This window comes from endosymbiont of Riftia pachyptila (vent Ph05) (genome assembly GCF_000224455.1).
GTDB classification, from domain to species: Bacteria; Pseudomonadota; Gammaproteobacteria; order Chromatiales; family Chromatiaceae; genus Endoriftia; species Endoriftia persephonae.
Genome location: NZ_AFOC01000012.1, coordinates 1 through 51786 on the forward strand (window position 1 = coordinate 1; position 51786 = coordinate 51786).

Sequence of the window (51786 nt, forward strand, 5' to 3'; positions counted from 1 at the left end):
GGAGTATGAAGCGCCTTGGATCTTTCATTCTGATCTCCTCGCTTGGAGAGCACGGCGATAGGCCGTTCTTCCGTTGCTGCCTGGGTCGTTAGGGCAGGTGGCTGTGCACAGTCTGTCGGGTGTGAGGGCTTTCTGCCGCCTTCTACTGTCCCCGCAACTGGCAAGCTAGCAGGCGAAGATTAAGATTCGTTAAGAAACCAGAATTTTTTAAGAATCACTGTCGAGAAAGGTGATCTGGATGCGCAGCCCTTGCTGGCCTGGGCTGGCCTTGATTTTGGCGCCATGAAGCTCCGCGATGCGCTGCGAGATGGAGAGGCCCAGCCCGAACCCCTCGCGTTGGTTGTCGGGATGGCGGTAGAAGCGGTCGAAGATCCGCTCCAGCTCCGCTGCTGCGACCCCGGGGCCGGTGTCTTCCACGCTTAAGTCGACCCGGTTTTGCCGCTGCTCCAGGCGGACCTGGATCCGCCCCCCGGAGGGGGTGTGAGCGATGGCATTGCCGATCAGGTTGCCCAGCAGCAACTTCATGAGTTCGAGATCGCCAGGCACACTGACTGATTGTGGCGCCTCCAGCTGCAGTTCGAGCCCCTGCTCAGTGGCTTTTGACCTCATCTCATCCACCACTTCGGAGGCGGCCTGGCGTAGGTCGATCGGCTTGAACGAGGTGGCAATCGCATTCGGATCGACGCGGGCCAGCAGCAGCATCTGTTCTACCAGATGAGCTGCCCGGTCGCTGCCCTTCAATACCTGCCGCAGTGCATGCTCCCGCCCCGCCTTGTCGGGGCTGCGCAGGGCGACGGTGGCCTGGGCGCGGATGCCGGCTAGCGGCGTGCGCAGTTCGTGGGCAGCATCGGAGGTGAAGCGGCTGAAACGCATGTAGGCGTTGTCGAGGCGTGAGAAGAGGGCGTTGAGCTCGCGCACCAGGGGGGCGACCTCCTGCGGCACATCGCGCATGCTGACCGGGCTGAGGCAGTTGTAGTCTCGATTCGGGATATCGGTGGCGAGACGTCTCAGCGGCGCCAGTCCACGCCCGACGCCAAACCAGATCAGCACGGCAAGCAGGGGGGATACCCAGAGGAAGGGGGCAGCATGTTGAAGATGATTTTCGATGCCAGGATGTCTCTATCGCCGTAGCGGTCAGCCACCAGCAGGCGGTGGCCGGCGTCGGGGTCTTCGATGCTGAACTGGCGCCACATCTCTCCCTGCAGTTCGAAATCGGAGTAACCGGATGGACTTGTAGGCAACAGCTCAGCGGGGGCATTAGGTGTCTGAAACAGCAGGGTTCCGTTTCTCGACCAGACTTTGAAAATGATCGAATATTCGTATTTGTGCAGGCGATGGAGGTCTTTCTGAAAGCCCAGGCCGTCCTTCTCCTCCGCTTCATGGAAGACTGTCACCATGATCAGCCGTGCCACCTGTGCAAGATGGGCATCCAGCAGCTCGCGGATCTCATGTCGTTCGCTGAACGAGGTGACAGCGCCAGCAGCAGCCAGCCGCAGAAGGTCAGGCTGAGCAACAGGGCGAGCAGTTGAAAGCGGATGGAGCGCATCAGCCGGGCCGCTCAATCAGGTAGCCGATACCGCGGACGGTGCGTATCAGACCGGGGCCAACCTTTTTACGCAGATGGTGGATGAAGACCTCGACCGCATTGCTGTCGATGCTGTCGTCCCAGCCATAGAGCGACTCGATTAGCCGTTGACGCGACAGCACGCGTCCGGCGTTCTCCAGCAATACTTGCAGCAAAGTGAACTCCCGTGGTGACAGGGTTACCGGGATGCCGTTGATCTCCAGCCTGTGGGAGGAGAGATCGAGCTGGATGTTGCCGTGTTCGATGATCGTGTTCACCACCCGGTAGAAACGCCGCTGCATGGCGCGCAACCGGGCGCAGAGTTCGTCTGTGTCGAAGGGTTTGACCAGATAGTCGTCTGCCCCGTTGTCGAGCGCGCAGACGCGGTCCTGAATCTGATCCCGGGCGGTGATGATGATCACTGGCACCTGATTGCGCTGTCTGCGCAGCTGCTCCAGGATCTGCAGACCGGAGCGGTAGGGCAGATTGAGATCCAGCACTACCGCCTCATAAGCTGTGCCCGCCAGGTTGACATCCGCTGCCCTCCCATCTTTGACCCAGTCGACCGAATGGCCTTCCAGCGAGAGTATCGTTTTGAGGCCATCCCCCAGCAACTCGTCGTCTTCTACCAACAATAAGCGCATTGCCATCATTTCTTTCTGTGCGGAAAGGAAAGCAATATTTTTTTGTTATGTCATTGCCACCCTGCCTGGAGGCTATGCTAGCAAGTCCGGTAAACCAAGTCTGGAGAGACTTGCGTAACATCCTGCGAACGATTGAAGGGGGGCTCAGGTAGGTCTTTTGGGCCTTGTTTGCGATGCCACTAGCCGGGATCAGAAAATCTGAAAAGGCCCAAAAAAAGCTCATATCGGTACCCGTGAGACGCTTCTTGACGAAAAAAAGAGGTGTTACTCCTGTTTTTTGATCAAAAACGAATCTTTTTCCCTGACTTGATCTGTCGTCATTAATCCAGCCGACTCTCCTGTCCGGCCTCTTGTAGCAAGCGGGCGGCAATCTCCTCGATCGACATGGCAGTGGTATCGAGAAATCTGATGTTGTGGCGTTTGAACAGTCGTTCGGCTCGCTGCACCTCACTCAGGCACTGCTCGAAGGAAGAGTAACGGCCGTTGGCGCGGCGCTCTTTGCGGATGCGCTGCAGCTGTCGGGGGTCGATGGTGAGCCCGTAGAGTTTCTCGACGTAGGGTTGCAGCACCCTGGGCAGGTTCTGATCATCCAGATCATCGTCGGTTAGCGGGTAGTTGGCGGCGAGGATGCCGTGTTGCAGCCCCATGAAGAGGCAGGTGGGGGTCTTGCCGCTGCGTGACACACCGATCAGGATCAGATCGGCGCTGTCGTAGTTGCGTGTCACTGCGCCATCGTCGTTGGTCAGGGCGTAGTTCACCGCATGGATGCGCTCGTTGTAGGCGTTCTGTTTGCCGATGCTGTGGAGGCGCCCCAGGGCGGGGGCGGAGGGGATCTGCAGCTCCTCTTCGATGGGCTGGGTAAAGTGCTCGAAGAAGTCGAAGATCAGCCCGGCGCTGTCACGGAAGCAGGCGCGCAAGGTGGGATCGACCAGGGTACTGAAGACCAGCGGTCGAGCGCCGGAGCGCATTGTCTCCTGGTTGATCCGCCCAGCTGCCCGCTTGGCCTTCTCGATGGTGTCGATGAAGGGCCAGTGCACCGTGTCGTACTCCAGCGCCGGGAACTGGCTGAGCAGTGATCGCCCCATCGCCTCGACGGTGATGCCGGTGTGATCGGAGAGAAAAAAGACACTGCGCTTTGTCATTGGGGCTCACCAAATCGGATCAAGGGACAGGCCACAAGATCGCATTCCAGACCTCACCTGGCAAGGGTATCGATTCGTTATAATTAGCCTGCCAGCCGGAGCTTGGGTTCTTTGCTGCTGCTATCCTTGGAAACGTCGTTTGGCCGCGGCAGATCCACCTAAGGATTTCATCGATGGCCGATGAGAGAGATGAACTTGCCCTTTTTCACAAGCGTTTATCGACCCGGTAATGCTGAAATTATCTGCTGAAACAATCAGTTATAGGATGATGAAAGCTGACGCAGTGGAATTAGAATCCCCGATAGGGAATGTCCCAGGGGTTGGAGTCAGTCGCTGATCTCCCGGCCAGTGCTGGCCAGGGAGACGGGCTGGCCGTGAGCATCGCGTACCACCGAGAGGCTGAGTTGGATTCTATGGCGGGTTCCATCCCTGCCGATGCGCCAGGTCTCGAAGGGCTGAACTTCTTCGTTGAGCGCCAAGCGTCCGATGATCTCCCGCAGGGGGGGCTGCTCTTCTGCCGGAATCAGCTTAAATACACTCATGCCGACAGCCTCATCCGCGCTGTATCCGTAGAGTCGCTCGGCGCCCCGATTCCAGCTCAGGATGGTGCCGTTGAGATCCTCGAGAATGACTGCCTCGCCGGAGTTTTGCAGAAATGTCAGTAGCAGCCGCTCGTGCTGTTCCAGTTCGCGATAGGGTCGCAGGTCGATGAATCGCAGCACCAGCCCGTCCAGCGCCCCCTGTTCGTCGAAGAAGGGCAGGATGCTCAGGGACCAGGGGTTGCGCTCGCCGTCCTCGATTTGCAGGGTACGGCTCTGGCGGTTGTGGATGACATCATGGAGCTCCGTCTCCAGACTGGGTGAGTGGAAGCGGGGTTGGAGGTCGCTCAAAGGACGGTTGAGATCGCCGGGTAGCAGGTTGAAAAGCCGCAGGGCCGCCGGGGTGTATCGGCGTAGCCTGAGTTCGCGGGTCAGCATCAGGATCGGCAGTTCCACGCTTTCCAGCAACTGACGCAGCTCCTCATTGAGCCGGTGCAGCTCCTCGTTGGCAGCCAGCAGCTCATGGTTGAGGGTACTCAGCTCCTCATTACTCGATTGCAACTCCTCCTTGGCGGTCTCCAGCTCTTCATTTGTGGACTGGAGCTCCTCATTGGCGGAGAGATTCTCCTCGCTGACCGTGTGCAGCTCCTCATTGGTAGCCCGTAGCTGCAGGATCATCTGCTCGGTGTGCTGCCACACCCGGGTCAGTTCCTGCTCCAACTCAGCGATGCGGCTGTCGCTGGAACCGTCAGCCGCNGGGGATGGTGTCTCGCATTTGCCAAGATCCTGAAACAGCAACAGAAACAGGGGCTCTTGGTGGTCGCTGCGGGGAACCGGCTCGAAGCTGAGAGAGATCGTGTGCTGTTGGCCATCGGGCATGGTGTGGCGGAGGGTGCGTGTCTCGGCCTTGGCCGATTCGATCACCCGATAGACCATTAGATTGAGTTCCGTGCGTAACTCCCCCTGGACCATCCGTAGCAGTTTAAGATCAGGCCTGCCAGGGGGGTGAGCGAGATAGGGCGAGACATCGCCGTGAAAGGCCAGGATATTGTGTGTCCGGTCAAGCGTCACACCAGGAGGGCAGCGGCGTTCGCGCAGGGTGTTGATCGCCATCTCTGCGCTGTTCGGAGTGGGGGGTTCGGAGACCGGTTTTACCGGTTCCAACGGCAGGCGACCCTTGGTTCGCAGGAACTGCTGCGAAAGCTCGCCTGGCAGTGTCTTCTTGTGGTAGAGGCGGGTGCGCTTGTTTGCCACCTGAAACAGGTCGGAGGAGGCGCCGATGGATTCGGAACCGCCGAGCATGAGGAAGCCGGTGGGGTTGAGGGAGCGGTGGAGGGTCTGCAGCAGCTGTTGCTGGGGCTTGCGTTTGAGGTAGATCAGCAGGTTGCGGCAGCAGATCAGGTCGATACGAGAGAAGGGTGGGTCACGTAATAGATCCTGTACCGAGAAGATGCAGAGGTCGCGCACCTCCGGGTTGATCTGGCAACCCTGGGGCGTCCGGTTGAAGTAGTATTCCAGCCGCCGCTGGGAGAGGTGGGGGACCACCTGATCTGGGGCAAAGATGCCGCGCCTGGCCTGTTTGATGGCAGCGGCGTCGATGTCGGTGGCAAACAGTTGCAAGGGGCGGTCGATCTGCGCCTGTTCGAGAAAATCGAGCCAGGTGATGGCGACGGAGTAGGCCTCTTCACCGCTGGAGCAGGCCGGAACCCAGATGCGGATCGGCTCACCCTGTCTCTTCTGTTCCACGAGCGCGGGAAAGACAGACTGCTCCAGGGTGCGAAAACTCTCCGCTTCGCGGAAGAAATGGGTGACGTTGATTAGCAGATCATCGAATAGATGCTCCAGCTCCTCAGGCTGCTGCTGGATCAGCTTCAGGTAATCGGCCAGCCGATTCAGGTGGTGCAGCATCAGCCGCCGCTGCAACCGCCGCTGGATGGTGCTGGGTTTGTAGAGGCTGAAGTCGGTGCCGGTGCTCTGACGCAGTAGCAGAAAGAGCTTCTGCAGGGATTGTCTGGAACTGGCGAAGGGGAGCTGTTGTCGCTTGCCGAGGGTGAAGCGTGGGCTTCGTGCCAACCTCCCAAGTTCACTGGCGATGGCTGTCGGCGGTAGCACATAGTCCGCTAGGCCACGTTCGATGGCGCTGTGGGGCATGCTGTCGAAGGCCGCCGAATGCTCGCTCTGGGCGAAGGCGACGCCGCCGGCGGCGCGGATCGCCTCCAGTCCCCCACCGCCATCCGAACCGGCACCAGAGAGGATGATCCCCACTGCCTTGGGACCGGTATCGACAGCCAGGCTTTTGAAGAACTCATCGATCACCACCGGCGCTCCCGGCTTGTGGTGCAGCGGTAGTAGCTGTAGCCGGCCGTGCAGCAGGCCGGGCTGTGTGGCCGGTGGGACAATATAGACGTGGTCTGCTTGTAACCGCTGGCCGTCTTTGGCCGGTTTCACCGGCATGCTGGTGGTGTCGGCGAGCAGTTCGGCCAACTGGCTGGAATGATCTGGCGATAGGTGCTGCAACAGCACGAAGGCCATGCCAGTGTCGGGGGGCAGGGCGCTCAGCAGCTCGCGGAAGGCCTCGAGACCGCCGGCAGAGGCGCCGATGCCGACCACGGGAAGAACCGTCGAATCGCTTGTTTGGGTCTCGTCTCGTTTTATCATTCGCCCATTATGATGATTTTCCCGGGGTCGGAGTCAAACTGAGCTACCCCGTTCTGTTTATCTGGAGCGTTGCCTGGTTTGACTCCGACCCTCTCTTTCGAACGGGTGTGTCTTCCCATGTGAGCGCGCAGTGCCACTCGCCTCCAGTAGTTCCTGCACCAGTGCCCGCAGGTTGGCGGCATCCACCGGCTTTTCTAGGAAGCGATCAGCCCCGAACGCATTGGCATTGGCGGCGTTGACTACCTCGCTGTAGCCACTGCAAAGAATGATCGGCAGCTTGGCATAGTCAGGACGCAGATGCTGGATCAATTCGACGCCAGTCAACCCGGGCATGGTCTGGTCGGTGATCAGCAGGTCGGGGGCGTATTTGCCTGATTCCAGATCCCGCAGCAGGGCTGGAGCATCGGTATGGACGCTGACCTGGTAGCCGGAGGCGGTGAGCAACTCCCCCAGCAGCCGGGCGATGGCTGGCTCGTCATCCAGAACGATGATCTGTTGGCCACCAGCCGGAGGCGGTGGGGTGGATGAGATTGTCCCTGTCGTTTCCGGAGTGCTGCCGAGCGTTGCTTCCACCGGGGGGAACAGCAGCCTGAAGCGGCTGCCCCGGCCGGGTCGGCTCTCCAGCAGCACATGGCCACCATGCTGTTTCAGGATGCTGTAGACCATCGAGAGCCCCAGGCCGGTCCCCTGTCCTGGGGGCTTGGTGGTGAAAAAGGGGTCGAAGAGCCGGTGCCGATCACTCATCGGGATGCCACTCCCGGTGTCGCTGATGCTTATCTCCACCCACTCTCCCGTGAACGGTTGGTGACAGGCATCGCATTCGCTATCGCTGAGCTGTTGCCGGCAGAGTTCAATCAGCAGACGACCCTGTCCCTCCATGGCGTCCCGGGCGTTGAGACAGAGGTTCATCAGTAACTGGTCGAAGGCCACGGGAGCGATCTGGATGGCAGGGGTATCGGATCGCAGGCGGGTCTGCAGCTCGATGCTGCTGGGGAAGGTGGCCCGCAGCAGCGGCAGCATGTCGGCGATCTTGCGGGCTGGGGCCAGCGTTGTGGGCGGGGCCTCCCGGCGCTGGCTGAAGTTCAGCAGGTCAGCGATCAGGTCACGGGCCCGTCCGCTCGCCTCCAGTACCTGTTCCAGCCGCTCGCCCTGTCGTTCTGGGGGATCGATGCCAAGCCGCTCCTGGATGAGCTGGGTGTGTCCGCGAATGATCGCCAGCAGGTTGTTGAAGTCATGGGCGATGCCGCCGGTGAGCAGGCCGATGCTCTCCATCTTCTGCGCCTGTTGCAGTTCACGCTGTAGGCGTGCCTTCTCCTCACGGGCACGGATCTCTTCAGTGATGTCGAACAGCACCGAACGGCACTCTTGCTGCTCCCCCTCTCCACTGCTAACCAGGCTTTCCATGCGGAGCTGGCGTTGTTCGCCTTCGGGCTGGGTGATAGAGAGCAGCTGGTTCTGTGTGCCGCGGCTGTGGAATACCGCTCGCAGGTGGCCGAAGAAGATCTCCGATTCCATCGGCGCCAGGTAACGGGAGAAGGGAGTCTGCAGCAGCCGGCCCCGTTCCCGGTTGAGCAGCCGTGCGCCTGTCAGATTGATTTGGCGAATAATGCCCTGGGCATCAAGGCTGAGATAACCTACCGGCGCGAAGTCGTAGAGCGCGGCGTAACGGTCGCGGCTCTCCTCCAGCTCTACCTGGGCCGACTGCAAGGTGCGGTTCTGTAGTTCCAGCTCGATCTGATGGACCTGAAGATCGTGCAACAGCTGGGAAAGGTTCTGTTTTTCCCCCGACGGTAAAAGTGTGGATTGCAGGCGTTCGAGACGCTCAAGCAGTTGTTTATTGTTTGTGTTCTTGAAGTCGTCGTTTGACATGGTTCCACCTCTCACCCTCCATCTATAATACCCGCAAGCGCGAGTAACAAAACCGGGGTTTGCCCCATTGGGAAACGTTTCCAACCAAAAGCCATCGACTCTATCTCATCTGACAAGCCATGGAAAAGACAGCAGAATACCCGTCAAATCAGCGCCCACTCAGGCGCCATACTTGGATGGCTGCACTTCTATGGACGGGCGTGGTGGTTACACCTCCCCTCTTCCTTTTCCTTCTCAACCGTGCTGGGGACATAGAACTTAAGTTTCAGAGCGTTTTTGTCGATCCTGGCTGGATTCATACTGCGCTTGATCTCCTGATATGGTTGGTTGGCCTGTTGGGTATCATCGTGGTTATGAAGTGGCGGCAGAGGGAGGACTGGCAGCTGTCCAGGGTGCAACAGGAACTGCAGTTGACCCAGGCAGCGGTTGAGCAGATGCACGACAGCCTGTTTCTTCTCGGGAAGGACGGCTGCATCAGGTCTGTGAATAGGGCAGCAATACGCAATCTCGGCTATACGCGTCAGGAGTTGCTGCAGATGCGCGTGATGGACATCAACCCGGATGCGGATAAAACTCTCTGGATGAAGCACTGGGAAAGGATGCCCCAGATTGGCTCCTGGACCTTTGAAACCCACCATCGACGCAAGGGTGGGGAGATCTTTCCAGTAGAGGTGATCAGTTCCAGATTCTGGCATGGTGGCAGGGAGTACCTGCTCAGCATCGCCCGTGATATTTCTCAGCACAGAAAAACTGAGGCACTGCTTGAGCGGCGCCTCCAATATGTCACCCGTCTCTCCGCTTTCTCACGGGGACTTCTGCAGCCGTCTCCAGATGCCATACCCTGTGCGTTGAAGCATCTGCTGGAGGCCACTGTTGCCAGCCGGGTCTATCTGGCGCAGGTGGGAGATACACCGGACCAGGTAGTCAGCATTGCTTCAAGCCATGAGCAGTGTGCCCCGGCCGTCGAGCCCCGGTTCAAAGAGCCAGAATTCCAGAGCGGTTCCCTTCAGGTCAGCTCACCGCAACGCTGGCTGCGGGTGCTGAGACAGAATCAACCCGTTTTAGGCCTGGTGGATGACCTGCCAGCGGAGGAGCAGGCCTGCCTTTTGGAACGAGGGGTCCTGTCGATTCTGATTATGCCGATCTGGATCGATAAGAAATGGGGGGGGTACATTGGTCTGGACGATGTCTGGAACAAGCGGGACTGGCTGGATGGGGAGGTCGATGTTCTGCGCACGGCAGCTGAAATGCTGGGTGTCTATCTGTCCCATGAAAAGGCGGAGACCACGCTGCGCAACAGTGAACAACGCCTGTCAGAGGCCCAGCGGATCGCCCATATCGGGAGCTGGGAGTGGTGCCTGCATGACAATTCGTTGGTCTGGTCCGATGAGACCTACAGGATCTTTGGTGTGGACCCGGACAGGTTCGTGACCAGTTACGAGGGCTTTCTGGAATGCGTCGCCCCGGATGACCGGGAGCGGGTGAGAGCGGCGGTGGATGCCGCCTTGTGGGAAGGGGCTGTCTATTCGATTGATCATCGAATCCAACATCCGGATGGGAGCATGCGGGAGGTGCATGAGCAGGGCGAAGTGATCTTCGATGGTTCGAACAATCCGCTGGGCATGAGGGGTAGTGTACAGGATGTCACCAGACAGAAAGAGACCGAACAACAGTTGCAACAACTCCTGAAACAGAACCAGCGGCTTCATCGTCGCAGTATGCGCATTCAGGAAGATGATCGAAAGCGGCTGGCCCACGAACTCCATGACGAGATGGGACAACTGTTGAGCGCAATCAAGATGGATGTCGCCTATATCCAGAAGAAATGGGGCCATAATTCGACCGAACTGGCATCGGTGACAGCGGATATTCAGGATATCGTGTTTCAGGGCATCCAAGGCATCCGGGAGATCACCCAGCGGTTGCGACCGCCGATGCTGGACCAGTTTGGTCTTCTGGATGCCATACAGGAGCTGGTGGATAAATGGCGACAGCGTAATCGTGATACCAAGATCAGCCTGTCGATGGTGGATGAGATACCGAGGCTGTCGGATCTGCAGGAGATATCCCTCTATCGCTGTGTTCAGGAGGGTCTCACCAATATCAGCCGCCATGCCCAGGCCGATTACGTAACTGTAAGCCTGGGTTTGAGGATGAATGGCTGGTATTGGCCCTGGAGGACAATGGGCGTGGTATGGACCCCGCTTCGACCCATGATGGTCTTGGACTGTACGGATTGAAGCAGCGTGCCGAGGCCGTTGGTGGTGCTGTATGCTGTCGGTCGGTGGGCGGGCAGGGTTTCTGGTTGAGTATGGTATTGCCACTCGCCCCGGCGAAGCTGGACGGCAATGACTGATGAGCTGTTGTCGGTTTGGCTGGCCAATGCATCGTCGTTGGTCACTCTGGGAGTGGGTTATTGTCCAGAAGGGGCTCCGGTTCCCGAGCATGCAGCGTTTGCCAATCATCCAAAGCAGTGATGACTCTTATTATGAGTGCAGGAAAAACATACTATTCTCTTGGAATGCCCCATCAGAAAACCACTATCATGCTGGTCGATGACCATTCCGTGGTTCGAGCCGGTTATCGGCGTCTTCTGGAGATGCAGCCGGAATTCCAGGTGGTGGCTGAGGCAGGTGACGGACCAGAGGCCTGTCGACAGTATCACAAACATCACCCGGATCTGGTGATTATGGACCTCTCCCTGCCGGGCATGGGCGGGATGGAGGCCGCCAGACGGATGCTTTCTCACCACCCGCACGTGCGTATCCTGATCTTCACCATTCATGACAGCAGCGTCTTTGCAGAACGCGCCCTGAGGATGGGGGTGTCGGGTTACATTACCAAATCCAGCGATCCGGACGTTCTGCTGGAGGCAGTGGCTCAGGTGGCGGCAGGTGAGACCTATCTGGGACCGGATATCGCGAAAGAGCTGGCACTGCGCCAGATTCAGCAAGAATAACTCACCGCTCAGCCAGCTCTCTGCAAAGGAATTCGGGATCTTCCTAATGATGGCGGCGGGCAACAAACGGGCCACCATTGCAGAGACTCTGCACATCAGTGTCAAGACCGTCTCCAACTATGCCCATCAGATCAAGAAAAAACTGGGCTTATCCACTGATGCTGAGGTCGTTCACCTGGCAATCCGCCACGGCCTGATCAAAACCTAGTCGCGCAGCAAACAGCCTTAGGTAAAGGGAGTGGAGTCAGGTTTGATGGAAATCAGCGGCACTGAATGCCCCGTTGCTTCGATCAAATTTGACTCCGACCCCTAAGACGTAAGCTCTGGTAGAGCTGCGTGTATGGGCGAGAGAGGGAAAAGTTCCTGATAAAAGAGGGAAAAAGTCCCGGCATTTGTAGTGACGATAACAGAAGTTTTCTGTGACTGCAGGCTATACAGTGATCCGTTTCCAGGTCGCTATCTCCATATCAATCAAAGAAATGATTTGGAGGACCCTCGCGCACGGCAAAGCGCTTTGGGTTGATTTTTGGATTACAGAGATCACAATTGAAGCATACGCACCCCCAACCTCCATGGTTGTTCTCCCTGACCCTGTTGGGCAGTGTCCTGTTGATCGCCATGAGCCTGCTGGTGATCATCGGCTGGGCGTTCGACATTCAGGGCCTGATCCAGCTTCGGGCATCACTCCCTCCCATGCAGCTCAACACCACCCTCGGTTTTATTCTGATGGGTATGGGCTTCTGGTCCCTTGCGCATCAGAGGTCTCTCCTGGCTTCCATATTTGGTCTGCTGGTTATTGTGCTAGGGATCGCAACTGGTCTTCAGTATCCCATGGGGGCGGATTTCGGTATCGACCAGCTACTGATGGAACAGCCCCTGCAGCACGGGGTTTCAAGCCCGGGACGTTTGGCACCCAATACCGCACTGGCGTTTGCCCTCAGCGGTATAGTCCTGCTCAGCCTCTCCTTCACCAGGCATACCGGCTGGTTGGTGAGTCTGGGGCAGGTGGCTGGACTCCTCATCAGCTATCTCGCACTGGAATCGTTGGTTGGCTACATGGCGGGGCTGGAATCCGGTTATGGCTGGTTCTCGTTTACCCGCATGGCCCTGCATAGCGCCTTTTTGTTCTTCTGTATCGGTGGTCTGTCAGTCGCCTGGACGAGCTGGGAACTGATATCGATATGGCGTCGCCAGAGTGATGAGGGTCTGGATCTGAGCAACTGGCTCGATTCCGCGAAACAGGCGCGCTTGCGGATCCTGTGGAATGNAACCCTGATTATGGCTATGGCATCACTGCTGGTTGGAGTCACGGTAAGCCGGGTACTGCTCCACTCGGAATGGCTGCAGGAAGAGAATCACCTGATGCTGCAGGCGGAAAGGATGGCTGGCGTCGTTCAGGCCTTCTCCCACGACGCCGAGGGCCAAGAGGGGCTCCTGATGGACTACCTGCGGCATGATGATCGCAACGGGTTACCCCGAGATCCGCACAGTCTGGCGTCTGAGACCCTGATTGCTCGCCGCCAGGGAACGGGGTTGCACTGGCTGGACGGTTCAGGGGCACTGGCAGACGTCGAACAGATCACAAAGCCGCTTGCCTATGCGCCGGATGAGGCCATGCGCCGGGCCCTGCAGGGGGAACAGGGGGTCTATACGGGGCAGGATCGCCAGGGCAGGGAGTGGCTGTTGGCCTACCGTCCGGTACCTGATTCCAGTCTGGGTCTGGTGGTTGGTCTGTTGGCCGAAGAGATCGTGGCCCCCTATCTTCACGCCTTTCTGTTTGCCGGGGTGCTGGCGGGTCTGGTTATCCTGGTCAGTGCCCTGGCGGTGCTGCTCAGGGTCAATCCCATCATCCGCAGGATCGAGGGGGCCGACAGGCTGGAGCAGATCAACCAGAACCTACTGGCGGAGATCCGGCAGCGGAAGCGGGCGGAAAATGGACTCCAGCAACTGACCCAGACCCTGGAACAGCGTGTTCAGGAGCGGACGCAGACCATCGAGCGGGAGAAGCAGCAGAAACAGATCCTCAACCAACTGCTGCAGATCCACCAGGCAAGAGGTGCGCTGAGCGATAAGCTGGAATCTGCCCTCGCTATCCTCTGTTCCCAGCAGTGGCTGGGTTTGCAGCCCAAAGGGGCGATCGTGCTGATGGAAGAGGAAGGATGTCACCTGCGGCTTTCGGCACAGCTCAACATGCCAGTGGAGCTGCAGAAGGTCTGTAGCAGAGTGCCTGTCGGTGAATGTGCCTGTGGCTGGGTCGTACGGCATGCTCGTCCCTTGTTGGCAAGTCAGGCAGAAGTGCAGCTGAAAAGTGGTTGTCGCGCAGGGCTGGAGAATGAGCAGTATCTCTTGCCCCTGATCATCAACGACACTGTGATTGGCGTGCTCATGCTCTATCTGGATGCCGGGCGCCAGCTGGCCGGGCAGGAAACGACCTTCCTTGAGACCGCCTGTGTAACCCTGGCCGGTATCGCGGAAAGGGCCAGAGCTGAAGAGGCCCTGAGCAACAGCGAGGAGCGGTTCTCCCTGGCCATGCGGGGAACCAACGATGGGCTCTGGGACTGGGATCTCAAGGCCAACCAGATCTATTTTTCACCCCGTTACCACGCCATGCAGGGGTATGCGGAGGAGGGGGTGGTGCAGCCGCCGGAGGCCTGGATGACCCAGGTCCATCCCGATGATGTCGACAACCTGAAGCAGGCCATCAGGCGCCACTTGGATGGCGCCTCCGATCATTTTGTCTGCGAGTACCGGATGCGCCATCGAGATGGCGAGTATCAGTGGCGGCTGAGCCGGGGGCTGGCCATCCAGGGAACGGAAAACGAGCCACATCGCATGGTGGGATCCACCACCGACATCAGTCAACAGAAGGCGATCGAGGAGCAGCTGCTGCATGATGCCTTTCATGATGCATTGACCGGACTCGCCAACCGGGCGTTGCTGGTGGAACGGCTGGGTCATGTCCTGCAAATGGTAAAGAGAAGACCGGATTATGAAGTGGCCATACTATTTCTGGATCTGGATCGTTTCAAACTGATCAACGACAGCCTGGGGCACCTTCTCGGTGATCAGCTGCTGGTGGAGGTGGCCCGGCGTTTGCGTGGCCTGCTACGGAGGGAGGATACGGTGGCGCGTCTCGGTGGCGACGAGTTCGTGGTGCTGCTGGAGGGCATGGATACGGAAGTCAGGGTGTATGAGATCGCCCGCCGCATCCAGCAGGAGCTGGATCGCCCCATCGATCTGAACGAGCATTTGGTGAGGACCGGCGCCAGTATTGGAATCGCCTTTATCGGTGAGGCGTATCATCGTCCTGAAGATATGCTGCGGGATGCGGACAATGCCATGTACCGGGCTAAGGAGCGAGGCGGGGGCACGTTCGAAGTCTTCCGCAGTGAGATGCACCAGGGCACGATGGCCCGCTTTAACCTGGAGAACGAGCTACAGAGTGCGCTGAACAATGGGGAACTAGAGGTCTACCTGCAGCCCATCGTCAGGCTGACGGATCACTGCATCCGGGGGTTCGAGGCTCTGCTGCGCTGGCAGCATCCTGAACGGGGCTGGTTGTCACCTGCTGAATTCATCCCGGTGGCTGAGGATACCGGGTTGATACTGCCCATCGGTACCTGGGTTATGCACCGTGCCTTCGGTTTCCTGAATGAATTGAAGGCTCACTATCCGGAGGATGTTTCACCTCGGATCAGCATCAACCTGTCACCGCGACAGCTCACCGATGCCAAACTGGTCAAGACGGTGAAGAACCTCCTGACCGGTCACGGGATCGATCCGGGCCTGGTGCAGCTGGAGATTACAGAGTCCGTGATCATGAAAGATCCGGAGTCGGCGGCCCAGGTGCTGGGCGAACTCAAGGCCCTGGGTATCAGACTCAGCATGGACGATTTCGGCACCGGTTATTCTTCGCTCAGCTATCTGCACAATTTTCCCCTGGACGTGCTCAAGATCGACCGCTCGTTCATCACACGTATGGGGGAGCATGAGCGTAACGAACAGATGATAAAAACCATCCTAGATCTGGCAGACAGTTTCGATATGGAGGTGGTGGCCGAAGGTATCGAGGAGGAGTGGCAGATGCAGCGCCTGCGGGAGATGGGCTGTAGTTATGGCCAGGGTTTCCTGATGGCTAGACCGATGCCGGTCGATGAGATTGCGCGGTTTTTGCAGGATCAGGCTGAGCAGGGGAGGACGTGTGCCTCCAGGTCTGCAGCAATGTAGCTGTAGAGATTTGCCACTGCAGATTTTACGCCCCCATTTCGGAAATGGAGGAAGGTTACAAAGGGATGCATTGCTATGAAGATGAGCACGCTTTTGGTCCGGGAGGAGATGACATCAATGCTTCTGTTGGGCCTGCTGACACTATCGGTGGCAGGGACCGGTCTTGGCATAATCAGCCTGCCGATGCAGAGCCTGTTGCTACTTGCCGGAATGGGGCTGTTCAGCCGCTACTGGCGGAGTATCGGTAAGTCGCGGAGCGCGCTGGAAGGGATCTCGAGGCTTGCGGACGCACTGAACGACGGCCACTTTGACTATCGTATCGGCTCGGCAAGCCGGGGGGGGCGCCTCGGCGATATCGCAGACCGGCTGAACAGCGCCATGGCGCGGCTGGATGGCACTCGCCGGACTATCCTCCAAGGTCTGCAGGAGACCGTATCGGGTGTCTACCGTGGCATGACCGATCAGGGTGAATCCGATGCGGGTTTTCTGGCCCTGCTGGGGCAGGTGGATGGGTCGTTGCAGCAGATCAGCGGCCGGATGAAGGAACTGAACCGGACGGTCCTGCTGGCCAACCTGAGTGAGGCAGAGGTCAAGGTTGATCACCTGATCTATATGCAGAACGGCTATGCAACGCTCATGCACGGCGCTGATTCGGAGTTTGGCCGGGCAGTTGCGGTGGACCATCACAACTGACGTTTCGGTAAATGGTACGACAGCGGTGTCGGACGCCAGGAGTTCTCCCATCTTCCTGCCTATGAGCGGCTCCGGGAACCCCACGAAAAGGTTCACAGTTCCATGCATAGGGCGCTGTTGGTTCTGAAAACGGACTGGGAGGATATTGAAGAAAACCAACAGTTGGTATTGGAAAATTTTCAAATGCTCGAGGCCGCAAGCCAGGCATTGATGGCCATCCTCGATCAACTGACCGACGAAAAGAAACGCTACGAATCCGTTGCCGAAGCAGCGGGCGGGGAAGTCGAGCTGTTCTGATGTGATAGAAATAATGGGAAACCAAGATGAATCGTTATGAATGTGAGATATGTGGTTGGGTTTACGATGAAAAACAGGGGATGCCCGAGAAGGGGATTCCACCAGGCACGCCACTCGATCAGATACCAGAGGAGTGGGTCTGTCCCGATTGCGGTGCCGACAAGGACGTATTCAACCAAATCTGAGTGCGACCACGGAAAAGATTGAACGATCATTGTGTCTGATAGGCAGAGGAGATGAGATGTTAAGGAAAGCAAGGACGGAGCAACTCCGAGTCGGTATGCATATCCTGTTGCCGGGGTCGTGGAGCACGCATCCTTTTTTGCGAAACCGCTTCAGAATCAAGTCCCAGGACCAGATTCGAAAGATCGCCGAATCCGGCATAGTGGAGGTCTTTGTTGATCCTGCTCAAAGTACGGTACCTGTGCCACCGGCAACAGAGGATACAGGGCCTTCACTGGATGAGCTGGCACATCTGAGTCATGAGGGGAAGGTTGTAGATCCGAAGACACAGGCGCCGCCAGAGGGGTGGGACCCAAACCGATTGAAGGTGGAAGCGCTGACCGCTGCCATCGAAGACCAGAGTCTGACACCGCAGGAAAAGGCTCAGGCGGTGTATCAACACTCCATGGGCATGATGGAGCGGCTGGTGGAGCATCCAACCAGCGAGAATATTCTGACTTCCAAGCAGGCGGTCAGTGCCATCACCGATCTGATCCTCTCTGATGATCAAACAGCTAAAAGCCTGCTACGCATTACCTCCCACGATTTCTATACCTATACCCATTCGGTCAATGTGGGGGTGACGGCGATCATGCTGGCCAAGGCACTGTTCAGCAAGTCTGATGCCCACGACCTTCATGAACTGGGTGCGGGGTTTTTTCTGCATGATCTCGGCAAGGTCAAGGTCGATACTGCCATCATCAACAAGCCCGGTCGCCTGACGGATCGGGAGATGCAGCGGATGCGCACCCACCCCTACCAGGGCTACAAGATGTTGGCTGAAGCAGGAGCACTCTCCGAGGAGTGCCGATATATCGTGATGCAACATCACGAGTTTACTGATGGCAGTGGCTACCCGAAGCGCCTCAAAGGTGATGAGATACATATCTACGGACATATCTGCGGTATTGCGGATGTATTCGATGCCCTGACCGCGGAGCGCTCCTACAAGAAGGCCATGACGCCCTTTGATGCGCTGAAGCTAATGCAGCAGCAGATGTCCCACCACTTTGACAGAGAGCTGTTTAGCCGATTCGTGCTGCTGTTTCAGTAGATATGCGGTTCATGGCGGCGATGGAAGAGGCGCCGGTCATTGAGCGAATAAAAGCAATTTCCTTTCTCTTGTCTCTTATCCTGCTAAAGTTGCCTACTCTGGCGCCGTTAAATCGCTATATTCGATAGAATTGCGCATAGCGATTAGATGTTTGCCTTTCGGTATCGCTCTCATGATGGATCGGTCAACAGAGGAAACTGGCATGAAACAGAAGCAGGGCAGCGCCATCTACCTGACACCTGCCGAGGTGGCGGAGATGCTATTGGTGGCACCGGTAACCGTGCGCCAATGGGCTCAGAAGGGCTGGCTGCATGCGGAGATGACCGGAGGTGGTCACCGCCGTTTCCTGTGGCGCGAAGTAGAGCGCTTCGCTCACGAGCGAGGCATTCGTCTCCATACCCGGCCGGGAGGGGATCTGCGGCTGCTGATTGTCGATGACGATCGGCAACTGGTGCGTTACCTGACCGAGCTGCTGGTGGATCGTTCCGGGTTGGAGGTGGTCGAGAGCGCCCACGACGGTTTCGAAGCCGGCATGAAGGTGCGCTCTTTCAATCCTGATGTGATCCTCCTCGACCTGATGATGCCGGGGCTCGATGGTTTCACGGTGTGCCGGCAGCTGCGAAGCGATCCCGTCACCCGTGCCGTTCGGATCATTGCCATGACGGGCTTCCATACCCCAGAGAATGAGGCGCGCATTCTGCAGGCTGGCGCCGAGGTCTGTCTGGCTAAGCCATTCGATCGCGACAGGCTTTTTGCACTGTTGGGTCTGGATGGGAAGGGTGCTGCCGGGGCGGAGGTGAAGATCAGGGGTCATGCCGCCGCTGATAAAGGATTGAAACGATGACTCAGCCAGCCAGACAGCTCAGCGAGTCCAATCCCTACCGGGTGCTACTGGTCGATGATGAGTCGGGGCAGCGGTTCCTACAGCGGGAGATCCTCTCCTCGCCCGATTTTGAGGTGCGGGAGGCAACCGATGGCCGCTCCGCCCTGAAGGCGATCAGAGAGCACCCTTTCGATGTGGTCCTGCTGGATAAACGCATGCCGGGCATGACCGGCGACGAGGTCTGCCGCCGGATCCGCGAGGAGATGGACGACCGGCTGCTACCGGTGATCATGGTGACCGGCATGGGCAGCAGCGATGAGCTGGCTCGCAGCCTCAACATCGGCGCCACTGATTTCATCCGCAAACCCTATACCCCCACTGAATTGATTGCCCGGGTGGAGGCGGCGGCTAGCCACAAGCGTCTGCTCGACCAGTTGGAGCATGTGGAGTCGATCTACTTTGTGGTCGCCCGCATGGTGGAAGCGCGAGACTGGCACACCGGCCGCCACTGTGTTCGGTTGGCCCACAATGGGGCCCTGTTTGGCCGATATCTTGGGCTCGATGACCGCTCCATCGAGTTGCTGGAGCACCTGGGCACCCTGCACGATATCGGCAAGCTGGCGATCCCGGATCATATTCTGCTCAAGCAGGAACAGCTCAATGCCCAGGAAGAGCGAGTGATGCGTCTGCACCCGGTGGTAGGGGCCAGACTCTGCAGCGGTATCAAGGCGCTGGAGCCATTGGTTCCGCTGATCCGACACCATCATGAACATTGGGATGGGAGTGGCTATCCAGATGGTCTGCGGGGAGAGGAGGTTCCCTACCTTGCGCGGGTCTTCCAACTGCTCGATATCTACGACGCCCTGGCCGCAGAGAGGCCCTACAAGGGTGTTCTGCCCCACGGAGAGATCATCAGGTATTTGGAGCGGGAGCGGGACCTGGGGCGCCTTGATCCGGAACTGGCTGGTCGGTTTCTCGATTTCCTCCAGGAATCGCTTGGTCAGATGCAGCTCCCGGCCGGGGGAGAGAACGCCCCGGACGATTTTTCTATCGTCGAGAGCCTCATGGATCTGGAGCCTGAGGCAAAGGAGCGGGCCAGCATACCGCCACTGGCGAAGGCGGAGCTTTCCTCCGCTGGACGCCGCTGGCGGAAAGAGGATGCCGCCGAATTCGCCGGGCAGCCTCGGCAGGACGCCTCCCGCTTGGCGGTGGTGGACTACAGCCAGTTGAGCCAGCGTTTTGCCGCCATTCTCGATGCGACCACCGTGGGTCTCTTCGGCCTCGACCGAGATGGCAGGGTCACCTTCGTGAATGGCGCTGCCTGCCGTCTGCTGGGGCACAGCGAGGAGGGGCTGCTAGGCGGCACCCACCACGACCGGGTGCATTATGCGAAATCCGACGGCAGTACCTACCCTCTCTCGGAATGCCCCATCCACCAGAGTCTGCAGACTGGCAAGATAGTCCATGGCGAGGAGCTGTTCTTTCATCGCGATGGCCGGGGAATAGCCGTGGAATTCACCTGTTCCCCCCTGGTTGACGGGGGAGAGGTGGAGGGAGTCGTTGTCACCTTTCAGGACATCAGCGAACGCAAGGCCGTCAAGCGTCGGCTGAGGCTGGCAACCACGGTGTTCGACAACACCCACGACGGCATTCTGGTCACCGATGAAAAAGGAACCATCCTGACGGTCAACCCGGCCTTCAGCGAGATCACCGGTTACAGTGAGGCCGAGGTGCGGGGGCAGAATCCCCGCCTGCTTCGGTCCGGCAAGCAGAGGGCCGATTTTTATGAGGCCATGTGGTCGACGATTCGCCAGCGGGGACGCTGGCAGGGTGAGATCCGAAACAGGAATCGAGATGGGGATATCTTTCCTGCCTGGCTGACCATCAGCAGCGTCAAGGATGACCAGGGAGAAGTGACCAACTATGTCGGTATCTTCTCCGACATCTCCCCCCTCAAGCACAGCCTCGAACAGATCGAGCACCTGGCCAACCATGATCCTCTTACCGGTCTGCCCAATCGGTTGCTGTTTCTGGATCGCCTCAAGGTCGCCGTGCGTCAGGCACGTCGCGGCGGCCATGCGTTGGCAGTGCTGTTCCTCGATATCGATCGTTTCAAGGATATCAACGACAGTCTGGGGCACGCTATGGGCGACCAGTTGCTGTTGGAGATGGCTGCGCGCGTTCGCGGGCAGGTGCGGGAGGAGGATACCGTCGCCCGACTCGGTGGTGATGAGTTTGTGATTCTCATTGGAGATGTGGAGTCAGCCAGCGAGGCGGAGCTGGTGGCGAGAAAGGTGATGCAGGGTCTGGAGGTGCCGATCCGGCTGGAGACCTCGGAGATCATTCTGCGGGTAAGCATGGGGATCAGCCTCTATCCCAACGACGGTGAGAGTGCGGATGAACTGATCCGGCATGCTGATATAGCCATGTATCATGCCAAGGAGCGTGGCCTCAGTGAATATCATTTTTACAACGATGAGATGAGTGCTGGTACGCGGGCGCGTCTGGCCATGGAGTCGGCACTGCGTAGAGCTATCGAGGGTCAGGAGTTTGAGCTTCACTACCAACCTCAGGTCAATCTTGCCGATGGCGGCCTGTGTGGTGCCGAGGCACTGCTGCGCTGGCATCATCCACAGGAGGGATTGGTGACCCCTGACAGGTTTATCCCGCTGGCGGAAGAGACGGGGTTGATCGAACCCATCGGTGCCTGGGTGCTGGAGAGCGCCTGCCGCCAAGCCGTGGAATGGCAGGTTCAAGGCATCTCCTTCGGCCGCATCGCGATTAATGTCTCAGGTGTGCAGATTCGGCGTGGCACCCTGGTGGAACGGGTGACAACGGCGCTGGAGCTGAGCGGCCTCGATCCCACCCGCCTGGAGCTGGAGATCACGGAAAGCGTCATCATGGAACAGACGGGCCAGACTCTGACGATGCTGCAGGAACTCAAATCCCTAGGTGTGCAGCTCTCGGTGGATGATTTTGGCACCGGCTACTCCTCTCTCAGCTATCTGCAGCACCTGCCGGTGGACAAACTGAAGATCGACCGGGCCTTTGTCTGCAATCTGCCCAATGCAGGTAAGGATAAGGCCATCGCGCGGGCGGTGATCGCCCTGGGGCAGGGGCTTGGCTTGCAGACTATTGCTGAGGGGGTGGAGACGGAGGCGCAACGCGATTTCCTTCGACAACATGGTTGCCAGGAGGGACAGGGATGGCTCTTCGGGCGGCCCATGACGTCGAAGCTATTCACCCAGCGCTATGTCGGACATTGACGTGACGGTCCCTTGCCCCTCACTCATCATAACCTCAAGTACTGCCTGTCGCTGGGCGGTGGTCGGACAGTGGAGGAGGCTTCGGTGAAGGCATGGGGTGACGGCCTCCGCCGCACGTTGCTGCTGACCCTGATCTTTGCCCTAGTGGCCGGGCTCTGGTTGTTGGGGGGCGATACTGCTATCAGCGGGCTCTTCCCGAACACTGCTTCTCCCGAATGGCAGGAGGCCTGGAAGGAAGGGCTGCATCTGCTGGTTATCTCGCTGATTTTCTTTCTGCTGTTGCGACGTGAGGCGGCCATTGCCGCGCGCCATCGGCAGGCATTGATAGAGAACCGGGACCACTACCGCCAGTTTTACGCAGAGGCGCCGGTCGCCTATCAGTCTGTCGATTCAAAGGGAAACATTCGTGAGGTCAATCATCAGTGGGAATGCTTGACCGGCTATTCACGGCAGGAGGCTTTGGGCCGACCCATGCGTAGCTTGATCTCCGAACGGGGACTACCGGCCTTTGATGCGACCTATGCCCGCTTTTTGCGTGGCGAAGATATCGGGGGCACAGAGCTGCTCCTGTGCCATCGTGATGGTCGGGAGCTGATTCTGAAAGTGGAGATCCGTGTGCATCGGGAGTTCTGGCATGGAGAGGCTGGGGATATTTGTGCCAATACATACTGCGCTCTGTTTGATGTCACTGCCCAGCGGCACTCCGAGGAGGCGCTGCGTGAGAGCGAATCCCGGCTGTCGCTGGCGTTGGAGAACGCCACTGACGGTATCTGGGACTGGCATGTTGCGACCGGTGAGACCTATTTCAGCCCGCGTTGGGAGACCATGCTTGGTTTCGAGCACGGCGAGCTGCCGCCGAACTACCGTAGCTGGGCCGATCGCGTCCATCCCGATGACTTGCCATTGGCTGAGGCGGCGCTGGAGGCCCACTTCGCGGGCCGTACCCCAGAATACGCCATAGATCATCGGCTGCGCACCAAGAGTGGCCGCTGGAAATGGATACTTGCTCGGGGACGAGTGGTGGAACGTGACGCTGCAGGCCAACCTTTGCGCATGGTCGGCACCCATGTGGACATAGATCGGCGCAAGTCGATGGAGCAGCGGCTGATCGCCTCGGAGGCGCGCTATCACCTGGTGGCGCAGGCGGGCCGGGTCGCCGCCTGGGAGCTCTGGCCGGAAACTGGGCGCTTGCTGGGGGATCCAATGCTGTTCCGCCTGTTGGGCTACCAGCCTGAAGATCTGAGTGACGCCTGGGCGGAGTGGATCAAACTGGCGTTGCCCGAGAGCCAGCGTCAAATCGAGGAAGAGATTGAACGATTGCGCCGGGGCGATGCGCAGCGGGTCTCCCTTGAGATGCAGGTGCGGCACAAGAGTGGTCGGACGGTCTGGTTGCATTGTAATGGCCGCCTGATGGATGAAGGGGAGGATGGAATCGAACGGGTGCTTGGCATCTGTGTTGATATCAGTGAGCTGCGACAGGCGACGGCCGATCTGCAAGCGAGGGAGACCCAGTTTCAGGAACTGCTCGACTCGCTCAGGGAAGGGGTCTGGGCCGCCGAGCTCGATGGCAGCCGCATCCTCTATGTCAACCGTGCTGTGGAGGAGATCTACGGTCGTCCCGCCAAGGCCTTCGATGAACAGCCGCAGCTCTGGCTTGAGGCTGTGCATCCGCAGGACCGCAAGGGTGTTGAGGAGAGAACTGCCCGCCTCTGGGATGATGGACGGGTCGAGCTCGAGTACCGTATTTGCCATCCTGATGGCGAAGTGCATTGGGTGCTCGACAACAAGTCGGTGATCATGGATGCACAGGGCCGCCCCGTGCGCATCGGTGGCGTGATGACAGACATCACCCTGCGCAAGCAGGCGGAGCAGGCACTGATCCGGGAGCACCTGCAGGCCGAACGCTACCTCGAGGTGGCGGAGGTGATGCTGCTGGGGCTCGACCGAGAGGGGCGTGTCGACCTGCTCAACCGTAAGGGATACGAGATCCTTGGCTATGAGCCGGGCAGCCTCGAGGGGCGGGACTGGTTTGAAACGGTGCTGCCTGACGGGGAGGTAGAGCCGGTCCGGCAGATCTTCGATGAGATCATGCAGGGTCGAGTCGATCTGCATACCTATGTGGAGAATGAAATTGTCACGCGCAGTGGGGAGCGGCGGCTCATTGCCTGGCGCAATGCCACTGTCCGTGATGATGAGGAAAGGATTACGGGCACTTTCAGCTCGGGCAGCGACATCACGGAACTGCACCTGGCCGCTAGTGAACGGGAACGGCTGCGCCGGGAATTGGCACAGGCACAAAAGATGGAGGCGGTGGGGCGGCTTACTAGCGGTATCGCCCATGATTTCAACAATATTCTCGCTAGTGTTCTCGGCTATACCGGTCTGGCAATAGAACGTTTTGCTGGCGAATGCCCGGCAAAGATGAGGGACTATCTGTACGAAGTTCAGACTGCCGGTGAACGTGCCCGGGATCTGGTGGCACAGCTATTGCGATTCAGTCGGGGCAGCGGGAGTGAACCCCAGTGCCTTCAGCTTATCCCCCTCGTTAAGGAGGTGGTGAAGATGCTGCAGGCGCCCATGACTACAGGTATCACCTTTGAGACCGATCTTGATCCTGACACGCCGCCGGTCTATATCGATCCGGTTCAGGCCCATCAGGCCCTGGTAAACCTCTGCATCAATGCCAGGGACGCGATGGGGGGGCGGGGCATGATCCATATTAGCCTGCACCGGTTGGAGCAGGTTCAAGCCGAATGCGCCAGCTGTCACAAGATCCTCAATGGCGAATGGGTGGAACTTTCGGTGAGTGATGAGGGGGTGGGTATAGAGCCGGGGCAGTTAAATCACATCTTCGACCCCTTTTTCACCACCAAGGAGCTGGACGAGGGGAGCGGTATGGGGCTGGCCGTGACGAGGAGTGTTGTTGAGCAACATGGCGGTCATATCCTGGTGAATAGCGTACCCGGGGAAGGTAGTTGCTTTCGGTTGCTGCTGCCGCTCGCCGCCGAAATGGCATTGAAAAACGAAAGGCTTTCGTCGTCGCCTGACACCACCGTACCAGAGCGGATCAGTGGTCATCTGCTGGTGGTAGATGATGAACATTCACTCATCGACTATCTGCAAGACCTGTTACAGAGCCAAGGATGCAGGGTCACGGCAGTGGATAATGCACAGAAGGCTTTGGAGTGCTTTATGGATGCACCCGAATCATTCGATCTGGTGATCAGCGACCAGATCATGCCCAACATGACCGGCAGTGAACTAGCCCGTCGTCTGCTGGCAATTCGTCCTGGGTTGCCGGTTATTATCTATTCCGGCAATAGTGAGAGCCTGGACGAGAAGCGTGCCCATGAGATGGGTATCAGCCGTTTCTTGCGCAAGCCGGTGGAACCCGGGACCCTGTTGCAGGTGGTGGCGGAGTTACTGCCCGCAACCGACTGATCCCCCAGGGGCCACCGCAAGTTGTCGAATGCAATGCTTGGTTTGCCCCCGCCATGCTCAGTTCCCCTCATGTGGCATCGATCCGGAAACGGCTGGCCTGGGAGCGGAGGGAATCTAGCCCCTGGCTGAGCATGCTGCTGACCTGGATCGTCTTGTCCGCTGCCTCGGCGGTTTCCGCTGCCACGGTCCCGATGGTCTCGACATTCCGACTCATGAGCTCAGCGGTCTGTCCCTGTTCCTCCGCAGCAGTGGCGATCTGGGTATTCATGCTGGTGATGGTGCCGATGGCATCGATGATCTTCTCCATGGCATTGCTGGCCTCGACGGCGCGGCTGCTACCCTCGTCCGCTTGGAGCCGGCTCTCCTCCATGGTTACCACAGCCTTCTTCGACTGTTGTTGCAGGCGTTCGATGATCTGGCGGATCTCTTCGGTGGAGGTCTGAGTGCGGGCCGCCAGGGCACGGACTTCGTCGGCTACCACGGCGAAGCCGCGTCCTTGCTCGCCAGCGCGGGCTGCTTCGATGGCTGCATTAAGGGCCAGTAGGTTGGTCTGTTCCGCAATGCCTTTGATTACCTCCAGCACCTGACCAATGGACTGGCTGTCCTGTTCCAGCTCACCGACTACCGTCGCTGCGGCGCCGCTCTGCTGCATTAAGGCATCCATCACATCCGCTAATTGGGCCATTATCCTCTTGCCGGAGACCGCTTCCTGGTTGGTTTCCTCTGCCGCATCCGCGGCTTGGGCAGCGCTGCGGGCCACGTCCTGAACTGCATCGGAAGTGGTGTTCATAGCACTGGATAACTGGTTGATCTCGATATACTGCTTGCGCGCCCCGTTCTGGGAGATCTCGGCCACCGAGGTCAGGTTGATTGCCTCCTGACCGATGTGGATGGCGTCATCGATGACTTGGCGCACCATGTTCCCGATCTCCACCAGCATGGCGTTGTAGGCGCGGCTGGTCTGGCTCACTTCGTTGTCCAGATCGGATTCGGGCATAGGTTGCGTGAAATCCCCTTCGCTGACCCGCAGGAACCGGTTACGCAGGGTCTCGATCGGGTCCATCAGCGTATGCAGGGTATAGATACGGATATTGTTAGTGAAGAGCAGCAGGACGACGATCATGCCGATGGCCCAGCCGGCTCGCAGGAAGACCTGATGGTTGGCCTCTCTCTCCATTAGCTTGACTGCCTGGTTGGCCTCCTCCAGTACTTTTTGGGCTTTTTCCCGAATCGCCTTCAGGCTGTCGAGGGAGGGGGTGGCGAGATAGGCCTCCAAGTGCCGCCGGTAGGCCGACCAGAGTCGGCTGGTCTTTGCCAACTGTTGCCGGATAGCCTCGTTCATTGGCGGGGTGATGCCTGCTTCAGGATCTCCTAGGAGCAGTCGGTGCTGGGAATCCTCGAACAGTGCCAGGGTTTTCTGTACCACCGCCAGCGGTTCCACCCCCTGGACCACCATCAACGCCTCCTTAGCCACTCGCTGGCTCAACATGCGCTGGCGGCCGGCGATGTTGATGGCAGCGGCGTCACTGTCGAGGCTCCAGTAAATGGATGCAATCGAAAACAGACCAAAGGCGATCAGCAGGACATTGAGCGTTAGCAACTGGCTGCGGATGCGCTTGATTCCCACCAGATCCAGGGAGTGTTGGATGAAGCTGCCGATCAGTCTTTTCATGGTTCAGCCTTCTTTTGAGTGCGTTTGAACGGGGCCCGGCTGCATGCCGCCTCGGCGTCAGAGATATCGATTAGTTAAAAAATATCGAATACATCGATATTCGGCGGGAAGAGGCAATACTTTAGGATTACTTTGTCTGACTGGACCTAAAAATAACTGATTGAAAAATATAAAATATATGGCATGAATTATCTGCCAAGCAATGAAAGGAAAAGCATCAAATGAGAATTGCCAAGGTCATCTTAGTTATCTAATAGGTGTATAAATATAATAAATTGCATTGTGGGGCGATTCTAAGATTTTCAATACTGTTTCAAATGACATTTCACGAACAAGACAAGGTCCGTATTTCATTTGGCCACACACTATATTAATGGTCTGATGCAAGCGCAGAGAAAGAACATGGAACGCATGGAGGAGGTGGTTGTAGAAGCCGATGCCCAACGTTTCCAGCAATCCCCGTGGGATCATCGTGCCATCTTGAATCAAGTTGCTATGGTCGCGCTTTTTTATGATCTCTAGCGCTTCTCAACTCAGTGTCATCATCCCAGCTATCGATGAGGAAGATGCCCTGCCGCTGTTACTGAAGCAGTTGTGGCGACAGCAGGATATTGAACTGGAACTGATCCTAGCCGATGGCGGTTCGCGGGATTCGACCCTGTCGATCGCCAGCGCCCACGGGGTTAGGATTGTGGCAACGGATGCGGGGCGGGGGCGGCAGATGAATGCTGGTGCCGCCGTCAGCTCTTCTCCGTTTCTGCTGTTCCTGCATGCGGACTCGGGCCTGACTGATGAGCGGCAGTTGGCTGATGCCTTGGCTGCGCTCAAACAGGCGATGCAGGCGCGTGGCCAGCAACGCATTGCTGGCCATTTTCGACTGAGTTTTTGCCGCAGCCGCCCCGGTCAGGGGTTCGTCTACCACTACTACGAAGAGAAGAGCGCCCTCAATCGGCCGGAGTGTACCAATGGCGATCAGGGGTTTCTGCTGCCGAGCAGCCTGTTCGATGAACTCGGTGGGTTTGATGAGTCGCTCTGGTTTCTGGAGGATCAACGCCTGGCCGAGACGATCCGCAGCAAAGGAGAGTGGATCACCCTGCCGGGTACCCTGGAAACCTCGGCGCGCCGTTTTGAGCAAGAGGGGCTGGGTCGGCGCATGATCCTCTCGGCACTGATCATGAATTTTCACGCTATCGGCCTGGATGCTTTCTTCGAGCGTGTCGCAGCAGTCTATCGTAACCAGTCGCAGACCGGGCAGCTGCAGCTGGCACCGATCTTCCGCTTAATTGATGCGCTGAACCGGGAGGCTGGTAGTCGCGTGGCCCGACATCGCTGGCTGGCGTCCGGGCGTTATGTGCGTGGTCATGCCTGGCAACTCTTCTTCCTGTTCGATCTGGTGCTGCAACGGCTGTTGGGGGGCCGCCGCCGGCCCGGTCTCTGGCTGCATGACCGTGTGTTCCGGCCGCTGACCGATTTTATGCTCTTCGACTGGCTGACAGCCGGCCTCGCTTGGCTCTGGTTCCACGCCAGCTGGCGCCTGTTTCGCCGGCTGGAGCGAGGCCAAACGGGGCGCGACTAACCTTAAAATATAGGGCGGCCCGTGGCCGCCGCGTGTCATCGATTAAAATCAAGGATGATGTCGTGCACAGCCCGATCTATAGCTTGGTCGCTGCAGCTTCTAGCAACTTTGGGTGGCCAGCGACTGCCAGGTGCTGACCACCGTGTCCGGGTTGAGGGAGATGCTGCTGATGCCTTGTTCCAGCAGCCACTGGGCCAGATCCGGATAGTCGGATGGACCCTGACCGCAGATGCCGACATACTTGCCCTGCTCGCGGCAGGCTGTGATCGCCATGCCAAGCATCTTCTTCACCGCCGGGTTGCGCTCATCGAACTTGTCGGCGATCAGCGCGGAGTCGCGATCCAGTCCCAGGGTCAGCTGGGTCATGTCGTTGGAGCCGATGGAGAAACCGTCGAAGTGCTCGAGAAACTCTTCCGCCAGCACCGCGTTGGAGGGCAGTTCGCACATCATGATCACGCGCAGACCGTTTTCACCGCGCTTCAGGCCGTTGGCCGCCAGTAGCGCCTGTACCTGAGCCGCCTCCTCGAGGGTGCGCACAAAGGGGATCATGATCTCCACATTGTCGAAGCCCATTTCCCCGCGTACTCGCTTCAGCGCCCGGCACTCCAGCTCGAAGCAGGGCTGGAAGCTGTCGGAGAGATAGCGGGAGGCACCGCGAAAGCCGATCATCGGGTTCTCTTCGCTGGGTTCGTAGCGCTCGCCGCCGATCAGGTTGGCGTATTCGTTCGATTTGAAGTCCGACATGCGCACAATCACCGGATGTCCCTGAAACCCCGCCGCCAGGGTGGCGATGCCCTCCACCAATTTGTCGATATAGAAGGAGACTGGGTCGGCGTAACCGGCGCACTGATCGCTGATCTGCGCCTGCAACTCTTCAGGCAGCTGGTCAAACTCTAATAGCGCCAGTGGGTGCATGCCGATGGTGGTGTTGATGATGAACTCCAGCCGTGCCAGACCGATGCCGGCATTGGGGATGCGGCTGAAGGCGAAGGCGTGGCTCGGGTTGCCGATGTTCATCATGATCTTGGTGTCCAGCTCCGGCAGTTCGCCACTGTCACCTTCGGTGACGCTGAAGTTGAGCCGTCCCTCATAGATAAAGCCGTCGTCGCCCTCGGCGCAGGAGACGGTGACTACCTGGCCGTCGCTCAATTTGTCGGTGGCGTCGACGCAGCCCACTACCGCCGGAATGCCCAGCTCGCGGGCGATGATCGCCGCGTGGCAGGTGCGGCCGCCGCGGTTGGTAACGATGGCGGCGGCGCGTTTCATCACCGGCTCCCAGTCGGGGTCGGTCATGTCGGTCACCAGCACGTCGCCCGGCTGAATCCTGGCCATCTCGGAGATGTCGTTGATCACTTTGGTGGTGCCGGTACCGATGCGCTGGCCAATGGCGCGGCCCTGAGCCAGCACAGTGCCCTGCTCTTCGAGACGAAAGCGTTCCACCTTGGCGTGATCGACCCGGCTCTCCACCGTCTCGGGGCGCGCCTGCAGGATGTAGAGCTGGCCATCTTCACCATCCAGCCCCCACTCGATGTCCATCGGACGGCCGTAGTGTTGCTCGATGATCAGCGCCTGGCGGGCGAGGGCTTCCACCTGCTCATCGGAGAGGGAGAAGCGTTTGCAGTCAGCCTCCGGTACATCGATGGTGATTACGTTCTCCTCGCCCGCCTTGCCGTAGGTCATCATGATCGCCTTACTGCCGAGGGTTTTGCGCAGGATGGCGGGGCGACCAGCAGAGAGATTCTCTTTGTGGACGTAGAACTCATCCGGGTTGACTGCGCCCTGTACCACCGTCTCGCCGAGGCCGAAGGCGCTGGTGATGAAGACTACGTCGCGAAAGCCCGATTCGGTGTCGAGGGTGAACATCACGCCTGAAGAGCCGATGTCGGAACGCACCATGCGCTGGATGCCGGCGGAGAGTGCCACCTCGTCGTGGTTGAACCCCTGGTGCACCCGGTAGGCGATGGCGCGGTCGTTGTAGAGCGAGGCGAACACCTGCTTGATGGAAATCAGCACATCGTCGATGCCGCGTACGTTGAGGAAGGTCTCCTGCTGGCCGGCGAAGGAGGCGTCGGGCAGATCCTCCGCAGTGGCCGAAGAGCGTACCGCCACCGCCGGTTCGACGCCGCTTGCGCGGGTCATCTTCTGGTAGGCATGCACCACCGCGTTCTGTAGCGCTTCCGGCAGAGGGGTCTCCACCACCCACTGGCGGATAGTACGGCCCGCTTCGGCGAGGGCCTCTACGTCGTCCACGTCAAGCTTTGCCAGCAGAGGGTCGATGCGCTGATCGAGGCGGCTGTAGCGGATAAACTCGCGGAAGGCGTGGGCGGTGGTGGCAAAGCCGTCGGGTACGCTGACCCCAGTTTCGGCGAGGTTACTGATCATCTCGCCCAGGGAGGCGTTTTTGCCACCGACCTGTTCCACGTCGTCCATTCCCAGGTTCTCGAACCAGATGATTTGTTCTGCCACAGTATCGCCCTCGTTCTTCATAAGCTGATTTGAATTACGCATGGTGTTGCCCTCGCGTCAGATGCCTTGTTGGAGCCTGGGAAATCTGCTGGATGTACTTCCATGTTGATCTCCGCTAAAAAAAGATGTTACCTGTGTGTGCCGATATCCCACGCTAATGGAAGGCTTTTTTTTGTGATAGGCGGCACACAAAAGATTATTTATTCGTCTTAGTTTGTTCCCGTTTGCAGCTTCCACCACTGCCACATAAGCAGTTGCCACCGCAGCCGCCCCCTTCTTGCGGGGGCGGGCCGAACTCTGGGTGGGCCTTGGCAAACCGTCGTGCCAGCGACTGCACCAACAGCCAGCCCAGCAGTAGCAGCGGGATCACGCTCATGGCGATCAGGTAGTCCCACATCTCACCCGCCTCCCAGTCCGGCAAACCCCATGAAAGAGAGCGATAGCAGGCCACCGAGCATCAGACTGATGGCCGCGCCCTGGGAGAGCTCGGCAGGGTGGAGAGCTCCAATTTTTCACGCAGTCCGGCCATTAGTAGGATGGCGAGAATGAAGCCGGTACCGGCACCGATCGCATAGACTAGCGACTGCAGAAAGTCGTACTCCTTGAAGGTCTGGAACAGTGCTAGGCCAAGGATCGCGCAGTTGGTGGTGATCAGTGGCAGGAAGATGCCGAGGGAGCGGAACAGCGCCGGGGTGAATTTCTTCAGTGTCATCTCCACCAGCTGCACTGCGCTGGCGATCACTGCGATGTAGGCGATCAGGCGCAGAAATTCGATGTCGAAGGTAACCAGTATCTGGTTGATGGCGAAGGCGCAAACCGAGCTGACCAGCATCACGAACATGGTCGCCAGCCCCATCGGCAGGGCGGTGTCGAGCTTTCCCGAGACGCCGAGAAAGGGGCAGAGGCCGAGAAACAGCGCCAGCACGAAGTTGTTGGCCAACACTGCGTTGAGAAAGATGAAGCTGAGTGATTCGGTTGGCATGTTCTTTCTCCTTAACTTGGCTCCACTGCTGCCAGTTTTGCGGCTTCACGGCGCTGATTGATCCACTCGAACAGCAGTAACCAGGCCCCCAGCACGATGAAGCCTCCTGGCGGCAAGACCATCACCACCCAGGGCTGAAATGCCTCGCCGAAGAGATCGATGCCGAACAGTGCGCCGGCGCCAAGCACCTCGCGCACCACACCGAGGCAGAGCAGGGCGAAAGTAAAGCCGGCCCCCATGCCAAGATTGTTGATGAAGGTCTTGATGGGGCGATTTTTCGAAGCATAGGCCTCAGCGCGACCGAGGATAATGCAGTTGACGACGATCAGCTGGATGAAGGCGCCGAGCGCGTTGTAGAGATCGAGGGAGATCGCCTGAATCGTGTAGTCGACGATGGTGACGAAGGTGGCGATGATGACGATGTAGGTGGCGATCCGCACCTGCCTGGGGATCATATTGCGCATCAGCGAGATCAGCAGGCCGGAGGCGAGCAACACAAAGGTCGTTGCCAGCCCCATCGCCAGCGCATTAATACCGGAATTGGTTACCGCCAGCACCGGGCACATGCCGAGCAGCATCACGAATACCGGGTTCTCTCTCCAGAGGCCGGCGGTGAAGGTCTCCCAACTGACCTGGTTTTCCTGTTTTCTGCTCATTCTTCCACCTGTCTGTTTGGCGGTGTGACGGGCTCGGGTTCGATCTGATCGAGATGGGGAGTGAGTTGCGGTAGCAGGGCTCCGACCGATTGGTTCAACGCCTTGCCCACCGCCTTGGAGGAGATGGTGGCGCCGGAGATGGCGTCGATCTCCCAGGGGTTGTGTTTGCTGCCGTGCTTGACGGTGACGATCGGGTGTTCGAGGGCTGTGCCGGTCGGGTCGAGGCGGGCATCGAGCTGGTCGAAATTGGCGACAAAGCTGGCATCCGTGATGATCTTGTCGCCCAGGCCTGGGGTCTCGGTTAGCTTCAACACCTTGATGCCGCGGATGCACTGGCAGGCCGGGTCGTAGCCGTAGAGCAGATGGATCACATTGGCATAACCCTGGGCCCCCGCATTGGCGGCGATGCCGCGCAGTTGGCCCTGGGCGTCGAAGCCGGCATAGATGCGGGTTCCACTGCCTGGATCTTTATCACTAACGGGTGTGATGCCCTGATCGGTGACGATGAAATCTCGGTGCGAGACTGCCTCGGGGATCACCTGGAATACCGCCGCCTCGATGGCGCGGCGCTGATTCTCTTCGATGGCTGGTTTGGTCAGATGCACAGTGGTGACCACCAGCGCACCGGAGAGCATGGCGATACCGCCGAGGGTACGGATCATCCTGCCGGTGGGTGTGGCCGGCTGCTGCAATTCGTGCTCGGCCAGACTCATCGGTTTGCCCTTGCGCCAAACACCCGGGGTTGGGTGAACTGGTCGATCAGTGGGGTGGCGGCGTTGCCGAGCAGGATGGCGTACATCACCCCTTCAGAGAGCCCGCCAAAGAGTCGAATGATGACAGTGAGAAAGCCGATCAGCAGGCCGTAGATTATTACTCCCCGGGGGGTGACCGGAGAGCCCACCATGTCGGAGGCCATGAACCAGGCCCCCAGCATCAGGCCGCCGGAGAACAGCATGAAGAGCGGATCCGGTGTATTGGCCGGATCATGCAGATAAAAAGCGCCGCTAGTCAGCACCACGCCCGCCATTACCGACAGCGGGATGCGCCAGTCGAGCATGCGACGGAATGCGAGATAGAGTCCGCACAGGAGGATTAAAAGAGCGGAGGTCTCACCGGCGGAGCCGGTGGCGGTGCCCAGCAATAGGTCGAGGCTGTTGGTCTCGATACCTTCGAATTTCTGCAGACCCAGTGGGGTGGCGCCGCTGAAGGCATCGATCCGCACCTGTTCCACCCAATCGCCAAGCGCTGGTGGTTTCAGGAAGGGCAGGGTCAGGGTGGTCGGTACAAAATGGCTGAAACGGTCGTCGAACAGGGACGGTGTCCAGCTGGTGATGGCGACCGGGAAGGCGGCCTGGACAAACGCGCGTCCAACCAGGGCCGGGTTGAGCACGTTCATGCCCAGGCCGCCGAACAGGGCCTTGCCGAGGGCGATGGCGGCAAAAGCGGCGACAACTCCCATCCAGAGCGGAAAACCGGGCGGCAGCGTCAAGGCGAGCAGCAGTCCGGTGATGGTGGCGGACCAGTCACCAAGACTGCTGGGTTCACCGCGCATCTGGTTGAAGAGCCGCTCGAACAGCAGACAGGAGAGTGTCACGGTCAGCAACAGTGCCAGCGCGCTCAGGCCAAATTGCCAGACTGACCAGGTCGCGATCGGCAGCAACGCATAGACGACGTTGCGCATGATCTTCACCACATCGTCCGCCGCATGGGCGTGGGGAGTGGTGCGCAGTTCGATTTGCGGTTTATTGGTCATTTTTTATCAAGCCGCCTGTTCCCGGTTGATCGCCTTGGCGATGCGGAAGTACTGCACCAGCGGGATGTTGGAGGGGCAGACATAGGAGCAGCAGCCGCACTCGAAGCAGTCGTTGAGGTGGTAGCGCTCCGCCATGGTCTGGTATTGGCGTTTTGCTGCCAGCTGGCCTAGCTGCGACGGGTTGAGGTGCATCGGACAGGCGTCGACGCAACGCGCGCACTTGATGCAGGGCCAGATGCGGCGGGTCTCCGAGTTGATGTTCGGTTCATTGAGCACCAGCAGGCCGGAGCTGCCCTTGGTGATCGGCGTCTCCAGCGCGGAGACCGCCGGGCCCATCATCGGGCCACCGAGGATGAATTCGTTCTGTCCGCCGCTGTAACCCACCTGATCCAGCACAAAACCGATCGGAGTGCCCAATGGGACGAGATAGTTGCCGGGGTGCTTCACGCCGGGGCCGGCCACGGTGATCACCCGTTCGATCAGTCCTTCGCCCTTTGGCAGCAGTTGGCCGAGCGCAGCCAGGGTGCCGACGTTGTTGACCACCACGCCTACATCCGCCGGCAGGCCGCCGGCAGGGACTTCACGGCCCAATGCTGACTTGATCAGCATCTTTTCCGATCCCTGGGGATATTTGGTCTCTACCGCCACTACCTTGATGGTGTCGTCTCGGGGAGTATGGGTCTGCAGCTGCTCTACCGCATCCATCTTGTTATCTTCGATGCCGATCACCGCCTGTTTGGTGCCGGTGGTGCGCATCGCGTAGCGGATGCCGCGCATCAGCGCTTTCGGGTGCTCCAGCATTACCCGGTGATCGCAGCTCAGATAGGGCTCACACTCACAGCCGTTAACCACCAGGGTATCCACCTGCTTGCCTTCTGGGATGGTCAGCTTGACATGGGAAGGGAAGGCGGCGCCGCCCAGCCCGACCATGCCGCTCTCTTGCACCGCCTGAATCAACTGCTGTGGGGAGAGGGCGCCGATGTCGCGCTCCGATCCCCACAACACCTCTTGGGTGGACCCCTCATAGACCTCCAGCAGGATCGATAGCGACTTCGGCCCGCGCGCCGTCGGCATCAGCTCGATGCCTTTGATGCGTCCCGTCGCCGGTGCGTGGATCGGCACCGAGACAAAGCCGTCCGCCTCGGCAATCGGCTCGCCGCGCACTACCTCCTGACCCTTGTTGACGATCACCCTGGCCGGCTTGCCGATGTGCTGATCGAGCGGTAGCACCAGCAGTTCGGGAAACGGCAGTCGACGGATTGGCTGTGAGGCGGTCTGCTGCTTGTTATCCGGCGGATGGATGCCGTGCTGAAAAGAGCCCCGGCCGAAAAGCCCGAACAAGCTCATCGGTTGTCACTCCCTAGCGAGAAAAAAAAGTGGGAATGTAAAGGGCGCAAAGGAGATGCAACGGACGCCAAGAAAGATAAATTTATGGACTTTTTCGCTGTCCTCATCTTCGTCGGCAACGATATGCTTTCCTTAGTGATTGGCATCATTAATAACCTTACGACCTTTGCGTTATGCTTTTGACTCACTGGAACTTGGCTGCCCGTTTGATCAGTTTCTCCACATCCTTCTCAGCCATGTTCCAGGGTGTACCGGGATGCAGGCAGCCGGCGGTGCATTTCTCTGCCGCCTTGACGATGTCTTTGTAGCTGCCCGCCTGGGGGTCGATGACTATGGCCAGCTTGTCGTCGTTATAGGCGAAGATCTTCGGATTGATCCCGGTGCACTCGTCACAGGCGGTGCATTCGGGGGTTTCGATCCAGACCGGTTCGTAGCCCTCGGCGATGGCGCCGCTGTTGCTCCCGGCCGTCGCTGTGCCGCTGCCATTGGCAGAGACTGCGCCGGTTAGTGCCGCCGCATTGCCGGAGGCTGCCATCGATAGCAGGGTGGAGCTGAGGCGGTTGGCCATATCGATCTTGGCTTGTTCCACCAGGGCATCCACATCCACCTTGTCGAGTTCGCCGGCGATGCTCTTGAGCTGGTGCCAAAATTGGCGGCGCTCTTCAGCAGATTTGACGATCTCTGCAGAGCAGAGGATGCGCATCAGGCGGTTCTTTCCATCGACGCCCCAGATGTAGGGGTAGTTGCCTTCCCGCTCGTCATCGTCCATGTCGAGAAATTCGTGGAAGGGGATCATCTCGTCGCCCCAGGTCTCCGGCGGCGCCTTGCGGAAGTGCTTGCGGAAGCGGCCTTCGGTGGCGGCGAAGTCGGCAAAGGTCATCGGCAGTTCCAGTTTTGCTTCTTTGCCGTGCTCATCGACGTAATTAAGAGTGTAGCTCGGCCAGTCCTCTTCAAGCGCCGGGTTGCCCTCTAGGTCGATGCATTCTTCCAGGGTCTCACCCGCATCCGGGTCGAACTTCATCAGCGGATAGGCGCGGGCCTCCACCGCCAGTTTCGACTGGCGTGCGGTAGCATCGTCGGCGACGCCGTGCTCCGGCTGACAGACCGCGTAGATGTTGAACAGGGCCGGCCGGCGGCTGTTGAGGCCGTCAATATAGCCCTCGATCAGGTGAGTGATGTTGCTCAGCGAGCCTTGCAGCACATAGCTGGTGCGATGTGCTATGCCGATCAGGCTCATCTCTTTGCGCATCTCCTCTTTACCCTTCATCGCTTTGCCGTAGGGGGACATATCGGCTATCTGGGAGATGAAACCGGAGGTGCAGGCCTGACCGCCAGTGTTGGAGTAGACCTGGGTGTCGAGCACCAGCACCTTGATCGGCATACCGGATGCCAGGGCGCGGGAGAGGTTCTGGAAGCCGATGTCGTACATCGCGCCGTCACCGCCCACCGCGACCACCGGCGGGCACATCAGCCACTCGTCCTCACTAAACTCTTTCCAGCTGAACTGCTGGAAGAAGGGGTCGTGCTCTACAGGATTGTATCTATCTGCAAGCTCCAGCTCGGCACGGCGGATCGCCTTGAAGCCGTCGGCCATCTTCGCCATGTGGCCCTCGAACAGGCCCATCGCCATGGAGGGGCTGTCCTGAAACAGATGGCTGGCCCAAGGGAAAGGGTAGGGATTGAAGGGGTAGGTGGAGCCCCACACCGAGGTGCAGCCGGTTGAGTTGACTATGCCCATCGCGGCGCGGCCTTTTTTGCTCGGGCCTTCGCGGTAGTGCCAGTGCAGGTCGCGCAGCTCGTTTAGTATGCCTGTTACCCGTTTTAGCCACTCCCTGTCGAGTAGGGTTTTCTCATGCCCTGGGTCGATGGTGTCGCTCAACCGGGCGAGGGTCAGATCGCCTTCATCAGTTTCTGCCGCTTCATTGATCGCATCGGGGTCGCTCAAGTCGACACCGGAGGCGAGCTTGAGGCGGATGTGCTGCTCCAGTTGGGTGATCAGGTCGTCTAGTTTCGCCAGCTGCCGTTTTACTCGCGGCTGCATCAACGCGGTGACTGTGCTAGTGAAGAGGTGGGTGACGGTCTTCTCGCCACAGCCCAGGCAGGCGCCATCGCCGCACTCCATTGAGCTGTAGGTGTGTTTGTCGAGCAGCAGGGTCTCCAGCGCGCCGATCTTCTCGTCGAGGTCGTCGATACGGCTGTAGATTTCGTTGGTGGTGGGCAGGTCGAGCCAGAAGTTCCAGTCGTTGCGCAGCCGTTCGATGGCTGCGTTGTCCTGATGCTCGGCGACTAGCGCCAAGTCGTCACAGACATCCACACACTCCATGCAGCCCTTGCAGGTGTAAGGATTGACGGTGATGGAGAAGAGTCCGCCGCTGTTGGGGGCCTTCTTCTCTTTGATGTTCCAGTAGGGCTTGGTGACAGCGAAGTCGAAGCTGCCGAGGCCGTCGATGAAGCGGCCAAATTCCGCCTCCAGGGCGCTCCTGCGCATCCCTGCTCCCGCGTCATTAGAACGCCCCTGTTCGGCGTTGGTCTTGGCGTCCTCCTCCAGGTCGCAGGCGGCAATGGTCTCCAGGATCGCCTGGTCGAGCAGGTCGCGGACTCTGGCCTTCGCCCCCTGCTCTTTGATCAGTTCGCGCAGCCGCTTCTCCACCTTGCGGGTTTCGCGGCGCAGGTACTGGGTCGGCATGCCACCGGCTTCGATCCGGTTGATGACCGAGTTGAAGACTTCGCTGATGGTGTTGACCAGGCCGGGGATCGAGGAGTCGGGGCAGACAGTGTAGCAGTCGCCGCAGGCGGTGCAGTTCTCCGCCACCCATTTCGGGTACTCGAAGCGGATCTGTGTCATATCGCGGAAGATGCCGGTGGAGGCGGGCACCAGCGACAGCGCCTGGTAGGGGTCGGCCAGGTTGTCGGAGCCCTTGCCGCTGGCGTAGAAGCTGCCGGTCTGCTCCCAGAAGCGGTGGATGTCGGCGATGCCGCCGTCGCCCTCGGGCAGTTGTTTGAGCATCACCGGCAGGCCGATCTCCTTCTTCAACTGGTTGACGCTCTGAGCGCCGACCTGCATATCGGTGATCGGATGGATCTCATCGAAGCCACGACGCACGATGCGCAGGTTGTCTTCCACCACGCGTTTGCCTTTGGCGCCGAACTTGGCCTGCAGCTGCGCTTCGATGGATTGGAACAGCTTCTTCTCGTCGAGGCCGGCCATCTCCATTAGCGGTGAGCCGGCGAAGAAGGCGCCTTGGAAGGCATTGCCCTGCATGCGCAGTTGCAGTTCCGGGTTGCTGGCCTCCTCGCGGGCGATCTTGAAGCCGTCGATGTAGAAGATCTTGATCTCGTCATCCACCGCCTGCTGCTGCATCCAGCGTGGAAAGCTGGCCCACACCGCTTCGGGGCTCTGCAGACTCGACTGGATGATCAGGGTGCCGCCTTTTTTTAGGCCGTAGAGGGGGTTGGAGTGGCTGAATACATTGGGGTCGGGGCTCAGTACCACGTCCACATAGTGGTATTCGCAGTTGAGCGGGATTGGTGTGGGGGCCGCGGAGAGGTAATAGGTGGTGGGCTGGCCCTTCTTCTCGGAACCGTATTTCGGGTTCGCCTTGATCTCATAGCCGAGCAGGTCGTAGAGGGTCATCACCAGGTTCTTGCCGGTGGTGATGGCGCCCCAGCCACCCACTGAGTGCATCCGCACCGTGATGGAGCCTTCCGGCATCAGGTTGGGATTTTCGGAGCCGCGTACCGAGAGCTCACCCACATTAGGGTAGGCCTCCAGCAGCTTCTGGATGTGGATCTCCTGCTTCGGGTTGGCGGCCTCGCGCACAAAGTCGATGCCGAGGTAGAAGAAGGTCTTCTGATCACCGTCGGGCAGCATGTTCTCGATGGCGCCGATCAGCCCCTCGGGCTGCAAGTCGCGGGAGCCCATGCCGTAGGCACCGGAGTAGAGGCGTGGCGCCTCTTTCAGCGTCTTGTAGGTGGCGTAGTCGGGGTAGGGGAGCCTGTTTCCGGATTGGCTATCAGCTTGGCCGTTCTCCATGCACTTGGAGATGGCGGCGCGCACTTCGCGCATCAGTGGCAGGTCTTCCGCTAGCGGCTGGTCGGTACGCTCCAGCACCACCACACCTTTTTTTCCCTGCAGCGCCTTGCCGAGCAGGTCGCCGGGGAAGGGGCGGAACTGGGTGATGTCGATTACGCCGATCTTCAGTTTGCGGCTCTTTTGCAGATACTCGGCGACACCGCGTGCCTGCACTACCATCGAGCCCATGCCGATGATCAGGTAGTCGGCCTTGTCGCAGTTGAAGCTGCCGATGCGACCGTAGCGGCGCCCCGTCAGTTCGTAGTACTCGTCCATCACCTGTTCGGTCAGCTCGGTGATGTGATCATAGAAGTAGGGACGCTGCGCTGCCTGAGTCTGCATGTAGGCGTCCTGGTTCTGTACGCCGCCCGACTGCATCGGGTTGTCTACGTCCCAGATCGCCGGGATGCGGCGGCGCTTCTCACCGTAGAGCATCCGCTGGGCCGGGGTGGGGGATTCAATCTCGTCGTCGGGGCGGCCGAGAAACTCCTCAATCAGCTCGCGCTCCGGCACCTGCAGGGGTTCGATTAAATGGGTGGTGAGAAAGCCGTCCTGGGCCACTACTGCGGGGGTCAGTGACAGTTCGGCCACCTTGCGACCGATCAGGTTGAGGTCAGCGGCGCCCTGGGCGTCGTTGGCGAAGAGTTGGAAGAAGCCGGTGTCGTCGATGCAGTGGAAATCATCGTGGCCGCAATGCACGTTGAGCGACGCCTTGGTAATGGCTCGGCAGCCGATGTTCAGCACATAGGGAAGGCGTTTACCCGCCGCCGCGTAGAGCGACTCGTGCATGAAGGCGACACCCTGGGCCGAGGAGAAGTTGGTGGCGCGCAGACCGGTCATCGTCATGCCGGCGGTGACGGCAGCGGCGGCGTGTTCGGATTCGGGTTCGACAAAGATCAGTGAACGGTCGGAGATGTTGATATGACCCTTGGCTCTCTCCTCCGCCCAGTACTCGCCCATCTGCGTCGATGGCGTGATGGGATAGGCGCCGGCCGCGTCGGAGGCTTCCCGCTCACACATGATCACGGCGGTATTGCCGTCCATTGCCATGCGGATGCCAGGGTACTTGAATTGTTTCTCAGGCTTTTTGCCGAACATTGGTTACTCCACCAAACTTCAAAATTCCTAACTCACGGGTAGCGCTTCTTCCCGCACGATGTGCTTCGCCTTGATACCTTTGTGAACGCTACCGTCTGCATCGAGCCAGACGATGGCGCCGGTGGGGCAGCGCTGAGTCGCGATGGGGGAGGCGAGGCCGTTCTTTTCGTAGTTGATCACCGCCAGGTTGTTCTGAATGGTGATCAATCCTTCCGGGCTGTCTTTGGCGCAGCGCTCGCAGTTGGTGCAGGCGACCTCGCAATCGGCCTCGGCCAGGTCACCGTCCATCTGGTTCTTGCAGGCGACCCAGAGGCGGTGGGTGATCGGTTGGATCGAGAAGAGCCCCTTGGGACAGACTTCAACGCAGTCTTCGCAGGCGGTGCACTTGGCGCTGTCTACAATTGGTAGGCCGTGGGTATCCATGGTGATGGCTTCGAAGTCGCAGACCTCGGCACAGTCGGCCAGACCGAGACAACCCCAGCTGCAGGCCTTGGGTCCGCCGGAGACCGCAGCGGCGGCACGGCAGGAGTCGAGGCCGGCGTAGTGGGCGCGCATGCGGGCGACATGGCTGCCGCCGGCGCAGGCGAGGCGGGCGACGCGCTTGATGATGTCGCCGCTCTCCACGCCCAGGTAGTCGGCGATCTCTTCGTTGCCGTCGGCGCTGTTGACGGTGCACTGGCCTGGCTGTAGCTCGCCGGCGATCAGTGCCTCGGCGAAGGGGCGGCAGCCAGCGGTGCCGCAGGCGCCACAGTTGGTGGAGGGCAGCATCTCCTCCACCACATCGATGCGCGGATCCTCATAGACCCAGAGCTTGCGGTTGGCGATGGCGAGGGCTGCGGAAAGCGCGAGCCCGAGTCCACCCATGAAGAGGATGGATATGGTCACCTGAATCAACGCCTCGCTGCCCATGACACTAAAACCCAACTGAGTTGCTTGGTATAAACCTATAACTTTTGAGGGAGTCTAGGCAGGCGGCGATTATTAATCTACCAAATGTTTTTAATACAAATCATTAAAATAAATGAAAGCAATACATTAGATTGAGTAAATCAATGAAGGGGGCGATCTAGCGGAATCGAAGGCCTGGCTGTAGGCGGAGATCACCTGCGGAGAGCATTGGTCTCTTTGCTACGATAGAACTGCTCCGTTTTCTGGCAGATCAGCGACGAAGCGACGGTCAGTATGATCGCCAGAAAAAGAGTAACCACAGGGTGAGGGCACCGAGGAGGTAGGCCAGTGGGTAACTGGTGATGGCGTAGATGTCGAGCTTTCTCGCGAGTGCTTGTTTGCCGTGATTTTCCAAGCGCCGTAGCCAGACATTACCCAATACCACCAGGGCAGTGATGATGAAGGTGCCGACGAGAAAGGCATCCATCAGGGTGATGTAGCCGAGCCGGGGTAGGTCACTGGAGATGGTGAAGTTGAAGGCGATGAAGAGCAACAGATTGCCGCCGGCCAGATCGATGCGCTTGGTGTAATCCTGCAGGAAGAAGGTGAACCAGGAGACGGTGATGATCAGCAGCACCGGGATTAAAATCCGCATCAGATAGTAATTGAGATGGCGCTCGGCGTGGAACTCCAGCACGAAGCGGGAGGCATCCCCTTTGGTAAATTCATTGTGGGTCGTTAGGTGGGTATTCACCTCGGTGACGATCCACTCCTCTTCGCCCAACTGATCCCCCAGTCCGCTGAACCCTTGCATCTCCTGAAATCGGAATAGATGCTGTGGGAAAATCGAATCCACATGGATGAAAAATAGTTGGTTGTCGAATGGAAACAGCCGGAAGTCGAATGCTGGGGCCTGGAAGGTGGAGGTGAAGCGTTCGAGGTACATGACGGTGCCATCCTCCGAGAGGGAGATGAGGCGGTTCTGGAAGTCCATTCGCCCCTGCTGGTTATGGTAGGTGAAGGCCGGCCAGCGGATCTGCTTCTCTTCTAATAGTTTGAGAAAAGTGGCAAGGGTGTAGGTGCGGTGTTTTGGTTCACCGGGGGCGTGCTCGAATGCCAGCAGCGGCTGGCGCCAGTCGATGCGCAGGCTGCCGACAACGCTGAAGTTCTCCTCCTTCTGATTGATGCCGGTGATCTGGTCGATCTTCAGGCCGATAAATACATCGCTGGGTTCAGCTGCTAGGCTGGCCAAGCTGATTAAAGATAGCAGACAGAATATGAGAGTCTTTGCAACGGTGTTTCCGTGGCTTCTTTGTATTGGCTGCATTGTTTTTCGATTGAATTGCCTATCTACGGATCAGAATGGCCTGATGGCAGGAGTCGGCTAAAAAATGGGGGTCCAGCATAGTCGACATTGACTGAAGATTGGTGGGGTAGTAGTAATGTCGTATGTAGGAAGGCCACCACAGAATTATAAATGAATATATTCCAGAAGAATATCTGGATGGAAAAGTGGATAAACGGGCTGTTATGAGGGGGGAATAATGGTTTTTTGCGCCAAAGGAACGGAGTATTTTTGTGTATACATGGAATTTTTTTCAAATCCATCCTACTATTCGACCTGAATTTTTGCCGCAGCAATATTAACTCCCCATCATCCTTAGAATCTCCGATTGGGGGCTGCAAGCTTTTCGCCTTTAGTAAGCTGTTGAAGATTTCTTCTCGACACGGATGGTACATTCTATGATTCAGATACCAGGGAAGGTTCTACTGAGTGACGCCGATTCCCCCAAGAAAGTCCTTTCAGCAATGCATTTATCGACTTTTTCGGTGTGCGCCATAGAAGCCTCCCCCCGGCCGATGTATGCGCTTCCTAGATATCCTTTCTGATATACCCAATTCCCAGCCTTTGCTGCGAAGGTAAATGTCGCGCTGTTTTTCTATCTGGCTCGATCCGATTTGATCTGCCGAGAGAGGCAAAGAATTAATATTGCCCAACTGTTTTTCATCTTCATGGGGCAATGCCACATAAAACGGAAAGCGATTTTTGATTGTAAATTAAGGAAATGACTTTTTGCATGAAGTCCTTTCCCTTTCGGTGCCAGCTTCTGTCAGTTAGGGAAACTCTGAACAAGCCCCTGGAATGAGTGATAATAGTGCTTTCCAGTTTTACGAGATAAGAGCATCGACCCGATGAGCTTCTCAGATGCGGAGCATGCCGCCAAACGGAAACAGACCCGCTTCTACTGGAGATGGATAAGAGCATCCCTTGGAAACGGCTGGAAGAGCGGATAGCCCCTCACTATCCCAAAGCGGGGAATGGCCGCCAGCCCTATCCCCTGTCGAGCCTGCTTCGCATTCACTGCCTGCAGCAGCATTGGTATGAACTGAATGATCCCGCGATGGAGGATGCCCTGTATGAAATCACCTCCGCGTCAGTTTGCCGGGTTATAGCTATCCAAGGAGCGTATCCCCGATGAAACAACTATCCTGAATTTTCGGCACCTGCTGGAACAGCATCAACTTGGAAAACAGTTATTTGATGAAGTTTCTGCCTACCTGGGTGAACGCAGGACTCCTGTTACGGGAAGGCTCGATCATTGATGCCAGCCTGATTGATGCGCCCAGTTCTACCAAAAACCGGAAAGGCAAACGTGACCCAGATATGCATCAGACGAAAAAAGGCAATTAATGGTGCTTTGGCATGAAGACCCATGTCGGCGTTGATGAGACTTTTGTCTGGTCCACAGTCTGGTGAATACTGCAGCCAGCGTGCACGACCTGACGCTCGCCCATGTGCTCTTACATGGCGAGGCAGAGCGCGTATACGCTGATTCTGGATGTCGAGGTATTGAAAAGAGAGAGGAGCACCAGGAGCGGCGTGTGGAATGGAACATTGCCATGCGATCGGGAAAGCGCAAATCACTCACTGATACCCCGCTTGATCGGACCATAGAGCGTATCGAATACCTCAAGGCAAGCATCCGGGCCAAAGTCGAACACCCCTTCCGGGTGATCAAGCGTCAGTTTGGTTTTACTAAGGTGCGCTATCGTGGCTTGGCCAAGAATGATAACAACCTTCACATGTTGTTTGCGCTGAGTAATCTCTATATGAGCAGGCATTTATTGGCGACTTAGGGGATGCGTACCTCTAACCGATGAGCCAGGCGCATCAAAACCTAAGAACAACGGCTATTAGTCGTCAATAATGGGGCTTATCTGGCTGATAGCGTCTGTTGAAGCATTATGCCCCAATCACCGCAACCCCTTCCTCTTCCAACATCCCGACCAGCCGGATCAGCGGCAGGCCGATCAGGGCATTGGGGTCGCTACCTTCGAGTTTCTCAAACAGTGTGATGCCGAGTCCTTCCGATTTAAACGAACCGGCACAGTTATAAGGTTGTTCCCTCTTTAGATAGTCGTCAATTGCTACGGCATCTAGTGGCCGAAAGTGAACATGAAATGGCTCACAGATGAGTTGAGAATCGCCACTGGTACTGTTCAGCAGACAGAGTCCGGTATAGAAGGTCACCCTGCGTCCCGCTGCGGCGCTAAGTTGTTCCACCGCCCGTTCGTGGTCTCCTGGCTTGCCGAGAATGCGTTCATCGATGGTCGCGACTTGGTCTGAGCCGATGATCAGGGCGTTGGGGAATTGCCCAGCCACCGCTTGCGCCTTCTTCAAGGCAAGCCGCTGCACCAGCGCATCCGGCGCCTCTCCATCGAGGGGTGATTCATCCACCTCTGGCGAAGCCGTGGTGAAGGGTAAGCCGAGGCGGGAGAGCAATTCTTTGCGAAACGGGGAGGTGGAGGCGAGCACCAACGTGTGTTCGCCCATCCTGTCTTTTCCGTGCATGATTTACATTCTATTTAACAATGGGTTGAAGAGGATGAGGTGCGCATTTTAGCAAATAAAGTGGAGTGTCATCTGTTGGGAATACGGGTCGCAATCAAGTATTGCTTTTCCTAAGAGGAGTGTTTTTTAGGATTGAGTATTGCAATACAGACTATGAATAATATTAATATAACAGTACATTTTCCAATAAAAACAATAGGTAACTAGATATACTTAAAGTTCTACATCCTTGACAAGGGGCGCTGAGAGAACGTACAACGTCCACAATGAAAAAACCAAGGGTGTCCTGTGCCTATGCTAATTTCTGATCTGATGCTCTCTGGCGTGAAGTTGATGTTCTTGGGGATGGGGGTCGTGTTTTCCTTTCTGGTGATCTTGGTGTTTACCATGTTAGCCATGTCCCGTCTGGCTGAAGTGCTCAGCCGATCCCAGGCCCTTAACGACACAGATGAATTGAGCCCTGCAAGGCCGGTGGTGACGCAGTCCGGCGTACGCAGTGATCTCGTCGCGGTCATCTCAGCAGCGATCACCCGCTACCGCACGACACAGGTCTGATTTCGCTGTAGAGTTGCGCGCATACAGACTCCCTTTTCCTTCACACAGCCTGTTTTCCTTATGAGCGATAAGAAACCCCTCGGAATAACCGATGTCGTCCTGCGCGACGCGCATCAGTCGCTGTTTGCAACCCGCCTGCGCATCGACGATATGCTGCCGATTGCGGAAAAGCTGGACAAAGTCGGCTTCTGGTCGCTGGAGAGCTGGGGCGGTGCAACTTTTGATGCCTGCATCCGCTTTCTGGGAGAAGACCCCTGGGAGCGCATCCGGCGCCTCAAGGAGGCGATGCCCAACACCCCACAGCAGATGTTACTGCGCGGACAGAATATCCTCGGTTACCGGCACTATGCCGACGACGTGGTAGAGGCCTTTGTCGATCGCGCTGCTGCGAACGGAGTCGATGTGTTCCGCATCTTCGATGCGATGAATGACCTGCGCAATCTGGAGACTGCGGTCAAGGCGGCCCTGAAGACCGGCAAACATGCACAGGGCACCATGTCCTATACCGTTAGCCCGGTGCATGATCTCGACTACTGGGTCAACATGGGGCGCCAGCTTGAGGAGATGGGCTGCGACTCGATCTGTATCAAGGACATGGCCGGCCTGTTGCGCCCCTACGTGGCTGAACAGCTGGTCATTCGGCTGAAACAGACCTGTTCCATTCCAATCGCCATGCAGAGCCATGCCACCACCGGTATGAGTACCGCCACTGCGGTCAAGGCGGCGGAGGCGGGCATCGACATGATCGATACCTCGATCTCCTCCATGAGCATGACCTACGGCCACTCGCCCACTGAATCGGTGGTGGCAATCATGCAGGGTACCGACCGAGATACCGGTCTCGATCTGCATCTGCTGGAGGAGATCGCTGCCTACTTCCGGGAAGTGCGGAAGAAATATGCCAAATTTGAAGGGGCCCTAAAGGGAGTCGACTCGCGGATTCTGGTGGCCCAGGTGCCTGGCGGCATGCTGACTAACATGGAGAGCCAGCTGCGCGAGCAGGGCGCCCACGATCGCCTCGACGAGGTGCTGGAGGAGATCCCCAAGGTCCGCAAGGATCTGGGTTATATACCACTGGTCACCCCGACTTCGCAGATCGTTGGCACCCAGGCGGTGCTCAATGTGCTGATGGGCGAGCGCTACAAAAGCATTGCGAAAGAGACCGGTGGTGTTCTCAGAGGGGAATACGGTGCAACGCCTGCACCGGTTAACGCTGAACTCCAGGCGCAGGTCTTAGCGGAGGGCGAAGAGGTGATCACCTGTCGTCCAGCTGACAGGATCGACCCGGAGATGGACAAACTCACCATGGAGTTCCGGCGGCTTGTCGAGGAGAAGGCAATCCGTGTCGCCGATGCGGAGGTGGATGATGTCCTGATCTATGCGCTCTTCCCTCAGGTGGGGCTGAAGTTTCTCGAGAACCGGGACAACCCAGATGCCTTCGAGCCGGTGCCGGGCACTGAAGCCGAGCCAGAGGCGAGCGAGGCTGCCGCTCCGGCAGCTGCCGGCGGAGGTCCTGAGTCCTATCAGGTGGAGGTCAATGGGGTCGCCTACAACGTTAAGGTGACGCCAGGCGGTGCGGTTACTGATGTGCGACCAACGGTTGCTGCACCAGCCGCAGCGGTTGCCGCGCCTGAGGTGGCCGCGGACGGTATCCCCATTGTCGCGCCACTGGCGGGCAATATCTTCAAGATCAAGGTGGTTGAAGGACAGAGCATTGCCGCCGGAGAGGTGGTGATGGTGTTGGAGGCGATGAAGATGGAGACTGAGGTGCGGGCATCTGTCGCCGGCATCATTGGCAATATCACTGTAAAAGAGGGGGATGCCGTGCAGGTTGGTGAGACCCTTCTGAGACTTGCCTGACGCTATGGAGATAGGATTCGAACCAATCTGGCAATCCATGGGGATTGCCAACATGAGTTGGGGCCAGGTGCTGATGATGAGTGTCGGCGGCCTGCTGATCTATCTGGCAATCGCGCGCAAGTTTGAGCCATTGTTGCTGTTGCCGATTGGCTTCGGCGCAATCCTCAGCAATATCCCAGTGGCAGGTATCGGCGGCGAGGGTGGGCTGCTCTACTATATCTACCATGTTGGCATAGAGACCGGCGTCTTCCCGCTGCTGATCTTCATGGGCGTCGGGGCGTTGACCGATTTCGGTGCGCTGATCGCCATGCCCTGGACACTGCTGCTGGGGGCAGCGGCCCAGTTCGGGATTTTCATTACCCTGATCGGTGCGTTGGCGCTGAATATGGTGCCAGGCTTCAACTTCACCCTGGCCGACGCCTCCGCGATTGCCATCATCGGTGGCGCAGATGGTCCCACCGCGATCTTTCTCGCCTCCCGGCTGGCGCCCGATCTGCTCGGTGCGATCGCCGTGGCCGCCTACTCTTATATGGCCCTGGTGCCGATCATCCAGCCGCCGATCATGCGCCTGCTCACTTCTGAGGCGGAGCGCGGCGTGGTGATGCAGCAGATGCGTCACGTTAGCAAGCTGGAGAAGATCCTCTTCCCGTTCACGGTATTGCTGCTCTGCATCCTGTTTCTGCCCTCGGCGGCGCCGCTGATCGGCATGCTGACCTTTGGCAATCTGCTGCGCGAGAGCGGCGTGGTGGACCGTCTGAGCCATGCGGCGCAGAACGAGCTTATCAACATTGTCACCATCTTTCTTGGTCTGGCCGTGGGATCCAAGCTCTCGGCTGATAAGTTTCTCAGCGTCGAAACTCTGGGCATTCTGGCGCTGGGTGCCTTCGCCTTCTGTATCGGCACCGCCGCCGGCGTGCTGATGGGAAAGGTGATGAATCGTGTCACCGGCGGCAAGATCAATCCGCTGATCGGTGCGGCCGGGGTCTCGGCGGTGCCGATGGCGGCTCGAGTGGTTAACAAGGTGGGGCTGGAGTCCAACCATCATAATTTCCTGCTGATGCACGCCATGGGACCGAACGTGGCCGGAGTCATCGGCTCTGCGGTGGCGGCGGGCATCCTGCTGGCCATCGTCGGGGGACAGTAATCCCCATTCTCAGACTAACTGCGTGAGCGGGCTGATGTTTTTGACATCGGGCCGTGTTGCATAATATCATCGCGCGCTTATGTCGAAACGGTTGCCCGAGCATCTTGATCCTTGGCGGTTTGCCGATCTTGGCGAGGCGTTTGCCGGTAGCGTTGCGCTGCAGGATCTGTCGAGGTTGCGTGAGTCTCTGCTGGATGATCAGGGTCGTGCCAGCTTTGAGCTGGAATTCTATCGCGACGAACGCCGCCGGGCCTGTCTGAAGGGGCGTGTCGAGGCGACACTGTTGCTCGAGTGTCAGCGTTGCCTGAAGGCAGTGCTGCTGAAGGTCAGCAGCGATACCGCCATCGCCTTTGTCGAAGGTTTCGATGAGGCGGAACAGCTGCCAGAGGCGCTCGATCCCTGGATGGTTGAGGATCAGCGGGTCAGTCTGCAGGATCTGATCGAGGATGAGCTGCTGCTGGCCTTGCCCCAAGTGGCGATGCATCCTGCTGATGAGTGCACTGCAACTGACACAGGCGCTAGGGCTGATACGGCGATTGAGGCAGCAGACGAGGCAGAGCGCGAGAATCCGTTTGCCATCCTCAGCGGACTGAAAGCGACAAAAGATTGAGATACAACAGGTATCGATTGATACTGATTTGAACTGAATATAGGAGCAAAATCATGGCTGTTCAGAAGAGCAAAAAGACCCCTTCCAGACGCGGCATGCGTCGTTCTCACGACTCCCTCACCGGTGAAACCCTCTCCATCGATTCCACCTCTGGCGAGACCCACCTGCGTCACAATGTTACCGCCGATGGTTTCTACCGTGGCCGCAAGGTAATCAACACCAAGGGCGAATAAGGCCGTTCAGGCTGATTTTGCACGACTGATTCAGGTTCCTGGCGCGTCTTCGACGGGCGTGCCGGGATCTTTGCATTTTGGGGGGCCTACGGCGGCATGAATAGCGCTGTCACTATCTCACTCGACGCCATGGGCGGTGACCATGGCGCTGCGGTTGTCGTGCCTGCCGCGCTGGATTACCTCAGGAATGATCCTGATGTGTGCCTGATTCTGGTCGGAAACGAGGCGCTCCTGCGGGAGAAGGTCGGTGGCCACAGCTTCGGCGATCGCCTGCGGTTCCACCATGCTTCCCAGGAGGTGGGGATGGACGAGCTGCCCTCGAAGGCGTTGCGCGGCAAGAAAGACTCCTCCATGCGGGTGGCGATCAACCTGGTCAAAGAGGGTGTCGCCGATGCCTGCGTGAGCGCCGGCAACACTGGTGCGCTGATGGCAACCTCCCGCTTTGTGCTGAAGATGCTACCGAATGTGGATCGCCCGGCGATTATTACGGCGCTGCCTTCTATTGAAGGGCAGACTTACATGCTCGATCTGGGCGCCAATGTGGACTGCAGTGCCGAGCACCTGTTCCAGTTCGCGGTGATGGGGAGTGAACAGGTCTCTGCGGTTGCCGACATCAGCAATCCTCGGATCGGTCTGCTGAATATCGGCCAGGAAGAGATCAAGGGCAACGAGCAGGTGAAGGGAGCGCATGAGTTGCTGGCCGCCAGTTCGCTGAACTATATCGGCTATGTGGAAGGCGACGACGTTTTCAAAGGCGGCGTCGACGTGGTGGTCGCGGACGGTTTTGTCGGTAACGTTGCGCTGAAGAGCAGTGAAGGTGTCGCCAAGATGATCAGCCACGCCATGAAAGAGAGCTTTCGGCGCAACTGGCTGACCAAGCTGGCTGGGCTGGCGGCGATGCCAGTGCTGAAGGCCTTTCGGCGTCGCATCGACCCACGTCGTTACAATGGCGCCAGCCTGCTTGGGCTGCGCGGTATCGTCATCAAGAGCCATGGTGGTGCCGATCAGCTGGCCTTCGAAAATGCCATCGGCATTGCCCGTAAAGAGGTGCTCACCGACGTGCTCAGCCGCATCGCTAGCCAGGTTGAAAAGCATCTGGAAAAAAGGGAAGGCGCGTGATCTATTCCCGCATAATTGGTACCGGAAGCTACCTTCCGGAGAAGATCCTGACCAATCAGGATCTGGAAAAGATAGTGGATACCACGGACCAATGGATCGTCGAGCGGACCGGCATTAAAAAGCGCCATATCGCCGGTGACGAGGAGTACACCTGCGATCTGGCGGAGAAGGCCGCACGCAACGCGATGCAGATGGCGGGGATCGATGCGAAGGATATCGACCTGATCATCGTTGCCACTACCACCCCGGATCAGGTATTTCCCAGCACTGCCTGTCTGCTGCAGGGGCGGCTGGGGATCCATGGCCCGGCGGCGTTTGATGTACAGGCGGTCTGTACCGGCTTTGTCTATGCCATGAGTGTGGCCGACAAGTTCATTAAGACCGGTAGCGCCAAGCGAGCCCTGGTGATCGGAGCGGAGACCCTGTCGCGCATCACCGACTGGAACGATCGCAACACCTGTGTGCTGTTCGGCGATGGTGCTGGCGCTGTGGTTCTGGAGGCGA

General features: G+C 58.5%; 35 protein-coding genes and 3 pseudogenes. 20 read left to right on the top strand and 18 right to left on the bottom strand.

The window, feature by feature from the left end:
- Positions 1-207: 207 nt before the first annotated feature.
- The 6 genes from RIFP1SYM_RS03040 to RIFP1SYM_RS03060 all read right to left on the bottom strand — a co-directional run bounded on the left by RIFP1SYM_RS03040 (position 208) and on the right by RIFP1SYM_RS03060 (position 8416).
- On the bottom strand, positions 208-1050 hold the full coding sequence (locus RIFP1SYM_RS03040; RefSeq protein ID WP_005959173.1) for an ATP-binding protein: 843 nt from the start codon (positions 1048-1050) through the stop codon (positions 208-210).
- Positions 1044-1562, bottom strand: a complete 519-nt coding sequence (locus RIFP1SYM_RS16250) for a sensor histidine kinase N-terminal domain-containing protein (RefSeq protein WP_005959174.1) — start codon at positions 1560-1562, stop codon at positions 1044-1046. Before RIFP1SYM_RS16250 ends, RIFP1SYM_RS03040 begins: the two co-directional genes overlap by 7 nt.
- Entirely contained in the window at positions 1546-2208 is a 663-nt protein-coding gene (locus RIFP1SYM_RS03045) for a response regulator (RefSeq protein ID WP_240991639.1), read from the bottom strand. Before RIFP1SYM_RS03045 ends, RIFP1SYM_RS16250 begins: the two co-directional genes overlap by 17 nt.
- A 320-nt stretch (positions 2209-2528) precedes the next feature.
- Positions 2529-3350 carry a posphoenolpyruvate synthetase regulatory kinase/phosphorylase PpsR gene (gene ppsR / locus RIFP1SYM_RS03050; RefSeq protein ID WP_005959176.1) on the bottom strand — a complete coding sequence of 274 codons (822 nt, stop codon included), beginning with the start codon at positions 3348-3350 and terminating at the stop codon, positions 2529-2531.
- A 326-nt stretch (positions 3351-3676) separates the two neighbouring features.
- The gene (locus tag RIFP1SYM_RS03055) at positions 3677-6547 is read right to left on the bottom strand and encodes a chemotaxis protein CheB (protein ID WP_005959177.1); all 2871 of its coding nucleotides are present in this window, start codon (positions 6545-6547) and stop codon (positions 3677-3679) included.
- 57 nt (positions 6548-6604) lie between these two features.
- Entirely contained in the window at positions 6605-8416 is a 1812-nt protein-coding gene (locus tag RIFP1SYM_RS03060) for a hybrid sensor histidine kinase/response regulator (RefSeq protein WP_139042044.1), read from the bottom strand.
- 392 nt (positions 8417-8808) lie between these two features.
- Between RIFP1SYM_RS03060 and RIFP1SYM_RS03065 the strand changes: the two genes are divergently transcribed.
- From RIFP1SYM_RS03065 to RIFP1SYM_RS03105, 11 genes and pseudogenes are all read left to right on the top strand, one after another.
- Positions 8809-10656, top strand: a complete 1848-nt coding sequence (locus tag RIFP1SYM_RS03065) for a PAS domain S-box protein (RefSeq protein ID WP_240992003.1) — start codon at positions 8809-8811, stop codon at positions 10654-10656.
- Between the two features lie 281 nt (positions 10657-10937).
- Complete coding sequence (locus tag RIFP1SYM_RS03070) at positions 10938-11375, top strand: response regulator (protein ID WP_240992004.1); 438 nt, start codon at positions 10938-10940, stop codon at positions 11373-11375.
- 46 nt (positions 11376-11421) lie between these two features.
- Positions 11422-11583: a response regulator transcription factor gene (locus tag RIFP1SYM_RS17830; protein WP_010088525.1), complete on the top strand. Its 162-nt coding sequence runs from the start codon at positions 11422-11424 to the stop codon at positions 11581-11583.
- Positions 11584-13760: 2177 nt separating this feature from the next.
- Positions 13761-15602, top strand: a complete 1842-nt coding sequence (locus RIFP1SYM_RS19110; protein ID WP_476756434.1) for a putative bifunctional diguanylate cyclase/phosphodiesterase — start codon at positions 13761-13763, stop codon at positions 15600-15602.
- A 117-nt stretch (positions 15603-15719) separates the two neighbouring features.
- Positions 15720-16295, top strand: a complete 576-nt coding sequence (locus tag RIFP1SYM_RS03080; RefSeq protein WP_006474680.1) for a hypothetical protein — start codon at positions 15720-15722, stop codon at positions 16293-16295.
- A gap of 12 nt (positions 16296-16307) precedes the next feature.
- A pseudogene (locus RIFP1SYM_RS03085) lies at positions 16308-16592 on the top strand (hypothetical protein); the annotation flags it as partial.
- A 26-nt stretch (positions 16593-16618) separates the two neighbouring features.
- Positions 16619-16777, top strand: a complete 159-nt coding sequence (locus RIFP1SYM_RS16830) for a rubredoxin (RefSeq protein WP_005959185.1) — start codon at positions 16619-16621, stop codon at positions 16775-16777.
- A 56-nt stretch (positions 16778-16833) separates the two neighbouring features.
- Positions 16834-17868, top strand: a complete 1035-nt coding sequence (locus RIFP1SYM_RS03090; RefSeq protein ID WP_081417694.1) for a cyclic di-GMP phosphodiesterase — start codon at positions 16834-16836, stop codon at positions 17866-17868.
- A gap of 202 nt (positions 17869-18070) precedes the next feature.
- The gene (locus tag RIFP1SYM_RS17835) at positions 18071-18712 is read left to right on the top strand and encodes a response regulator (protein WP_006474675.1); all 642 of its coding nucleotides are present in this window, start codon (positions 18071-18073) and stop codon (positions 18710-18712) included.
- The gene (locus RIFP1SYM_RS03100) at positions 18709-21957 is read left to right on the top strand and encodes an EAL domain-containing protein (RefSeq protein ID WP_005959188.1); all 3249 of its coding nucleotides are present in this window, start codon (positions 18709-18711) and stop codon (positions 21955-21957) included. Before RIFP1SYM_RS17835 ends, RIFP1SYM_RS03100 begins: the two co-directional genes overlap by 4 nt.
- 84 nt (positions 21958-22041) lie before the next feature.
- Entirely contained in the window at positions 22042-25398 is a 3357-nt protein-coding gene (locus RIFP1SYM_RS03105; protein ID WP_039959646.1) for a PAS domain S-box protein, read from the top strand.
- Positions 25399-25465: 67 nt separating this feature from the next.
- On the opposite strand, the gene RIFP1SYM_RS03110 is transcribed toward RIFP1SYM_RS03105, so the two are convergent.
- Positions 25466-27070: a methyl-accepting chemotaxis protein gene (locus RIFP1SYM_RS03110; RefSeq protein ID WP_005959190.1), complete on the bottom strand. Its 1605-nt coding sequence runs from the start codon at positions 27068-27070 to the stop codon at positions 25466-25468.
- Between the two features lie 511 nt (positions 27071-27581).
- Here RIFP1SYM_RS03110 and RIFP1SYM_RS03115 point away from each other — a divergent pair.
- Positions 27582-28646 carry a TIGR04283 family arsenosugar biosynthesis glycosyltransferase gene (locus RIFP1SYM_RS03115; RefSeq protein ID WP_006475767.1) on the top strand — a complete coding sequence of 355 codons (1065 nt, stop codon included), beginning with the start codon at positions 27582-27584 and terminating at the stop codon, positions 28644-28646.
- A 99-nt stretch (positions 28647-28745) separates the two neighbouring features.
- On the opposite strand, the gene ppsA is transcribed toward RIFP1SYM_RS03115, so the two are convergent.
- The 10 genes and pseudogenes from ppsA to RIFP1SYM_RS03170 form a co-directional block, all read right to left on the bottom strand.
- Complete coding sequence (gene ppsA / locus RIFP1SYM_RS03120) at positions 28746-31133, bottom strand: phosphoenolpyruvate synthase (RefSeq protein ID WP_420855210.1); 2388 nt, start codon at positions 31131-31133, stop codon at positions 28746-28748.
- 175 nt (positions 31134-31308) lie between these two features.
- Positions 31309-31509 (bottom strand): hypothetical protein, encoded by a 201-nt coding sequence (locus tag RIFP1SYM_RS03125; protein WP_006475765.1) that lies wholly within the window; start codon positions 31507-31509, stop codon positions 31309-31311.
- A 1-nt stretch (position 31510) separates the two neighbouring features.
- A pseudogene (locus tag RIFP1SYM_RS03130) lies at positions 31511-32094 on the bottom strand (electron transport complex protein RnfA).
- An 11-nt stretch (positions 32095-32105) separates the two neighbouring features.
- A complete protein-coding gene (gene rsxE / locus RIFP1SYM_RS03135) occupies positions 32106-32750 on the bottom strand; it encodes an electron transport complex subunit RsxE (RefSeq protein ID WP_005959195.1) in 645 nt (214 codons plus the stop codon).
- Positions 32747-33463 carry an RnfABCDGE type electron transport complex subunit G gene (locus tag RIFP1SYM_RS03140; RefSeq protein WP_005959196.1) on the bottom strand — a complete coding sequence of 239 codons (717 nt, stop codon included), beginning with the start codon at positions 33461-33463 and terminating at the stop codon, positions 32747-32749. Before RIFP1SYM_RS03140 ends, rsxE begins: the two co-directional genes overlap by 4 nt.
- Positions 33460-34503 carry an RnfABCDGE type electron transport complex subunit D gene (locus RIFP1SYM_RS03145; RefSeq protein ID WP_005959197.1) on the bottom strand — a complete coding sequence of 348 codons (1044 nt, stop codon included), beginning with the start codon at positions 34501-34503 and terminating at the stop codon, positions 33460-33462. Before RIFP1SYM_RS03145 ends, RIFP1SYM_RS03140 begins: the two co-directional genes overlap by 4 nt.
- Positions 34504-34509: 6 nt before the next feature.
- Complete coding sequence (gene rsxC, locus RIFP1SYM_RS03150) at positions 34510-35850, bottom strand: electron transport complex subunit RsxC (protein ID WP_005959198.1); 1341 nt, start codon at positions 35848-35850, stop codon at positions 34510-34512.
- 184 nt (positions 35851-36034) lie between these two features.
- A complete protein-coding gene (locus RIFP1SYM_RS03160; protein ID WP_005959199.1) occupies positions 36035-41020 on the bottom strand; it encodes a 2-oxoacid:acceptor oxidoreductase family protein in 4986 nt (1661 codons plus the stop codon).
- Positions 41021-41047: 27 nt separating this feature from the next.
- Positions 41048-41884: an RnfABCDGE type electron transport complex subunit B gene (locus RIFP1SYM_RS03165; protein ID WP_139042046.1), complete on the bottom strand. Its 837-nt coding sequence runs from the start codon at positions 41882-41884 to the stop codon at positions 41048-41050.
- Between the two features lie 313 nt (positions 41885-42197).
- Entirely contained in the window at positions 42198-43160 is a 963-nt protein-coding gene (locus tag RIFP1SYM_RS03170) for a ligand-gated ion channel (RefSeq protein ID WP_006475451.1), read from the bottom strand.
- Positions 43161-44092: 932 nt separating this feature from the next.
- Between RIFP1SYM_RS03170 and RIFP1SYM_RS16835 the strand changes: the two are divergent.
- Positions 44093-45046 (top strand): annotated as a pseudogene (locus tag RIFP1SYM_RS16835) (IS5 family transposase).
- A gap of 106 nt (positions 45047-45152) precedes the next feature.
- Here the strand turns inward: RIFP1SYM_RS16835 and RIFP1SYM_RS03185 are convergent.
- Positions 45153-45743: a Maf family protein gene (locus RIFP1SYM_RS03185; RefSeq protein ID WP_006475454.1), complete on the bottom strand. Its 591-nt coding sequence runs from the start codon at positions 45741-45743 to the stop codon at positions 45153-45155.
- A 312-nt stretch (positions 45744-46055) separates the two neighbouring features.
- Between RIFP1SYM_RS03185 and RIFP1SYM_RS03190 the strand changes: the two genes are divergently transcribed.
- The 7 genes from RIFP1SYM_RS03190 to RIFP1SYM_RS03220 all read left to right on the top strand — a co-directional run.
- A complete protein-coding gene (locus RIFP1SYM_RS03190) occupies positions 46056-46316 on the top strand; it encodes an OadG family protein (protein ID WP_006475455.1) in 261 nt (86 codons plus the stop codon).
- Between the two features lie 60 nt (positions 46317-46376).
- Positions 46377-48176: a sodium-extruding oxaloacetate decarboxylase subunit alpha gene (gene oadA, locus RIFP1SYM_RS03195; protein ID WP_005959207.1), complete on the top strand. Its 1800-nt coding sequence runs from the start codon at positions 46377-46379 to the stop codon at positions 48174-48176.
- Positions 48177-48180: 4 nt separating this feature from the next.
- Positions 48181-49320: a sodium ion-translocating decarboxylase subunit beta gene (locus RIFP1SYM_RS03200; RefSeq protein WP_005959208.1), complete on the top strand. Its 1140-nt coding sequence runs from the start codon at positions 48181-48183 to the stop codon at positions 49318-49320.
- A 79-nt stretch (positions 49321-49399) separates the two neighbouring features.
- Positions 49400-49930, top strand: coding sequence for a YceD family protein (locus tag RIFP1SYM_RS03205; RefSeq protein ID WP_005959209.1), 531 nt, complete (start codon positions 49400-49402; stop codon positions 49928-49930).
- A 53-nt stretch (positions 49931-49983) separates the two neighbouring features.
- Complete coding sequence (rpmF, locus tag RIFP1SYM_RS03210; RefSeq protein ID WP_005959210.1) at positions 49984-50163, top strand: 50S ribosomal protein L32; 180 nt, start codon at positions 49984-49986, stop codon at positions 50161-50163.
- 96 nt (positions 50164-50259) lie between these two features.
- Positions 50260-51282, top strand: coding sequence for a phosphate acyltransferase PlsX (gene plsX / locus RIFP1SYM_RS03215; RefSeq protein ID WP_005959211.1), 1023 nt, complete (start codon positions 50260-50262; stop codon positions 51280-51282).
- On the top strand, positions 51279-51786 hold a 508-nt coding region (locus RIFP1SYM_RS03220), incomplete at its 3' end, for a beta-ketoacyl-ACP synthase 3 (RefSeq protein WP_039959651.1). The genes plsX and RIFP1SYM_RS03220, both read left to right, overlap by 4 nt.

Coding starts and splice junctions, on each gene's coding strand:
- oadA (WP_005959207.1), top strand. CDS start 46,377: ATGAGCGATAAGAAACCCCTCGGAATAACCGATGTCGTCCTGCGCGAC.
- RIFP1SYM_RS03100 (WP_005959188.1), top strand. CDS start 18,709: ATGACTCAGCCAGCCAGACAGCTCAGCGAGTCCAATCCCTACCGGGTG.
- RIFP1SYM_RS03160 (WP_005959199.1), bottom strand. CDS start 41,020: ATGTTCGGCAAAAAGCCTGAGAAACAATTCAAGTACCCTGGCATCCGC.
- RIFP1SYM_RS03165 (WP_139042046.1), bottom strand. CDS start 41,884: ATGGGTGGACTCGGGCTCGCGCTTTCCGCAGCCCTCGCCATCGCCAAC.
- ppsR (WP_005959176.1), bottom strand. CDS start 3,350: ATGACAAAGCGCAGTGTCTTTTTTCTCTCCGATCACACCGGCATCACC.
- RIFP1SYM_RS03060 (WP_139042044.1), bottom strand. CDS start 8,416: ATGTCAAACGACGACTTCAAGAACACAAACAATAAACAACTGCTTGAG.
- RIFP1SYM_RS03140 (WP_005959196.1), bottom strand. CDS start 33,463: ATGAGTCTGGCCGAGCACGAATTGCAGCAGCCGGCCACACCCACCGGC.
- RIFP1SYM_RS03115 (WP_006475767.1), top strand. CDS start 27,582: ATGATCTCTAGCGCTTCTCAACTCAGTGTCATCATCCCAGCTATCGAT.
- ppsA (WP_420855210.1), bottom strand. CDS start 31,133: ATGAAGAACGAGGGCGATACTGTGGCAGAACAAATCATCTGGTTCGAG.
- RIFP1SYM_RS03190 (WP_006475455.1), top strand. CDS start 46,056: ATGCTAATTTCTGATCTGATGCTCTCTGGCGTGAAGTTGATGTTCTTG.
- rsxE (WP_005959195.1), bottom strand. CDS start 32,750: ATGAGCAGAAAACAGGAAAACCAGGTCAGTTGGGAGACCTTCACCGCC.
- rsxC (WP_005959198.1), bottom strand. CDS start 35,850: ATGAGCTTGTTCGGGCTTTTCGGCCGGGGCTCTTTTCAGCACGGCATC.
- RIFP1SYM_RS03200 (WP_005959208.1), top strand. CDS start 48,181: ATGGAGATAGGATTCGAACCAATCTGGCAATCCATGGGGATTGCCAAC.
- RIFP1SYM_RS03070 (WP_240992004.1), top strand. CDS start 10,938: ATGCCCCATCAGAAAACCACTATCATGCTGGTCGATGACCATTCCGTG.
- plsX (WP_005959211.1), top strand. CDS start 50,260: ATGAATAGCGCTGTCACTATCTCACTCGACGCCATGGGCGGTGACCAT.
- RIFP1SYM_RS03090 (WP_081417694.1), top strand. CDS start 16,834: ATGTTAAGGAAAGCAAGGACGGAGCAACTCCGAGTCGGTATGCATATC.
- RIFP1SYM_RS17835 (WP_006474675.1), top strand. CDS start 18,071: ATGAAACAGAAGCAGGGCAGCGCCATCTACCTGACACCTGCCGAGGTG.
- rpmF (WP_005959210.1), top strand. CDS start 49,984: ATGGCTGTTCAGAAGAGCAAAAAGACCCCTTCCAGACGCGGCATGCGT.
- RIFP1SYM_RS17830 (WP_010088525.1), top strand. CDS start 11,422: ATGATGGCGGCGGGCAACAAACGGGCCACCATTGCAGAGACTCTGCAC.
- RIFP1SYM_RS19110 (WP_476756434.1), top strand. CDS start 13,761: ATGCTCTATCTGGATGCCGGGCGCCAGCTGGCCGGGCAGGAAACGACC.
- RIFP1SYM_RS03080 (WP_006474680.1), top strand. CDS start 15,720: ATGCTTCTGTTGGGCCTGCTGACACTATCGGTGGCAGGGACCGGTCTT.
- RIFP1SYM_RS16830 (WP_005959185.1), top strand. CDS start 16,619: ATGAATCGTTATGAATGTGAGATATGTGGTTGGGTTTACGATGAAAAA.
- RIFP1SYM_RS03205 (WP_005959209.1), top strand. CDS start 49,400: ATGTCGAAACGGTTGCCCGAGCATCTTGATCCTTGGCGGTTTGCCGAT.
- RIFP1SYM_RS03110 (WP_005959190.1), bottom strand. CDS start 27,070: ATGAAAAGACTGATCGGCAGCTTCATCCAACACTCCCTGGATCTGGTG.
- RIFP1SYM_RS03145 (WP_005959197.1), bottom strand. CDS start 34,503: ATGACCAATAAACCGCAAATCGAACTGCGCACCACTCCCCACGCCCAT.
- RIFP1SYM_RS03125 (WP_006475765.1), bottom strand. CDS start 31,509: ATGTGGGACTACCTGATCGCCATGAGCGTGATCCCGCTGCTACTGCTG.
- RIFP1SYM_RS03185 (WP_006475454.1), bottom strand. CDS start 45,743: ATGGGCGAACACACGTTGGTGCTCGCCTCCACCTCCCCGTTTCGCAAA.
- RIFP1SYM_RS03045 (WP_240991639.1), bottom strand. CDS start 2,208: ATGCGCTTATTGTTGGTAGAAGACGACGAGTTGCTGGGGGATGGCCTC.